General features: G+C 65.2%; 27 protein-coding genes and 1 pseudogene. 13 read left to right on the top strand and 15 right to left on the bottom strand.

Annotated elements, in window-relative coordinates; translation table 11 throughout:
* Nucleotides 1–139: 139 nt before the first annotated feature.
* The 4 genes from AB1L88_RS25375 to AB1L88_RS25360 all read right to left on the bottom strand — a co-directional run bounded on the left by AB1L88_RS25375 (nt 140) and on the right by AB1L88_RS25360 (nt 7278).
* Nucleotides 140–1579 (bottom strand): TolC family protein, encoded by a 1440-nt coding sequence (locus tag AB1L88_RS25375; protein WP_367099509.1) that lies wholly within the window; start codon nt 1577–1579, stop codon nt 140–142.
* Between the two features lie 571 nt (nt 1580–2150).
* Nucleotides 2151–3470 carry an efflux RND transporter periplasmic adaptor subunit gene (locus tag AB1L88_RS25370; protein ID WP_367099508.1) on the bottom strand — a complete coding sequence of 440 codons (1320 nt, stop codon included), beginning with the start codon at nt 3468–3470 and terminating at the stop codon, nt 2151–2153.
* A 20-nt stretch (nt 3471–3490) separates the two neighbouring features.
* On the bottom strand, nt 3491–6826 hold the full coding sequence (locus tag AB1L88_RS25365) for an efflux RND transporter permease subunit (RefSeq protein ID WP_367099507.1): 3336 nt from the start codon (nt 6824–6826) through the stop codon (nt 3491–3493).
* An 89-nt stretch (nt 6827–6915) separates the two neighbouring features.
* Complete coding sequence (locus tag AB1L88_RS25360) at nt 6916–7278, bottom strand: PadR family transcriptional regulator (RefSeq protein WP_367099506.1); 363 nt, start codon at nt 7276–7278, stop codon at nt 6916–6918.
* Nucleotides 7279–7405: 127 nt separating this feature from the next.
* Between AB1L88_RS25360 and AB1L88_RS25355 the strand changes: the two genes are divergently transcribed.
* Complete coding sequence (locus AB1L88_RS25355; protein ID WP_367099505.1) at nt 7406–8290, top strand: sulfurtransferase; 885 nt, start codon at nt 7406–7408, stop codon at nt 8288–8290.
* A gap of 91 nt (nt 8291–8381) precedes the next feature.
* Here the strand turns inward: AB1L88_RS25355 and AB1L88_RS25350 are convergent, their stop codons facing one another.
* Nucleotides 8382–9491 (bottom strand): serine hydrolase domain-containing protein, encoded by a 1110-nt coding sequence (locus AB1L88_RS25350; RefSeq protein ID WP_367099504.1) that lies wholly within the window; start codon nt 9489–9491, stop codon nt 8382–8384.
* A gap of 901 nt (nt 9492–10392) precedes the next feature.
* Between AB1L88_RS25350 and AB1L88_RS25345 the strand changes: the two genes are divergently transcribed.
* From AB1L88_RS25345 to AB1L88_RS25325, 5 genes are all read left to right on the top strand, one after another.
* On the top strand, nt 10393–11280 hold the full coding sequence (locus AB1L88_RS25345; protein WP_367099503.1) for an LON peptidase substrate-binding domain-containing protein: 888 nt from the start codon (nt 10393–10395) through the stop codon (nt 11278–11280).
* Nucleotides 11281–11420: 140 nt separating this feature from the next.
* Nucleotides 11421–12053 carry a GTP cyclohydrolase I FolE gene (folE, locus tag AB1L88_RS25340; RefSeq protein ID WP_367099502.1) on the top strand — a complete coding sequence of 211 codons (633 nt, stop codon included), beginning with the start codon at nt 11421–11423 and terminating at the stop codon, nt 12051–12053.
* A gap of 228 nt (nt 12054–12281) precedes the next feature.
* A complete protein-coding gene (locus AB1L88_RS25335; protein ID WP_367099501.1) occupies nt 12282–15218 on the top strand; it encodes an FAD-binding protein in 2937 nt (978 codons plus the stop codon).
* A gap of 329 nt (nt 15219–15547) precedes the next feature.
* Nucleotides 15548–19243: a hypothetical protein gene (locus AB1L88_RS25330; protein ID WP_367099500.1), complete on the top strand. Its 3696-nt coding sequence runs from the start codon at nt 15548–15550 to the stop codon at nt 19241–19243.
* A complete protein-coding gene (locus AB1L88_RS25325) occupies nt 19240–19737 on the top strand; it encodes a diacylglycerol kinase family protein (protein WP_367099499.1) in 498 nt (165 codons plus the stop codon). Before AB1L88_RS25330 ends, AB1L88_RS25325 begins: the two co-directional genes overlap by 4 nt.
* Here the strand turns inward: AB1L88_RS25325 and AB1L88_RS25320 are convergent.
* Nucleotides 19673–20971 (bottom strand): phenylacetate--CoA ligase family protein, encoded by a 1299-nt coding sequence (locus tag AB1L88_RS25320; protein WP_367099498.1) that lies wholly within the window; start codon nt 20969–20971, stop codon nt 19673–19675. The two genes, AB1L88_RS25325 and AB1L88_RS25320, sit on opposite strands and share 65 nt — an antisense overlap.
* Nucleotides 20972–21559: 588 nt before the next feature.
* Here AB1L88_RS25320 and metF point away from each other — a divergent pair.
* Nucleotides 21560–22483: a methylenetetrahydrofolate reductase [NAD(P)H] gene (metF, locus tag AB1L88_RS25315; protein WP_367099497.1), complete on the top strand. Its 924-nt coding sequence runs from the start codon at nt 21560–21562 to the stop codon at nt 22481–22483.
* Between the two features lie 27 nt (nt 22484–22510).
* On the opposite strand, the gene AB1L88_RS25310 is transcribed toward metF, so the two are convergent.
* Nucleotides 22511–25987, bottom strand: coding sequence for a glycosyltransferase (locus AB1L88_RS25310; protein WP_367099496.1), 3477 nt, complete (start codon nt 25985–25987; stop codon nt 22511–22513).
* Between the two features lie 156 nt (nt 25988–26143).
* Between AB1L88_RS25310 and AB1L88_RS25305 the strand changes: the two genes are divergently transcribed.
* Nucleotides 26144–27451, top strand: a complete 1308-nt coding sequence (locus AB1L88_RS25305; RefSeq protein ID WP_367099495.1) for an SGNH/GDSL hydrolase family protein — start codon at nt 26144–26146, stop codon at nt 27449–27451.
* Between the two features lie 33 nt (nt 27452–27484).
* Here the strand turns inward: AB1L88_RS25305 and AB1L88_RS25300 are convergent, their stop codons facing one another.
* Entirely contained in the window at nt 27485–28747 is a 1263-nt protein-coding gene (locus AB1L88_RS25300; protein WP_367099494.1) for a DUF6807 family protein, read from the bottom strand.
* 176 nt (nt 28748–28923) lie between these two features.
* On the opposite strand from AB1L88_RS25300, the gene AB1L88_RS25295 reads away from it, so the two are divergent.
* The 3 genes from AB1L88_RS25295 (at nt 28924) to AB1L88_RS25285 (ending at nt 32345) form a co-directional block, all read left to right on the top strand.
* The gene (locus tag AB1L88_RS25295) at nt 28924–30363 is read left to right on the top strand and encodes a Gfo/Idh/MocA family oxidoreductase (protein ID WP_367099493.1); all 1440 of its coding nucleotides are present in this window, start codon (nt 28924–28926) and stop codon (nt 30361–30363) included.
* 430 nt (nt 30364–30793) lie between these two features.
* On the top strand, nt 30794–31153 hold the full coding sequence (locus AB1L88_RS25290; protein ID WP_367099492.1) for a PspC domain-containing protein: 360 nt from the start codon (nt 30794–30796) through the stop codon (nt 31151–31153).
* Nucleotides 31154–31631: 478 nt separating this feature from the next.
* Complete coding sequence (locus tag AB1L88_RS25285; RefSeq protein WP_367099510.1) at nt 31632–32345, top strand: queuosine precursor transporter; 714 nt, start codon at nt 31632–31634, stop codon at nt 32343–32345.
* 66 nt (nt 32346–32411) lie between these two features.
* Here AB1L88_RS25285 and AB1L88_RS25280 read toward each other — a convergent pair whose 3' ends face one another.
* From AB1L88_RS25280 to AB1L88_RS25255, 6 genes are all read right to left on the bottom strand, one after another.
* Nucleotides 32412–34115, bottom strand: a complete 1704-nt coding sequence (locus tag AB1L88_RS25280; RefSeq protein WP_367099491.1) for an NADH-quinone oxidoreductase subunit M — start codon at nt 34113–34115, stop codon at nt 32412–32414.
* 56 nt (nt 34116–34171) lie between these two features.
* Nucleotides 34172–36454 carry an NADH-quinone oxidoreductase subunit L gene (nuoL, locus tag AB1L88_RS25275; protein WP_367099490.1) on the bottom strand — a complete coding sequence of 761 codons (2283 nt, stop codon included), beginning with the start codon at nt 36452–36454 and terminating at the stop codon, nt 34172–34174.
* A 172-nt stretch (nt 36455–36626) separates the two neighbouring features.
* Nucleotides 36627–37547, bottom strand: coding sequence for a protein phosphatase 2C domain-containing protein (locus AB1L88_RS25270; RefSeq protein ID WP_367099489.1), 921 nt, complete (start codon nt 37545–37547; stop codon nt 36627–36629).
* Nucleotides 37548–37631: 84 nt separating this feature from the next.
* On the bottom strand, nt 37632–40829 hold the full coding sequence (locus tag AB1L88_RS25265) for an efflux RND transporter permease subunit (RefSeq protein ID WP_367099488.1): 3198 nt from the start codon (nt 40827–40829) through the stop codon (nt 37632–37634).
* Nucleotides 40830–41024: 195 nt separating this feature from the next.
* Nucleotides 41025–42443 carry an efflux RND transporter periplasmic adaptor subunit gene (locus AB1L88_RS25260; RefSeq protein WP_367099487.1) on the bottom strand — a complete coding sequence of 473 codons (1419 nt, stop codon included), beginning with the start codon at nt 42441–42443 and terminating at the stop codon, nt 41025–41027.
* 26 nt (nt 42444–42469) lie between these two features.
* Nucleotides 42470–43108: a TetR/AcrR family transcriptional regulator gene (locus AB1L88_RS25255; RefSeq protein WP_367099486.1), complete on the bottom strand. Its 639-nt coding sequence runs from the start codon at nt 43106–43108 to the stop codon at nt 42470–42472.
* Nucleotides 43109–43529: 421 nt separating this feature from the next.
* Between AB1L88_RS25255 and AB1L88_RS25250 the strand changes: the two genes are divergently transcribed.
* Nucleotides 43530–44396, top strand: a complete 867-nt coding sequence (locus AB1L88_RS25250) for a M28 family peptidase (protein ID WP_367099485.1) — start codon at nt 43530–43532, stop codon at nt 44394–44396.
* Nucleotides 44397–44442: 46 nt separating this feature from the next.
* On the top strand, nt 44443–45642 hold the full coding sequence (locus tag AB1L88_RS25245) for a DUF362 domain-containing protein (protein WP_367099484.1): 1200 nt from the start codon (nt 44443–44445) through the stop codon (nt 45640–45642).
* A gap of 97 nt (nt 45643–45739) precedes the next feature.
* Here AB1L88_RS25245 and AB1L88_RS25240 read toward each other — a convergent pair.
* Nucleotides 45740–46004 (bottom strand): annotated as a pseudogene (locus AB1L88_RS25240) (hypothetical protein); the annotation flags it as partial.

Here is a 46004-nt window from a genome sequence, read left to right as displayed (position 1 = left end):
GATTGAGGATGCTTTCGAATCGTTCCGCGCTTTGGATGCTCAAACCCTGCGGTCATTGCATGACACTGTCTCATGGCTTGGACCGATCGTGGCGCGGGTCGCTCCTGTGTTTTCGGGGGTCCGAACCGATCCGCGACAATCATTCGGCGGGAGCCGGGAGGATCGGCGGACCGATCGGTTCGGCGACCCGGACTGCGGGGGGGAGAATCCATTCGGTTGAGGTGGCGGGAGAGGGCAAGGACTCTGGCCGTCCCATCGCGGCATAGAGGCGGAACTGCGCCCGATTGTACTCGAGCACCGAATCCAGATAGGCTTGCCTGGCACGAGCCAAGGCCTGAATCGGCTGGAGGACCTCGATCGGGCGTGTCGCGTCGGGGAGCCCGGCGCCGCGACGGATATTGGCAAGATTCAGCTCGAGCGATTCGAGGGCGTCGGGGACCGCACGTTCGGCCTCGGCGATCTGGCGAGAGGCTGCTAATCGCAGTTTCTCGGCCTGCATCACCTCTGCGGCCACCTGGTCCTGAATCTGGAGCACGCGAAGCTTTGCTTCACGGTTGCGAGCGTCGGCCATCTTCATATAGGCTGCGTCTCCAACCCCCAGCCCACGCAGCTCCCAGAAGATATTCACGTCGGTATCGAACCGTCCGTCGAAATCCCCGAAGAAGTCGTTGCGACCCCCTCCGTAACCGCCTCCGGAAACGCGCGTCGAGAGACTGGGAACGAACGGGCGCAGCCGGGCCTGCTTCAAGCGAATCACGGTAGCCTCGACGAACTTGCGTTGCTCGGCAAGTTCGGGGCGATTGAGGAGGGCGGTGGTAATCAGGTCGCCCGGGGCCGTCGCATCGGGGATCAATCGGAGGATCGACTCCGGAGGCTCGACCGGCGCGACCAGGATCCCAGGGTCGAGCCGGGTCCGTCGAATCAGCTCGGCAGAGGCCATCTCGAGCATCCCGACCGCTTGCGCGACCTCCCTGCGTTGCAGGTCGCGCTCGACCAGGCTCCGGCGATAATCGGCCTCCAGTCCGAGCCCGGACCTGGCAAACGAGCTCGTCAGTTCGACAAGCGTCTCCGCATTGGCGGCGGCTTCCGAAGCGATCGCGAGTCGTCCGGCCGCGGCCTGGAGATCGAAGTACGCCTCGGCCACTCCCAGAATCGCTCGATTGACCGCGACCGAGACCCCGGCTCGCTGAGCGTCGACGACGCGTCGGGCGGCCATGGGCAGGAAGATGGCGTCGGAGAGTCGCAAGATGGTCGAGAATCCCCCGACGTTCGGCGGGCCACCCGCGGGAACCGGTCCGGAGATCCCATCCCCCAGCGCTGCCATCCCGCCGACGAAGAGGCTGCTCTTGCTGATCGTTTCGACCGGTCCCTCGACAATCTGGGCCTGACCGTCGTGACGCACCCATTGAGGGCCGTAGAAGAGGCTGGGGAGCCACGCCGAGCGGGCCAGTTGGAGCTCTCCCAGCGCCTCGGAGACCCGTTGCCTGGCGATCTGGACTTCAATGTCGCGGGCGCCGGCCAGGCGCAGGGCATTGGCGAGGTCGATCGGCAAGACGGCCTGGTCGGGGATCAGGGCCATCCCCGGGTCCTGCCGCAGTCGCATTTCCGCGGAAGGGGTTTCGCCGGTTTGTGGCAATGGAGGGAGGTCTTCGAGCGAGGGCGGCGGAGTCGAAACCTCAACCTCGATGCCGAGCGCGGGCGGCAGGCCCTCGACCTGAACGCGGTCGGGCATGCCTGTCGGCGGGAGGAGGCGCTCCTGGGCATTCAGAAACGCCCCCGGACCGCCCCCGATCAAGGCGAACTGAATGAAGACGCCGAATCTCACGGATCGTCGAATCGATCGAGGTACGTTCCGGCGCACAGCAGTCATGGGACACGGCCCCCCCGTTGGATATACCGTCTCTTCGCTGCAGTCCAGGAATCGGCACCACGCGGACGATCAGTACGAACGGCATTCCTGTTATCGACAATCGATATCGAAGGGCATGAGCCGGTTCTCCCTCCGTCTGCCTGTCCGGGACGGATGCCGTCGGGCCTTTCGTGAGCCTGTGCATGATCCAGGCGGGGTCCTTCGCCGTCGGGCCGGTCGACAGAGGCGTTCGCCCGGGCGGCGCAAGACTGGGTCAGGCCCGGGGCGGCAGTGCAATCCGTCAGGCAGCCGGCTCGATCACCTCGACCTCCTGCCCGTCTTCCAGGGCTGACGGGTCCGAGGTGACGACAGGCACCCCCTCCTCGACGCCTGAGCGGATCTCGACCCGCTGACCGTCGTTCAAACCGACCTCGACGGTGCGTGACCGGACGCGACCCTCGACGAGTACGATGCAGGATGACTTGCCCTCTCGATCCGTCCTCACTGCTGATGCGGGGAGGGTAAGGACATCATGATGCTCCTCGGCCACGATGGAAACGTACGCGTAGAGACCGGCCTGGAGCGTGTCGTCGGGGTTCTCGAGGTCGATTTCGGTCCGGAGGGTCCGGGTGGCACGATCGAGCGCCCACGAGGCCCGGGAAACGGTCCCTTCGAACGTCTGGCTGCCGAGCGCCTGGACGCGAATCTCGGCCCGGTCCCCGGGCGTGATGAACGGGGCGTCGACCTCCGGGACGCCCACAACCACTCGGATGAGGTCGGTCCGGGCGATCGCGAGCAGCGGGTCCCCGGATCCGGCCGGATCGGTCAGATGCCCTCGATCGACGAATCGCTTCGTGATCACCCCATCGAAGGGGGCCCTGATCTGGGTGAAGGAGAGCATGGCTTCGGCGTGTCGCACGTCCGCCTCGGCGACCCGGACGTGAGCCTCACCGACACGAACATCCGTGAGCGCGCGAACGAGTTCTGCTTCTGCCTGAAGCTGCCTGGCCTCGGCCAGTTGAATCTGGGCGGCCACTTCGTCCCGGGCGGCCTTCGCCGCCTCGAGCTTGCTGAGCGTCTCATCGCGCAGGCCTTCCGTCACCGCTCGATCGTTGACGAGGCGGTCGATCCGGTCATATTCGGCCTGCCAACGGTCGATCTCGGCTTCGGACCGCCGCGTGGCGGCCCTGGCCTCCTCGAGTCCGGCGCGGGCGGTGGCAACCGCCGCCTGAGCCACCTCGACCATGGCCTCGGCGCGATCGAGGTCGGCCGAGTCCTGATCCAGGTGGGCTCGCTTGCGGTCCAGCTCGGCGACGAGTTCAGGGGCGTCGAGCTCGGCGAGAATTTGACCGGTAGAGACGCGGTCGCCGATGTCAACGGACAGGGTCTGAACATATCCGGAGACCTTTGCCAGGAGATCGGTCGTCTCGAACGCTTCGAGCTGGCCGGGCTCGCTCGTCACCTGGCGGATGGTGCCTCGCTCGGGCAAGACGGTGGCGACCCGCGGCCGGGGGGCCTGGGCCGTGGTCTGGGCTTGCAAGGAGACGGCGTCTCCCGTCGTTCCGCAGCCAGGGCCGACGACCACACCGAGGAGGGGCAGGAAGACGGCGAATCGGCGCATCACATCTCCTTGGAATCGCGTCATGAAACGTCTCCCGGGCCATCGGCGGGGTTGGATTGGGGATCGGCCTGCGGGGTCGGGCGGTTTGGTCCGGCTGAGGTTTGATCGGGGGGCGACGTCGCGGACCGGTCGTCCGTGATCGTCTTCGGAGGCCGTGATGCCTCGACGGCCGAGGCGGCCGGCGAGGCCATCCCGACATGAGGCGCGGGGACGCCGACGAAATGGGGGCTTTCAGGGTCGTCGGGGTCGAGCGAGGGGGAGTCGCGTCCCATTCGGCCCTGGATCAGCGTGAACACGCTCGGGAGGACGAGCAGGGTCGAGAGGGTTGCGAGCGAGAGCCCGCCGATCACGGCCCGCCCGAGGGGGGCCGTCTGGTCGCCCCCCTCTCCCAGGCCCGACGCCATCGGCAGCATGCCGACGAGCATGGTGCTGCTGGTCATGAGGATCGCCCGCAAACGACTCCGCGCGCCCGCGATCGCGGCGTCTCGCGCGGAGAGACCATCGATGACCCGGCTGCGTTCGGCGAACGTGACCAGGAGGATCGCGTTGGAAACGGCGACCCCGAAGACCATGATCGTCCCCATGAACGATTGGATATTGACCGTCGTGTGCGTGATCCACAGCCCGAGGACCACGCCCGCGATCACCGCCGGTCCCGCCGCCACGGCGACCAGGGCGAGGCGGATCGACTGGAAATTCGCGGTGAGCACCAGGACGATCACGATCACGGACATTCCCAGGCCGATGGCCAATCCGCTCAAGATCTCGCGGAGCGGGACCAGTTGCCCCCGCACCGCCACGTTCACCCCCTTCGGCGGGTCTCCGGCCCGCTCGATCGCCCGATCGACCGCGCCCGATGCGCGGCCCAGATCGATCCCGGCGAGATTCGCGGTCAGGGTCAGGGTCCGTTTCATGTTGTACCGGTCGTACTGGCCGGGGACGGTCGACCGCTCGACGCGGGCGACGTCTCGGAGGAGGAGCGGGACGCCCCCCTCCCGATCCTGTCGGATGGGGAGCGTCCTGAGATCCTCGAGCGAGGTCATTTCCTGGAACGGGATCTCGACCTGGACCTGATAGCCGATGCCCGACTTCGGGTCGGGCCAGTAGTTGGGCACGACGAAGCGGCTGGACCAGGTCGCCGTGACCAGCGAGCGGGCGATCTCCTCGGGGGTGATGCCGCTCAGGCCGGCTTTCTCCCGGTCGATCGTGACCTGGACGGCCGGGTAGTCGAGCGTTTGGCCGTAGCGGACGTCGCTGAGGCCGGAAGTCGCTTCCAGTTCGGCCCGGATCGATTCCGCGTGGGCCCGGACGTCCGCGAAGTCCGGCCCGCTGATCGCGACCTCGACGGGCGTGGGCGAGCCGAAACTCATGACGTCGCTCACGATGTCGGCCGGCTCGAAGGAGAAGGCGACCGAGGGCATCTCGGTCCTCAGGCGTTCGCGGAGCGTATCCTTCAGGTCTTCGATCGAGATGCCGGTCCCGGGCTTCAAGGCGACGCGGAGCATGGCCTCCTCGGGGCCTCCGGTCCACTGGTAGATCGCATTGATCGGATAACTTGATGGGATGAGCCCCGCGTATCCGACCGAGATTTCAATGGCATCACGTCCCACCTCGTCTTCGATCGTCGCGAGGACGTCCCGGATCATTTCCTCGGTCTTCTCGACCCGAGTCCCTGCCGGTGCTTTGACCCGCATCTGGAACCGACCGGCATCGACGCTGGGAAAGATCTCGAGCCCGAGCTGGCGACCGACCGCGAAGGTGACCAATCCGGTCGCGATGAGGTAGCACACCACCACCAGCGGGCTCACGCGGGTCAGGCCCCGGACAAGGCGCTCATAGGCCCCGGCGACGCGGTCGAACGCGGTGCGGCGATGAGGATGATGGTGATCTTCTTCCGATCGCGAGTCCCGGATGACCCAGGTGGTGAGGACGGGGACGAAGGTGCTCGAGAGGACATACGAGGCGATCATGGCGAATCCGACCGCCAGCGACATCGGGACAAAGAGCGCTCGGGCGGCCCCTTCCATCAGGAACGACGGGATGAAGACCGCCAGGATGCAAAGCATCGCCGTGAAACGCGGGACGGCCGTCTCGGCCGTCCCGCGTTTCACGGCGGTGGCCAACGACGGGTCCGTCCTCATCCGCACGTGGATATTCTCGATCGCCACCGTCGATTCGTCGACGAGGACGCCGATCGCCAACGCCAGGCCGCCGAGCGTCATCAGGTTCATGGTCTGTCCCGAGACCCAGAGGGCGAACAGCGCGGCCGCGATCGCGATCGGGATGTTCAGGACGATGACGACCGCGCTCCTCCAGTCTCTCAGGAAGATCAGGACCATGACGCCGATGAGTCCGGCGCCGAGCAAGCCTTCCACCCCCACCGCCTCGATTGCGTTGGTCACGGTCGGCGACTGGTCGAACTCGAAACCGACCCGGATGTCATCCGGCAAGACGGCCTGCATCTCCGGGAGGGCGTCCCTGACGTTCTGGACGACGGAGAGCGTCGACGCCTCGGCCCGCTTCGTCACGAGGATGTAGACGGCTCGCCTCCCGTCCACGAGGGCGTAGCCGACCGCGATGTCGCTCGAATCCTCGACGGTGCCGACATCGCGGAGGTAGACGGTCGGATCGCCGCCGGGCCGGATGGGGATGGCCAGGAGTTCGTCGATGTCCTTGACGAGCGAGTTGACCGGCACGATGGGCATCTCGTCGTCGATCCGGATGTTCCCCGAAGGGCTGATCACATTGCCGGCCGTCAGCGCGCGGATCACTTCATCGGGAGACATCGCGTAGGACCGCAGGCGCTCCGGATCGAGCCGGATGACCACGCTCCGCTGACTCCCGCCGAAGGGTGGAGGCGCCGAGACGCCCGGCAAGGCCGCGAACATGGGCCGGACCCGGAACAACGCCTGATCCTGGATGTCGCCGACGGTCCGCGTCTCGCTCGACAGCACGAGATAGCCGACGGGCACACTCCCCGCGTCGAACCGGGTGATGAACGGGGAGACGGTCCCCGGGGGCATGAAGGCCCTCGACCGCGTGACGTAGCCGATGGTCTCGGCCATCGCCTGCGCCATGTTCGTGCCGGGATGGAAGTAGAGCTTCATGATTGCCATTCCCTGCACATTCTTGGATTCAACGTGATGAATCCCATTGATGTACAGGAAGTGGTACTCGTAATAATTCGTCAGCAACCCTTCCATCTGCGCCGGGTCCATGCCGCCGTACGGCTGGCACACGTAGACCACCGGCAGATTCAGGTTCGGGAAGATGTCGACCGGCATCCGAGACACCGCGAAGACGCTCCCCAGTGCCACGGCAACGACCGCGACCATCACCGTAAACGGTCGTTGCATCGAGAAGGCGATCGGGTTCATGGGAAGGTGGCCCGTGGGGTCAGAGACGTCGAGTCGTCATCAAGCGCCCGCGACCTGCTCGATGACGATCACTCGCCGAGATCCGGATCTTCGACACGGCGCGACCAATCCTCGGGGACCTGATCGTGCAGCACTTCGGCGACCAGCTCGCGGAGTTTGGCCCTGGCATCCTCGAGCGCCTGTGCCCCCTCGGGAGTCGCCCGGTAGTACTTCCGTTGCTTGCCCTGCACCGTCTCGACGGACACGGTCAAGAAGCCCGCTTCCAGCATCTGGTGGAGCATGGGATAGAGCGTGCCCGGCCCGACCTGATATCCATGCCGATTCAGTTCCGCAATCATCTCAGCGCCGAAGATCGGCTCCTTCACCGCGTGGTAAAGGATGTGCATCCGCACAAAACCGCCGAAAAACAGCTTCGTGAGCAATTCACCCATGGCATCGGACCTCGATATTGACCCCCGATCCTATCTGGCCGAGAATGCGAGACGCAAGGGGCCGGCCCCGCCGGGGAGCGCTCGCCCCCAACCGCTACGGAACGCCACGCTCAGGGAGGTCGAACGAATGATGATTTCTTTGCTCTTGGTCATGGTGGTGGGCGTCCTCCCACCGTCCGTCACCATCGACGCAGACGATCAAGCCCAGGTGGCTCGTCTTCTCGGTTTCGACCAGGTCGAAGCCCGGCTTGATGATCCGGACCTCGTCCTGCTCGATGTCAGGTCGCGTGAGGACTACGACGCAGGGCATCTTCCCGGGGCGATCTGGGTCGATGCCGGGGAGGTCCAGCGACTGGCGGGCGAGCCGGGAGGACTTCAGGACCCTGGGCGCTGGAGCGTGTGGATCACCCGGCTTGGCCTGGACAGCGATTCGGCGGTCTATATCTACGACGCCAACCGACAGAAGGATGCGGCGCGGCTCTGGTGGCTCCTCGGCTACCTGGGTGTTGATGAGGTTGGGCTGATCGATGGCGGTTTCCCGCTCTGGGAATCCGAAGGGCGGCCGGTCTCGACCGACACCGTTAGCGTCGAGCCGAACGACTTCCGGATACAACTCCGGGCGGATCGTCATGCCGATCGGGACACCGTCCTCGATGCCGTCCGCACCGGCTCGGCGCAGATCGTCGATGCCCGGAGCGATGCCGAGTTTCTCGGCGAGGTCGCCCGGTCGAGGCGAGGAGGACACGTGCCGACCGCGTGTCAGATCGAATGGAGCACGTTGGTCGACGAGGACGGCCGGTTTCTTCCCGAGGAAGCGGTTCGCCCCCGCTTGAACGCGATTGGGCTGGAGCCGGGGAAGCCGGTGATCACCCACTGCCAGGGGGGAGGTCGCGCCTCGGTCGATGCGTTCGTGCTCCAGCGTCTCGGTTTCCCGAGCCGGAACTACTATCTCGGCTGGTCCGACTGGGGCAACGCGGAGGACACCCCCGTCGCCACCGATCCCCAGCCCTAACCCCCCGTTCGTCTGCTCGGCTCGAGTCATGGATTCGTTGAATCCGAGGGCCTTGCCGAGCAGAGCTTTCTTGCTTCGCCCGGGACCGGAATCAAGGGAACGACCCGGCAAGACGCTCGGAGGCAACCGTGCGAGGGTGGGGATCGACGGCCCGACCGGGCAGGGTTGTCAGGATGACACAGATGGTTTTCGACCTGGGATCGGCCCAGGCAAGGGTCCCCGTCGATCCCGTATGGCCGAAGGTCTGCTCCGAGCAGCCTAGCCCGCCGAGATTCGCCCCGAGGGCGAAACCAAGCCCCCGAGCGGGATCGGCGTCCGATCGCTGATTCCGAGTCATCGCACGCGCCGTCTCGGCTCGGACAACCGATTCGCGTTCCTCGAGGAATTCGGCGAGGAACAGGGCCACGTCAGGAGCAGAGGCGTGCACCCCTCCCCAGGGAGCGCCGAGTCCTCGCCAGTAGGGGCTGTTCCAGTCCCATTCGCGAGCGTCGGGGTCACCCGCCCCCGATTCCGGTGCGGCGCGATCGGTCTGGCAGGGAGTCACCGCCTCGATCGGGAACCGGCCCAGCCCCAATACCGAATGCTCCATTCCCAGCGGCCGGAAGACCGACTGCTCCAGGAACGCGGGGAAGTCATCGCCCTGGATTCGCCTCGCGATTTCGGTCGCCAGCAAGATCGCCATGCTGGAGTACCCGTAGCGTGTCCCCGGCTCGAACACGAGCGGTGTCCGCATGGCATGCGCGACGAACTCCGAGATCGGGGCGTGCTCGGCCCTGAGGGTGTTATTCTCGGGCAACTGATCGGGAAGTCCCGATTCGTGGGTCAGCAACTGCCGGATCGTGACCCGCCCTCGGCCTCCCCCCGAGAACTCCGGGAGATAGATCCGAACGGGGTCATCGAGTGCAAATGCACCCTGGTCGAACAGCGTCATGACCGCCGCGACGGAGATGGGCTTGGAGATCGAGCCGAGCAGGAACATGGAGTCGAGCGACGGGGCCTGTCCGAAATGGCGAGCGAGGCGATCTCCCCCTCGCATGATGCAAAGGCTCGCCGCGCTCACGAGCCCGGTCTGGGTCGCCTGAGAGAGTACGTCCGCAACCGCCTCGCCAGGATCGTCCCGGTCCTCCCTCAGGCAGGTGAGGATCGGCAGCGTCCATGCGGAGAAGGTGCCGGCCTGCAGCAGGGATCGACGCGTCATCATTTGAGGGATATCCTTCTGCATTGTGAAGGGTCTTGGGGCCAGACAACCGCCTTGACGCGGATTCCCGTTCGAATCGGGCTCAGGAGCATCGATTCGAGCAGAACAGACGGAGTCGATCCACAGGGCCGGGTTCACGGCCGGGCCCTGCGGCACGCAGGGAATCGACGGCCTCGCGTCCTTCACGAGTCTCTCAACCGTTCGCCACACCGGGCAAGCGTTTGCAATCCGAACTGATTGGGGTGGTATCGGCCCGGCAGTCGGACCAGTGGCTTGCCGAGCCGATCACGAATGGTTCCGAGGCCATCCGATCGAGTTCGATCGTCGTTCAAGCCTTTCCCGATGGTCGGCGAGCTCTTCCGGCCGATTTCGAGCCGGACTTCTCCCGTATGGTACGATACTCAATGCGCCCCAGACCTTGACTCCCGTTCCCGAGAATCACGCCTCAACTACGCTTGCCGGACGCTCGCCCCCTTCCCGCTAACCCCGGGGAGCTCGATCGCGGAAGCCGATCGCTCGTTCGGTGCGTGACCAGCCCTGGCTTCCGGGCCGTGGCAGGGGATCACGGATCGATCCTCCGCATTTCATTCCCCACTCGAAGCCCACGATCATCTCTGGGTTCGGTTTGTTCAGACAGGAGCGTGTTGCCGGGCCATCCGGGATCGAGAGGCACCACTCGCAAGGCGAGTTGTTCGACCAGGTCGCGTTCGTCGGGCGTTGACACAACGACCCACCGTTTCGCCCGGGGACATCGATCGCGCGTGTCATTGCTCGCGTGCGATCGGCGGATCGCAGAAGTCGAGAAATCGCCAGGGTTCTGACCTCGGGAGAGTCGGTTCTTGCATGGACGACCTCAATTTCCCCAAGATTGGCCCGAGAAACCCGACGGGTCCCTTGTCGGACCATGCCGTCGGAATACAATCGCCAGCATGAGCGGAACCCCTTCCAACATCATGGTTTTCAGCGATCAACACACTCCGTGGCTGGTTCGTCGAGCGTGTCTGGGTCTCGCCCGAATCGACTCTCCGCCCCGAGCAGGATGCAACATGACCGAGTTTCCCGCGCCCCAGGGGTTCCTTGTCTGCCGAGGAGGGAGTCCATGGACCCGGATCAGGAATTGAGGGGATACGAGGGTGTTTGCCGGCTTTTTCCGTTGCCGGAGGTCGTACTTTTCCCACACTGCGTCCTCCCGTTGCACATTTTCGAGCCGAGATACCGCCAGATGACCGAAGACGCATTGGCGGGCGATCGGTTGATCGCCATGGCCAAGCTGAAGGACGGCTCCGACTGGAACGTGGAGGAGGATCCCCCGATCGAGTCCGTCGCCTGCCTTGGCAAGATTTTTGACCACCGACGGCTTGCCGACGGGCGCTATAATTTGTTACTGGTCGGCCTGAAACGGGTCCGATTGCTCCACGAACTCCCCAAGGACGCACTGTTCCGACGCGCCCGGGCCGACCTCCTCGACGACGCATACCCGGAGACCCCTCTCGACTCGCTCCGCGAGGAACTTGTCGGTCAGTTCCGCATGTTCTGCGAGCGGGAAGGGAGGGTGGAACCCGAAATTGCCCGGCTGCTCGACAAGCCCATCCCGCTCGGGGTCCTGGTCGATCTCCTCGGGCATTACCTGGGACTTCCGGGGGCGGTAAAACAGGCTTTTTTGAACGAAACAGACGTGGAGCAGCGGGTGCAGTCGCTCATTCGCATCCTGGGCGTTCAATTGGGCACCGGATCCGAAGCGGATCGAGCCCGAGACGACTCGGGATTCCCCCCCCCGTTCAGCCTCAATTGATCGAGAGCGTTCGAGCCGGGATCCAGGCCCAGGCCAGATCGAGCCTCCGACCCATCCTCTTTCCAACCAGGGTCCGCGTCCGGGTCGAGCATCGAATTCAGCCTGCAAGCTCGCTCGGGTCGAGGTATTGAGACGACGTCATGAACGAGTTCCTTTCCGATTGTCCTGACGATCGGGAGTCAGCCCCTTCCGAATCCTTCCGGGTGGACCTTGATCGGATCCGCAATGCTGTCCGAGAGATCCTGATCGCCGTGGGCGAGAATCCCGATCGCGAAGGGTTGCTCGAGACCCCCGATCGAGTTGCCCGGATGTATGCCGAGGTTTTCCGGGGACTCCACCAAGACCCTCGCGTTCATCTCGCCAAGCGGTTCACCCAGAAGTACGACGAGATGGTCACGGTGCGCGACATCTCGTACTCCAGTTTCTGCGAACATCACCTGCTCCCGTTCTCGGGGAAGGCACACGTCGCGTACCTGCCCGCGGGGAAGGTCGTCGGCCTCTCCAAGATCCCGAGGATCGTCGACGTCCTCTCGAGACGCCCCCAGGTGCAGGAGAAATTGACCGAGCAGATCGCCGACCTCCTCATGGAAGAACTCGACGTGCTAGGGGTCGCGGTCGTGATGGAAGGAACGCACAGTTGCATGACCGTTCGCGGTGTGCAAAAGCCGGGGAGCACGTACATCACGAGCGCCATGCGGGGGGCGTTCCGCGAGAACGTCGCGACCCGCATGGAAGTCCTCTCCCTGATCCACGGCGGGAGTCGAGGGGTTTGAGCCGGATCGCCGGGTTGGCCCCTGCGTTTCCGGGGTCGATCCGGTATAATTTAGATAGACTCCGTGCCATTGCTCTCGGGGAATGTCTGGGCACCGATGATTCACTCGCCGCGGGTCCTTCCCACCCATCGGCTCCTCGGCATGGGCATGCATCACTGCGCGACCTTCCCGAAGCCGCTTGACCGCGTGCCTCCCCGTCCCCCCTCGCCTTGTTGAGAAGCGACCTTCGTGGATGAAACCAGGGCTCGGGTTTACGACGACTTGCGAGGACTCCTCTCCGGATCGCTCTCCTTCGATCCGGTCGCTCGATCGCCTTACCGGCGCGACGGGAGCCTGTTCGAGGTCGATCCCCTGGGGGTGGTCGCCCCCGGTTCGCACGACGAGGTCGCGGCCCTGGTCCGCTATGCGGCCGCCGAGGGCATCCCGATTCATGCCCGAGGAGCCGGCACGAACCGATTCGGGGCGGCCATCGGTCCGGGACTCGTCGTCGACTTCAGCGCCGAGCTGCGCCGGATCGTGGCGATCGGCGACACGAGCGTCACCGTCCAGCCCGGGGTGATCCTCGACGAGATCAATGCACAGCTCGCCCCGCTCGGCCGGCGCCTGTGGCCCGATCCTTCGGGGGCCTGGAGCAAGACGATCGGCGGCCTGATCGCGGTCGGCGGCAAGGGGCCGCGATCGCTCCGGTTCGGTTCCCTCTCCAGGGCGCTGGTCCGGGCCCGCGTCGTCTTCTCCAATGGAGAGTCGGGCGAGCTCGCCTCCGAGCCGATCCTGGGGCCAGACCCGACCGTCCTGGACGAGCCGTTCGATCGATCGCTCCGCCGGCGGATGGCGACGTTGCTGAACTGGCAGGCGTCGACCTCCTCGCGTGGGATCGATGCCGCGAGCGATCCGTATCAGGCGCTCCGAGGTTCCGGGCGACTGCACCTCCAGCGTCTCCTTGACGGCTCGTTCGGCACGCTGGGGTTGATGACCGAACTGACCTTGCAGACCAGCACCATCCCGGGCGGCCAACGGGTCCTGATCTTGCCCTTCTCCCGGCTTTCGGAGGCGGCGGGGGCCATCCCGGCATGCCTCCAGGAAGGCCCGTCTCGGTGTGAGCTGGTTGACTGGCGGATGCTCCGACTGGCCCGAGAACACGACCCGTTCTGGGAGGGGGCGGTGCCGGCGAGCGCCGAAGCGGCCCTGATCGTCGAGTTCCTCGGAGACGACCCGTCCCTCCCTGCCCGTCAGGCCCGGGCGCTGGTCAACCGGCTCGCCCGCGACCCGTCCCGCCTCAATCCGGTCATCGAGATGTCCAGGGGTTCCGACTGCGAGCGGGCCTTGAGCCTGCGGCGAACGGTCGAGCCTCGGTTGATGACGATGAAGGGCCGGGCTCGTCCGACGGCCCTGGTCCCGGCCCTCGACGTCCCTCCCGAATCCTGGCGCGACCTGATTCAGCAGCTCCAGAACGTGTTTCGATCGCTCGATTTCAACTGGACGATCCACGGGTGCGTGGGCTCCGGCGAGATCCGGGTCCGCCCGTTCCTGGATCTGAGCGACCCGTTTTGCCGAGATCGCATGAGGTCCCTCTCGGACGCCATCATCGATGCCGCCGAACGCGTGGGGGGGCGGGCGGCTCGCCCCAACAGTTGGGGAATCACGTCGCCGCGCAGGACGAGTCGGGGCGATCAGGTCGCGGCCGGATTCCGGTCGTTGAAATCGCTGCTCGATCCCATCGACTGCTTCAATCCCGGGGTCCTGGAAGATGAGGCCCAGCCGACCGAGCCGCGACCGATCCGATCATCGGCCCCGCCTCCCTCCGCCAGGCCCGCCAGCCTGCCGATCCTCGAACCCCGGCTCCAGTGGGACGATCGCGGCCCTCTCGAACACGCGATGGACTGCAACGGGTGCGGTGGGTGTCGGTCGTTCGACCCGATGCTCCGGATCTGTCCCAGTTTCCGAGCGTCCCGACGCGAGGCGGAAAGCCCTCGAGCCATGGTCGGCCTGATCCGTGACCTCGCGTCCGGCAGGCTCGACCCCTCGATTTGGGGGAGCGAGGCCGCCCGGAAAGCCGCCGAACATTGTGTCCACTGCCGGCTTTGCGAGCAGGAGTGCCCCTCAGGGATCGATGTCTCGTCGATGATGCTCGAGGTGAAGGCGGCCTACGCCGAGGTCCACGGCCTGAATCCCTCGGAATGGTTCCTCTCCCGAATCGAGCTGTGGTCAAGGCTCGCCGGTCGCGTTCCGGGGCTGTACAACCGGATCATCGGGACCCGGTCGGCCCGTTGGGTCCTCGATCGGATGGTCGGCCTCTCGAAGGACCGCTGTCTCCCGAGAGCCGACCGGACTTCGTTCGTCAAGAAAGCGGAGAAGGTGGGACTCGCGGAACCCGCCGGGAACCGCTCGGGCCCTCGAGTGGTCTACTTCCTCGACATTGTGGCCAATTACTACGACCACTCGATCGCCGAAGGGGTCCTTGCCGTCCTTCGCCATTGCGGCGTCCAGGTGTACGTCCCGAAACGGCAACGCGGCTGCGGCATGCCCGCGATGGTCGCCGGCGATCTCGACGCCGCTCGGGAAGCGGCGCTGGCGAATCTTCGAATCCTGGGAAGCGCGGTCCGGGAAGGTCACACCGTCGTCTGCTCCGAGCCGACGGCGACGCTCATGCTCCGTCGTGAATACCTGAAACTGACCGACGACCTCGACGCCAAGCTCGTCGCGGCGAACACGATGGACGTGGGGCACTACCTGCAGGGACTCCGGTCGCGAGGCCTCTTGCCCCGGCCCCATGTGCCCATCCACGCCAAGGTCGGCTACCACCTGCCGTGTCATCTTCGCGCCTTGAATATCGGCATGCCTTCATTCGACCTCCTCCGGCAGATTCCCGAACTGGATGTCGAGCACGTCGACCGCGGCTGCTCGGGCATGGCCGGGACGTACGGGATGGCCCGCTCTCACTTCCGAGCGTCGCTCCGGGCGGGTCGAGGACTGCGCCATCGGCTTCGGCACCCCGACCTGGAACTCGCCAGCGCCGAATGTTCGACCTGCCGGATGCAGATGGAACAGGGGAACCGGAAACGATCGTTTCACCCGATGACCCTGCTGGCCATGAGTTACGGCCTGCTCCCCGGTCAGATGAGGACCCTCCGCGAGCCTCGCGATCGCCGGTTCGCGCTGGGCTGAGCGGAGCCCGACACCGAGGCGATGGGGCGGCCGGTGTTCCGCCTCGGTTCCGGGAGCCTTCACCTTGACGCAAGGGCCGAGGGCCGATATTGTCCGGCCGATCTTCACGTCTCGCATCCGCTCGCGGTCTGCTCGTACCGTCCTGCGACCCCTTCGACGCGACTCCATTTCGATGTGCCGGGCCGAGCGATCTGCGGAGGATCGAGGCCGCCAATACCGGCCTGGAAGATCTGGCCGAGTGTTTCGATGCTTCGCCGAGGGATTGGCGGGGGGTCCACTCGGAGGGTCCTGACCGGGCTCGGTTCTCGGGTCGAGAGAGGAGTGTAGCCGTGCAGGGTCGCCACCAGAGCTGCGATCGGCGCCGGGTCGGCGTGTGGGCCATCATCGTGCCCCTCGTCGTGCTGGCCTGCGATCGCGTCCGGGCTCAGGAAGACCCGAGGGCCGTCGCGCCGGCCAACCGCGGGCCCGTGATTTTGGCCGCCGATCGGATCGCGACCTGGGACGAGGGAGCGACGCGATGGGTGCGCCTCGTCGGCCGGGCCGCGATCTTCCAGGGGGCGAGCGGGCAGCGGTCGAACCACGCCGTGGTCCGGATCGAGTCGGTCCCCGACCCGCTCGGCGAACGGTATCGTGTGCAAGTGTACGCGCAGGGGCATCCCGATCAGAACCCCTCGGCAACGCCGGCGACTCAGCCTCCGCGACGGTTCGCGCTGGAAACGGAGACGGTCCAGATTCGCGAGCCGTTCACAGGGGTTCCCATCTTCCCCCTCGCCCAGATTCCCGCCGGAGATGCCTTCTTTCTCCGCGCCCATTCCGAGCTGGCCCCGGCACCGGCCCCGGCGGATCCCGGGGTGCTCGCGACTCGGTACGAGGGCGTGGACGTGCCGGTGATCGAGACACCCCCGGTCGTCCCACCCTCCTCGGAACCGGATGAGCAGATTCAACCCGTCACTCTGTTCCAGATTCGACCCGAGGCTGGACCGGATGATCCCTCACCGGCCCCTCGCCGCAGCCCCTCGGTCATCGAGATTCCCCCGCCACCGCCGGGACCTTCAGACGATTCTCCCTTCCGCGATCCCTCGGCCACGCAGTTCCTTCAGGGAGACTCTGTGGAGCCGGACTTCCCGGAAGCGACCCTTCCCGAGATGCCGCTCTTGCCCGAGATCGACATCGATCTGGGCGGCTCCGCCGAGATTCCCGAGATCCTGCCCCTCCCCGACGACGAGCTGGAGGACGAGGCTCGTCCCGGCGGAGGCAACGGCAATCCGATCGCGATCATGCCGCTTGCACCGGGATCGCAGCGCGTGGTGAATATCTATCCGCTCAATCCGAGCCTGACCAAGTTCCGCCGTCTCGCCCGGACCAGCGACGGAACGGAGACCTACATCGCGACGGGAGGCATCCAGATCGTCGTCGACGACCCGAAGATGGGGCTCGTCGACATCACGTCCAAGGAAGCCGTCATCTGGACGCGCAGTAGTCTCGGGGGCGGGCTTGATCTGGGGACCTCGACCCAGTCGGTCGACGACCCGCTCGAGGTGTACCTCGAGGGAGACGTCGACCTTCGGCGCGACGAGCGGGAATTCGCGGGAGAGGACGATCAGGTCCGCTACCAGGCCAGACGGTTCTATGCAGACCTGAAGACCGAGCGGTTCCTTGCCCTCGACGCCGAGCTGGAGCAATATGCGCCGGGATTCCTGACCCCGCTGCGCACCATGGCCGACTCGATCGCCCAGTACCGGGAAGTCGTGAGGGGTCCCGACGGTCAGCCGACGCTGGGGCTCCCGACGATCCAGGCCCGGAATGCCGTATCGACCGGCAGCCCGTTCGCCAACCCCGGGTATCGCTTCACGAGCAGTGTCGTCGACATGTTCAAGCTCGCCCCCGACGAGCGCCGGGGGCCGTTCCGGAGGCGTTTTCTCAATCCGGTCGATGAGCCGACGGAGTCGGACGTCTTCTTGATCGACGCGCGCAACAACACCTTCTTCCTGGGTCCGGTCCCGTTCTTCTACTGGCCGCGATTCCTGACCACGACGGAAGACATCAATCCCCCGCTCCAGCAGATCTCGCTCCGCGCCAATAATCTGTTCGGTCAGATGATCCTGACCGACTGGGACGGGTTCCGACTGCTGGGCCTCCGGCAGCCGAAGTGGGTCGATAGCTGGAATATCGACATCGACTACCTGAGCGACCGGGGACCCGCCCTCGGCAGCGAGTTCGGCTACTTCGGCGACGATCTCTCGACGGAACTGTTCGGCACCGACCTGTTTCCGAATATTGATACGAATTACTTCGGCTACCTGGATCTCTGGGGCATTTACGATCGGGGCATCGACAACCTCGGCGGCGGTCCGGCGATCGTAACCAACGGCCCGCCCCTCTTCGTCGCCTTCCGCAACGGCGTCCCGCCGTTCCAGGACTTCCGCGGCCGCGTTCTTTACCGCCACATGCAGTCGTTCCTGGCCAAGGACGCCGATCCGCTCGACGACTTCCGCGTGCAGCTCGAAGCCGCCTACATCTCCGATCGGCACTTCCTTGAACAGTATTTCAAGCGTCTCTTCGACTCGGGCCTCGACCAGCGAACGCGGATCTACGGAATCCGCCAGTGGCGGAATCAGGCGATCACCGCGACCGCCGAAGCCATGCCGCTCGACTGGTTCACCCAGTCGCAATGGTACCCGAAGGTCGAGTACTTCCGGCTCGGTGACGCTCCGCTTGGGCTCGGTCGATTTTTCACGTATTACCAGCGGACCGGCGTGAGCTACGCGAACACCCACACCGCGTCAGAGGTCAACAATCCCGGGATTTTCTTCGGATTCCTCCCCTTCGACCCGAGCAGCTCGACCAGCGGACCGTTCCGAACCGGCCGGCTGTACACGAATCACCAGATCGACTTGCCGCTCCAGTTCCAGGCGGTCCGAGTCACCCCTTATGTCCAGGGTCAGCTCATCGGGTGGGACAATCAATACACCAATCCGCTGCCCGCGCTGGGATACGACCCTGCACTCACGGCCCAGGACTACATTCGAGGCCCCCAGGGATCGATGCTCGGGCGGGCATGGGGAGCCTATGGTGCGAGAGCCGACCTGTCCTTCTATCGCGCCTTCTCCGATGTCGAGAACGACCTGTTCAACCTCCACGGCCTGATGCACAAGGTGGTTCTCTACGCGGACTACCGCAATGCGTACTCCACGCTCGGCCTGAATCGAATCGGCGTCCAGGAAGAGTTGGATGACAACACCTATGAACTGGTCCGGCGATACTTCGCGCTGAACGAGTACGGGACCGGCGTGCTGCCCGCCCAGTACAACCCCCTCTTGCTGACCCTCCGAAGGACCTCCTCGCCGATCACGGGATCGGTCGACGTGCAGGACAGCATCCAGACGGTCCGGCTGGGGACCTTGCAGCGGCTTCAGACCAAGCGAGGCCCGATCGATGATCGCAGGATCATCGATTTCATGACCCTCGATCTCTCGACCTATTACTACCCCGAAGCCCAGCGCGATAACTTCGGGCTCCCGTTCGGTCAGACGCAGTATCAATACGAGTGGTTCCTCGGCGACCGAACCAGCATCGTGTCCTCCGGCTGGTTCGATTATTTCGACATTGTCGGCGACCCGAGGTCCCCCAACAACAATACCGACGGGATCAGCGTGGTGACCGCGGGTGTCAACATCAGCCGCCCCCCCCGGGGGACGATGTTCGTTGCATACTCCATCCTCAACACGGGCCCCATCAACACCTCTGCCCTGAACACGAGCTTCGGGTACTGGATGAGCCCCAAGTGGTATGGGACCTTCGGCGGCCTCTACGATTTCGGTGAGGGGATGTTGCTCTCAACGACCTTCTCGCTGACGCGCATCGGCGCAGACTTCCTGACGACCGTGGGGTTCAATTACACCCCGCTCCAGGACAATTACTCGTTCGTCTTTGAGATGGTGCCTCGGTTCAGCCCGAGAACCCGAATCGGTTCGGCATCAGGGGTACCGTTCCGACCCGACCTCCGTTTCGCGCCAATCCAATGAGCAAACCGCATCTCTTCCAGTCCAGGACGCACGGCGATGGCGAACCGACGGTTTCGGTGCTGCCCGCACAGGTTCCGGAGCAGGAGATCGACGAGGGTTCAGAAGGACCTCAGATCCTCACCGAGCCAAGGCAGGCGACGACTCGTTCGAAGTTCGACGAAGGGGCTCGTGGGATCAAGCTCGCCATCAGGGCGGAGTCCGGCTTCTTCGCGCACGCATATCGAGGCCTCCTCATCGCCATCTGCGCGGTCATCCTGGGTGTTTCGTCGACCGGCTGGTGCTTCCTCATCGTCTCGGCCGCCTTGGTGCTCGTCGCCGAGACATTCCGGTGTGCGATCATCGCGACGGTCGATCTGATCGCCGAACCGGGCGATCCCCGGGCACGAGCCGCTCGGGAGATCGCCTCGGGCGGGCTGCTCTTCGCCTCGATCACTTCTGGATGCTTGACCGTGATGGTCCTCTCGGCGAAGTTGAGCGAGATGCTTGGCTGGTGATCGAGATGGGGCGGACAGGCGGATGACCCGAGTCGATCCGGAGTCGCTGTTCCAGGTCCATCGGGGCACCCACCCGGCTCACGATCCTGCGAAACTTCCCGGTCTTCGGGTCGGGTCCGAGCCGATCGACGACCTCCGTCCGGATCGACACGACATCCCGGAAGCGGTACATGTCCAGTTGGCGATCCAGGACCTCTCGGAGATGAACGTCGTTGAGCGAAGCGCCCGGCAGCAACTCGATCCGCAGCAAAAACCGGTTGCGTTCCTCCTGGATCGCCTGCCATTCCCGCACCTCGCGGGCATAATCAAACGCATTCTTGAAAACGCTTGAGATCAATTGCCGATAGTGCCCCGTGTCCTCGACCCAGAACGTATCGGCGGTTCGCCCATCGATCCGCTCGACCCGGGGTAATCGGCTCCCGCATCGGCACGGGTCGGTTGCCATCGTGACCACATCCCCGACCTCGTACCGAAGGAAGGGGAGCGTCCGGTTGGCGAGATTGGTGATCAACACCTTGGACCCCGGCGTCCCCGCGGGGACCGGACGATTCTCGGCGTCGACGACTTCGAGGATCGCCCAGTCGCTGTTGACATGAGCCCCGGCGTCCGTCGAACAACCGTTGCTCAGAAAGGTACATTCCCCGGTGGCGTAGTTGTTCATGACATGACAGCGAAAGGCCGATTCGATCCGGTCTCGTGCGCGGTCGGTCAGCACTTCGCTATTATTGACGACCTGCTCGAGTTCGGGGGCGAGTTGGAGGCGTCCCGCCTCGGACTTCAACGCCAGTTCTTCGAGGACCCCCGCGTAGCCGGTCAGGATCGTCGGGCGAAACGCATTCAGACGCTGGACGACGTCCGGATCCGTCTGAGACAACCACAGCACCTTCATGAAGACCCGAGCCGCCCGGGGGATCGACTCGAATACCGTCGCCGAGGGGTAGAAGCCCCGTTTCAAGGTCACGATGGCCAGGCGGGCCGGCGAGATCACCCGCTTCAGGGCCTCGGCCGGGGTCGCTCTCCGGGCGTTCCCTCGGGTCATCTGCAGGCCGAACATCAGATCGGCAAGCCGTCGGTCCTGCACGATCAGCATCGGCTGACCCTGACTCCCGGACGTGTGGCTTGCGATATAGCGCCCCAGGAATCGACGACCTTCATTGGCCGGGTTGTCGAGGAAGCGTTCGAGTTCGGCCCTCCGGATCGACGGATCCGTGACCACCTGATCGAAATTCGCCATGAATTCGGTTTTGTTCGTCGGCTCAAGATCCTCGAGGCGCACATTCCTCGGGTCAATCCCCCGGTATTTCGATCGATAGAACGCGGAATGTTCGATTGCGTGAGCGACGATCGACTGCAGCCGTCGTCGCTGAAGCTCAACGACCCGCTCCTCAGGGAGTCGAGGAATCCGGTTTAGCAGAAGCGATCGCACCGTGAATCGGATCATCGACTCTCTCCTCCCATTCCCCACCCCTTTCGGGTTCGAGTCCCTGTCACCCGAGTTGCCGGAATCAGGGTGAGGTTCACTGGGATGTCGACAGGCGTCCAGGATCGACTCGCCCTGTGGGTGCGAGATGACCTTGCCTCTGCTCGGGCGGACGAGGCGCGAACCTCGTCCTTTCGTTCAATCATCGGCACAATTGCCCGGAAACTCGAAGCCGGCGCAATGCGACCTGCCCGGCAGGTCGTCATCGGAACGCGAGGGGACCAGAGCAGATGCCGCCGAATCGCCCTTGGCCGGGAGATCGGCAGCGAGTACCCTATCGAACACCTGCCTCGGTGATGGAGCGAGGGGAGGGTCTCTTTTTCCGAGTGGACGACGGCAACCATGCACATCAGCGACATCCTGGCCCAGCACCCGACGACCTTCAGCTTCGAGTTCTTCCCCCCGAAGACGGCCAAGGCCTCGGAAGATCTCTTCCAGACGATCAGCCAGCTTCAGGAGCTGCAACCGTCGTTCGTCTCCGTGACCTATGGCGCGGGTGGCACGACCCGAGACCGGACTCACGAGCTGATCGTTCGCATCCAGAATGAGACCAACCTGACCGCCGTCTCGCACCTGACCTCCGTGTGCCATACGCGCGATGAACTGGTGGCGATCCTCGACCGATACGCCGCCTCGGGGATCGAGAACATCCTGGCCTTACGCGGCGATCCACCGCGCGATCAAACCGGCTACGACCGGGCGAACGACGCCTTCCAGTACGCCGAAGAGCTCGTCCGGTTCATCGCCAGTCACCCGACTCCGCCCGACCCGCGAGGCTTCGGGATCGGGGTGGCCGGCTTCCCCGAAGGGCATCCGTCCACGCCGAATCGCCTGCACGAGCTCGACTATTTGAAGCGCAAGGTCGATGCCGGCGCCCAGTATATCTGCACCCAACTCTTCTTCGACAACCGCGATTTCTTCGATTTCCGGGAACGCTGCGAGATGGCAGGCATCACCGTGCCGATCATCGCCGGGATCATGCCGATCACCTCCCGGCAGGGGATGGTCCGCATGGCCGACCTGGCGCTCGGTGCTCGGTTCCCTGCCCGCCTGGTTCGAGCCATCGAACGATGTGCGCCCGATTACTCGAACGAGCAGGTCGCCAAGGTCGGGATCCACTGGGCCACCGAACAGTGCCGGGACCTGCTCGATGCTCATGTCCGGGGCATTCACTTCTACACACTCAATAAAAGTGATGCAACCCGACAGATTTACGAGAACCTCGGCGTGAAAGACTCGATCGCGCTCCGCAGTTCTCCGGTGTAATCCGCCCGGGGCAGCACGCCCACCGGATCACGCCACGTCACGCGCCGCACGAGCGTGGTCGGATGACTGATTGGCATGGCTTCGGAGCGCCTCCAGCGTCAGGCGCTCGTACTGCCTGACCATGTCCTGGTAACGAGCAGGCGAGGCCATTCGCCCCCAGACGCGATGATGCTCAGGGGTCTTCAGAATCGCCTCGATCCGGGATCGCAACGAGTCTTGATCGCGCGGATCGAACATGAAAACGTGCGCAGCCTGCCCCATCGACTCGTCCATTCCGTCCACGTCGCTCTGAATCAGGGGTTTCCGAAGCCCCTCCGCGATCGATGAAACCTCCGGGCTGAGGTCACGCCCAGCAACGTTCACGAAAACATCCGTTCTCGCCAGCGCTTGCTTCAGCTCAGTATCATCGAACATCGAGACGAACCGGGCTCGCGGACCGAGACGTGCGAACGGTTCATGGTCTCTGAGCCAGGACCCGACTTCGGGGATCCCGATGATCTGAACATCCACCTCGTTCACCGATCGGACAAGCGTGGAACACGCATCGAGAATCGCGCCGACCTGATCCCTGTCCTCACCATAGAGACAGGTCACCACCCTTGCCGAGCCTGGTAGGTGGTGCCGGGCGTCCTCCACGATGTCTCCCCGATCTGGCCAGCCGGACGGCATGGGACCAGCCTCGTGAATTACCTCGAAATTCCAGCATGATTCGACCGGAGCAAACAGATTGCGGATCTGCCGGGCGGGGAAGACCACCCGAGAGGCGGTCGAAAACGCTTCGATGGCGGCCTTGGCGGAATTGTCATCCAGGGACAGGAAGGCATCCCGAAAATCGACCGCGTCCCGGATGCTCCAGAGCGAGGGGATCCGTGCAAGCCGGGCCGCGTGCAGGGTCGGAAATTGGTCCACTCCGACTGCATGAATCAGATCACATTCACTGCGGTCGAAGTGATCGGCCAGACTCTGAATCCGGTCCGCAACACTCAGCCCGGGCTCGATGGGCACGACCGAAACCGAAATCCCCGACCTCCGGAGGATGGTCCCCATCGGCCCATCGACCCGGCAACAGACTTCCGGAACGATCCTCGTCTCGTGGCGGTACCCCTCGACCAGGTTCGTGACGAATCGCGACGAACCCCGCCCATCGAGTCGATCAAGATCAACCAGCACTCGAACGGGTTGATGTTTGATCGGCACAGGTGCACCCTGATACCGTGTGCTGATCCTCGGTCGATGCTCATCTCGTGACCACGCCGGGTGAAAGTAGGGATCGCTGCGCCGCCCCCATCGTTCCTGAAACCGCTGCTGTTCGTCGAGGTCGAGCGTCAGCCCGCGTGAAGCTCCCTCAAAATGCAACAACTCTGCTCGTGGTGCGTAGACACATCGGAGCCCCATCTCGGAAAGCCTCAGGCAAAAATCCACGTCATTGAAACCGACGGCGAACCGGTCCTCATCGAATCCACCGATTTTCAGATAGGTTTCTCTCCTCACGAGCAAACACGCAGCAGTCACGGCGCTGACATTCCTCGCCACTCGATCGAGAAATTGCCCATCGGCGTGCCACCAGGGGAGCCCCTTGAACGGGTGGCCAGGCCCGCCGCCGAAGAGATCCGTCACGATCCCCGCGTGCTGAAGACGCCCATCCGGATAGAGCAACCGCCCTCCCACCGCCCCCACTCCGGCGATCTGCCCATAGCCGACGAGTTGGCTCAGCCATTCGGGGCGGACGACCTCCGTGTCGTTATTCAAGAGCACCACGAATTCGAACGAATCGCCAAGTTGCTGGATGGCCTGGTTGTGAATCCTTGCATAACTGAACCCTCTCTCGTCATTCTCGATCCGGATGACCCTGCAGCCGGGACCGAGTCGATCCAGGTACTCAAGGGTTTCGTCCTCCTGACTCCCATTGTCGATGACGACAATCTCGTAATTCTGATATGTCGTCCTTGCGCGGATCGATTCCAGGCAGCGCCGCAAGAGATCCGCCCGATCTCGGGTCGGAATCACGATCGCCACCCCTGGCCCATGCTCCGGAAAATCGAGCTCGAACGCCGGCACCCGGAGCCGAGACGCCCACGCGGGCTGAGCGACCCGAGCAGCGATCCCTCTCCTCCCCACCGCGTCCGCCAGCGCCCGCGCAGATTGCCGGATCATCTCGACCGAACTGGGGTCGAACGGCTCGCTCTCACGTTGATCCGCAAACACAGAACCGACAACCCTGGCCACGCGCGCCACCCGATCCGTGTGTTCGGCGATGCGCAGGACCAGGTCGTAAGTCCAGGCTTGCCCGTACTCTGTTCGGATGCCCCCGATCGCCTGGAACACTGAGCGTCGAACAGCAAGGGTCCCCCCGACCGCTTGATACGCGAGCAACAGCTCCGGGGACCATGACGGGCGAAACCTGGGATGGAACCGGTTACCGTCAGCGTCGATTCTGTCTTCGTCCCCGAAGACCAAGTCGGGAGATTCCGGTGCGTTCACAATCGCAGAGGCGAATTCGAGGAGCGCATCGTGTTGGAGAACAACGTCTTGATTGACAAAAACGAGATAATCACCCGAAGCCTGACCGGCGGCCTTTCGCAGGGCGTCAAGCTCGTCCTGCTCATCCTCGTCCCGAGAGTGGCACTCATCCGTCATCGCCCGTCTCGATCCGGGACCGTCGATGAAGATTACCTCTCGATCGGTATAGATCTGCGATCGCAGTGACGCAACCGTCTCTCGATAGTGACGGGGGACGGCATGCCCCCTCACGACCAGAACCGAAAAGGTGGGCCGATCATTCATTGACCGCAGCTGATCAATACGTTCCTCATCACTGATTTCCTGGTTCTGGAGAAACACCTCGTACGGGTCGCGTCGCGGCGGAATCCATTTGAGGATCTCATTGCGATCTCGCGTCGATTCCAGGCATTCCTGGGCAGGCCCCTCGCCTTCTCCAAGCTTCTCCTGCGATCCCTGAAGTCCTCCCAGATCCTCCACCGCATTCAGCGGGCGGCCCAGTCCAAGACGCTGCCAGGTTGACCGCGCCAATGCTCCAGGGGATCGCAACATTTCTTGAACCGCGAGCGCGACCCGTCCGCTTCGCTCACGGGCTCGGCTCAGGACAGCTCGCATGGGAAACGATCGCAGCGCCGCCAGTTCGGACTCGGCTCGCCGCAGATCCTCGGATGCCTTTCTCGTCGATTCGAACAGTTCGTCGATCCGTTGATTGCGTGCCTCAACCTCCGATTCAAGCCAGGTGGCGTACAGTTTGCGCTCGATCAGCCGCTCCCGGAGTCGCCGGATGCATTGGTCTCGTTCCCCTTTGCGGGCTTCCTCGGCGACGATCGTCGAGGCTTGCCTGGACCGAAAGGTCTCCAGCTCCCGGGTGATCTGCGTTTCGAGTCGATCAATCACCTCGTCCGAGCGGTTCATTATCAGCGTCGAGGCGGGCTCCAAGGTCGAGTGCTGCCCGGGATCAGCGGTGATCTCCGAGACCTTCCGAGATGGCACCTGATCGGACATGACCGGCGACTCCGTTCAGCGGGTCGATTCAGCGGTTGGGCGCAAGCGATCCTCGGAGACCGCCAGGTCGATCCCCGGTGGCATACCGAGAATAATGATCGGGGTCAATCCGAACCGGCACTCCGGTGTCGGTCCTTCCCAATCAGGAGTATCCTCGTGAATCGCCCCCCTGCTCTCTTTGGCGTGCTCGCCGTGCTCGCGGCCTGCTCGCTCGGGCCGGCCCTTGCCAGCGACGACTCACCGTCGGGAATCCCCGCCGATGGCTCGCGCGTGGTCGTGATTGGCGACAGCATCACCCAGGCCGGAGATTACGTCGTCTTCGTCGAGGCCTTCCTGCTCACACGATTCCCCGATCGTACGATCACCATCATCAATCACGGGCTGAGCAGTGAAACCGCGGCCGGAACCAGCGAACCCGATCACCCATCCCGCCGCCCCTGGATCCATGATCGCTTCGATCGCGATGTCACCGCCTGGGAACCTGACATCGTGGTTGCGTGCTACGGGATGAACGATGGCATCTACCATCCGTTCGCTCCCGAGCGGTTCGAAGCCTATCAACGGGGCATGCTTCGCCTGATCGATCGGGCCCGAAACGACGCTTCGGCCCGAGTCGACCTGCTCACCCCCCCGCCCTACGACCCTTACCGGCGCCAGGTCAGCGACCCGGACGCGACCGAATATGGCTACCGCTTCCCGGTCGTGAATTACGACACCGTACTGGCCCGCTACGCCGCCTGGGTCCGATCGCTGGCCGACGAGAACCTGCGGGTCGCCGACGTGAACTCCACTCTTGCCGAGCACGTCGCAGCCCGACGGTCCGCTCGTGTCAGTTTTTCCATCATGCCCGACGGCGTCCACCCCAACCCGACCGGGCACTGGCTCATCGCCCAGTCCTTGCTGGAAAGCTGGGACGCCCCCGCCCTGGTTGCCGAGGCGCGGATCGACGCCGAGACGCTCCGATCCTCGTCGGCACAGGTGAGCCACCTGACGAGGGACGACGAGGGCCTGTCGTTCTCCTGGCACTCTCCCTTGCCAATGCCCATCGACCCGCGCTGCGACCCCGAATCAATCCGTCTTGCCACGGTGGCCGATCGGCTCAACCGATACCGGCTGACCGTGACGGGCCTGGCAGACGGTCGCTACCGACTGCTTGCCGCCGAATCGGCGACCGGCGATCCTCAGCCGATGGCCGTCGTGACCGCCTCGGAACTGGCCGACGGGATCGACTTGACGGGCCTCACCGAATTCCCGACCGTCGTCGCCGCGCAGGAGGTCCTGAACGCGCTCGCGCGCCACCGATCCGCTCAGGCCCAAGCCTGGAGGAAATCCATTCAGGACGACGAGCCCCCGAGCATCCCTCCTCCCGGCGAGGATGGCGACATCATGCGATCGATCCGCGATCTGTGCCGGCCGCGCGACCTGCTCATCCGGCTTGAGCCGGTCGCCGACCAGGCACCATAAGTCCCCAGGGGCCGGGGCATCCTGGCATTCGCGTCACTCCTGCACGACCCGGACACGGACCGGGTCGTCGAAGTCCGCGTCCAGCCCCGAGGCCCGTTCGAGGCTCAATTCCCCGGCCTGCAGCCAGAGTCGGTAGCGCACTTTGAGCGGCTGGTCCTCGGTCAACGGATATTCGAAGTACGACCCGAAGCGACCGTAATCGCGCTCGCTGTAGCGAGCTTCCTTCGGATTCTCAGGGTGGTCGAGGTACGCCACCGTGTAGCGGTCGCCGTCGATCACGAAGCTCATGGCGTTCCAGGGGAGGTTGACCGGGCCTTCTCCCGTCTTCGGTTCCCAGTTCCTGGTTTCGCCCGGCGCGCCGCGGCCATCGGTCCGGAGGTAGTACGTCTCACCCTTCGAGACATCGGCCACGTGATTATCGGCACGGAAGTGGACCCCGGCGTGTTGCGGGTCGCCATCGAGCATGACCGGACCAGCCTCGGTCTCGACCAGGGCGGCGAAGTCGATGAAATACCCCTCCTCCGCCGCGTAGGCCGTCACTTCCCTCGTTTCGAGGGCGAAGATCTCCCCTTCCTGGCCGTGCCAGCCGACCCTGACGCGATGCCGACCGAGCACCGGTCCGGCCTCCTCGGACAGCGTTTCCTCGTGCGATTGATACGCCTTCCCTCGGGCATGCCAGACGTCGGCTTGCTTGCCGTCGCCATAGCTCACCCGATTGAACCCGAAGAACAGGCCCCTGTGGTGGGTGAAGAGCCCCCCCGGGCCCTTGGTGACACGTCGGCCGTCGGGAGCGAACAGGTGGTGGAAGGGCTTGAAGGTCAGTTCGCGGGCCTCGGGGCTCGACTCATCCAGCTCGGGTCGAACGTAGAACAGAATCGACTCATCCCCCCGGACGAGACGATCGCCATCCTCCGAGTGCTCCCAGGCGAATGAGGGGATGGTGCTCAGGTCGGCCCCCGAGTCCGAGACATCGAAACGGGCCGTTTCACCCTTCGCCAGTTCGGGCAGGATGAAGTGCAACTCGCGGACGACGCCCTCGTCGCGTTCGGCCGGATCGCTCAGGAGGGAAGGCGCGGTCAACTGGCCCAGCAGGGTCTGCCCGTCGATCGACTTCAGGATCACCACGTCCCCGTCGGTAAATGTCTCGGGCAAGCTGATCAGCGTCGACACGGGCGTTTGAATCCGGGCGTGCGCGCCGGCGTCGACCTCGATTGCGATCGACTGCGCCCCACTCGGCCGGGCAATCAGCAGGCTCATCGCCAGGGCGAAGAGGGGGACGTTCAATCGGTGACGCATGGGAAGCTCCTCCTGAATCCTGGGGCCTAGAAGCCGCCATCGTAGCCCATCGCCCCGGAGGAGTCGCCCATCCGATCTGAAAAATCTTCTTTCAATCGCTGTTGGAGATGTCATTCTGGGGTTGCGACGGGGCGAACAAGGCCGCCCCGGCATTCGACCACGGGGAGACACGACTCATGGCTCGCACGACGCGACGGACATTCCTCTCGGGCTCGGTGGCGGCCATCGGCGCCGGCTTCGCAATCGGGGGGACGAAGGCTTCCGGTCGGATTCTCGGCGCCAACGATACCATCAATATCGCGATCGCCGGCCTCAACGGTCGCGGCGGTGCGCACGTCGGCGAGTTCGCCGGGATGCCCGGCGTGCGGATCAGCCACCTGGTCGATGCCGACGTCCGGACGTTCGACAAACGCGTGAAGCAGGCCGCCGAACGCGGCGGATCGACGCCCGAGACCGTCCAGGACATCCGAGAGGTTCTCGACAACCCCGACGTCCACGCCCTCTCGATCGCGACCCCGAACCACTGGCACGCCTTGATGTCCATCTGGGCCTGCCAGGCCGGGAAGGACGTGTACGTCGAGAAGCCGTGCAGCCACAATGTCCACGAAGGGCGGATCGCCGTGGAGGCCGCCCGCAAGTACGATCGAATCGTCCAGCACGGCACGCAGGGGCGATCCCGCCGCTCCTGGGCCGAACTGCTCGAGATCACCCGGTCCGGCAAGTACGGCAAGCTGCTCGCATCCCGGGGGCTCTGCTACAAGCCTCGCCCCAGCATCGGCGTCAAACCCGTCCAGACGCCCCCGTCGGAGGTCGACTTCTCCCTCTGGCTCGGGCCTGCGCAGGAGAGGCCGTTCCACGAGAATCTCGTCCACTACAACTGGCACTGGTTCTGGGACTTCGGCAACGGAGACATCGGGAACCAGGGGGTCCACCAGATGGACGTCGCCCGCTGGATGATCCCAGACGCCACCCTGCCGACGAGCGTCGTGAGCCTGGGCGGCCGATTCGGCTACGAGGACCAGGGGGAGACGGCCAACACCCAGGTCTCCGTCATGGACTTCGACGGCACGCTCCTCATCTTCGAGGTCCGCGGGCTCCCGACCGACGACTACAAGGGCCAGAAGGTGGGCAACATCCTTCATTACGAGGAAGGTGTCGTCGCCGGTGGCCGCTTCTACCCGGAGGGCGAGGGGGACGGCGAACCGCTTCCCGAGGTCGAGGCCTCCCGAGGCCCGGGGGACGGCCATTTCGCCAACTTCATTGAGGCGGTCAGGAGCCGGAAGGCCGACGACCTGAACGCCGACATCCTGGAAGGACACTATTCGAGCGCCGCCTGCCACCTGGCGAACGTCTCCTACCAGCTCGGCGCCCCCGAGTCGTTCGATTCGATCGACCAGGCGATCGGCTCCGACGAGGTTGTGCAGGAGACCGTGGAACGGATGGTCGAGCACCTCAAGGACGACAACGGCCTGGCCGTGGAGGGGATGCAGTATCGCCTCGGCCGTCGCCTCCGCTTCAACCCCGAGACCGAACGGTTCATCGAGGATGACGACGCCAACGCGCTGCTGACCCGGCCGTATCGGGCTCCCTTCGTGGTCCCCGAATCGCTCGCCTGAGTCCCGACCTCGGTCGACCGATCCCCGGCCCCCGCAGCGATGAGCAAAGGGCTGGGGATCGGGGCACGCCTGGTCGCCTCAGGAGGCTCTCGCCCGAGTCCCGAATCGAGTGGCCCCGAACCGCTCATCGGCCGTGACGAGGGACGGGCTCCCCAAGGAAGGACACTCCTCGATCGAGTCTGACGACCCTCCCATCGACCCAGGAGGTCGTCAAGCCTGGCTGCCGGACGAATCGAAGCGGCGACGACCGATGCCCCGAATCGGCGGACGTCGAGATCGCGGCCCTCGCTCGACCGGCGAGGGGAACCGCTCCTGCGAGCCCTCACCGAAACCACTCAAGCCCTCCCCGATCAGAGCGAAGTACTCGATAAGGTCACTCGCACCATCATCATTTCGCCACGCGCGAAGCTTCGGAGAGGATTGCAGGCAGATGTCCAAACGATGCCCATATTGTGATGAGGAGATCCAGGACGCCGCGATTAAATGCAAGCATTGCCTGACCTGGCTCGACACGGGGGCGAACGCACCATCGTCCGCGTCGTATCCCTGGGAAGTGGGGCCCGGGAAAGGCGGCTGGACCTTCAGGTCGCTCCGCCGTCCGAGGCATGATCGGATGGTCGCCGGCGTCTGCTCGGCCTTCGGTCGGTTCCTCGGGATCGATCCCACCTTGATCCGGATCACCTATGCCGTGGTCACGGCCTTCACGGCTGGCATTCCGGGAATCGTCCTGTATATCATCTTGGCGATGGTGATTCCGGCGGAGGACGATTCGGATCGCTGGACTGCTTGATCGCCCGGGGACCGCTGACACTTGGCCATGACAACCACCCGAATCGGACTCGCCCTTCGCCTGATCGGACCGGTCCTTGAAATCGCCTGTATCGGCCTGCTCCTGGGCAATTTCGGCCGCAATCGCTCCGTCTTCGGGCAACCGATCGAGCCTTTGCTCTACCTCGGGGTGGCCCTCGGTCTGGCGATGGTGGCACTCGGCCTCGGGCTGAGTGCCCCTCGATCCGGCAGAAGGCCACGCCCTCCAGGCGACCCCACCCGATCGGGCTGATCGGCCGGAATCAACCTCCCCGCTGCCTCTCCCTCTCCGCTTCCGCCCCGCTGACCGGCCCCGGCCCGTCACGCTGTTCAACGACCGGGGATCCCACGGCGGGGTCCCCGGACTGCCTGCCCTTTCTCGGACGGACCCCTTCATGGAGTCAGTGAACGATCCCTCATCGGCCCGGCCCGAGCCGGCGACCGGTGATCCCACGCCCGCGATGGCCAGCCCCCACATCATGCCCAGGGGCTACGGCCGGGTTTACCGCTATTACGACCTGATCATGGCCGCCTTCGTGACGGTCCTGCTCTGCACGAACCTGATCTCGGCGCCCAAGCGCGTCGAGGTCGGCGGATTCATCTTCGGGGCGGGTGTGCTGTTCTTCCCGATCAGCTACCTGTTCAACGACATCCTGACCGAAGTCTACGGTTACAAACGCTCTCGCAAGGTGGTCTGGGCAGGGTTCGGGGCGCTCGCCTTCGCGGCGCTGGTCAGTCAGGTCGTGATCGCGCTGCCGGCGGCCTCGAACTGGCCGAATCAATCGATCTGGGAGACCGTCTTCGGCGGCACCTGGCGCATCATCCTCGCCTCGATGGCCGGTTTCTTCGCGGGCGAATTCATCAACTCCTACACCCTGGCCAAGATGAAGCTCTGGACCCGGGGACGCTACCTCTGGACGCGCACCATCGGCTCGACCCTCACGGGCGAGGCGGCCGACTCGATGCTCTTCTACCCGATCGCCTTCCTCGGTCGTCCCGGATGGACCTGGGACGACGTGATCACCGTCATGATCGCCAACTACACCCTGAAGGTGATGTGGGAAGTGGTCGCAACGCCCATGACCTACGCCGTCGTCGGCTTCTTGAAACGAGCCGAGCACGAGGACTACTACGACCACGACACCAACTTCACCCCCTTCTCCCTCGAAACCTGATCGCCCCGCCCCGTCTCGGTGAAGGGGGCCGGGCGAAGAGACGAGTCCGCAAACCGTCTCGTTCGATCATTCTTGAATCCGTTGCGCCAGGGAATCCAGCGGATCCGGATCGGCTTCATCGGCGACGGCTTCGGGCCCGGGTCGCGACTCGAGGCCGTTCGCCGCAACGACGTGCTCCACCATGCGGTCGACGCTGGGGCTCATCCAGCCGATCAGCGTCTGCGGGAAGATCCCGAGCCAGACCGTCAGGACCACCAGCGGAGCGGCAATGATCCGCTCCCGGATCGAGAGATCGGGCAAACCCCGGACCGCCTCGTTCCGCCCGAGCAAGACCCGTTGGAGGGTCCAGAGGATGTATCCGGCCGTCAGCACCAGGGAGGCGGCGGCCAGCAGCGCGAGCACGTAACTGTAGTTGAAGGCCGAGAGCAAGACGAACACCTCGGCCACGAACCCGCAAAGCCCCGGCAACCCCATCGCGCCGAAGAAGATCAGGAGCGTCACCCCGCCATACACGGGCATGACGTTCATCAGGCCCCCCATGCGGGCCAGGTCTCGGGTGTGCAATCGGTCGTACACCACCCCCACCAGGAAGAACATCCCGGCCGAGGTAATGCCGTGGGCGATCATCATGAACATCGCCCCGTTCACCCCGTACGCATAGTACTGGGGCGCGAAAAGATTCATCACCGCCAGGCCGAGCATGACGTAGCCCATGTGGCTCACCGAGCTATACGCCACCAGTCGCTTGAAGTCCGTCTGGGCCATGGCCGCCAGCGCACCGTAAATGATGCTGACCACCCCCAGCACCGCCACGAACCACGACAGCTCGTAAGCACCGACGGGTGCCAGCGGCCAGGCCATCCGGATCAACCCGTAGCCGCCGATCTTCAGCAAGACCCCGGCCAGGATCATGCTGATCGGCGTCGGAGCCTGGACGTGGGCATCGGGCAACCAGGTATGGACGGGCACGGCCGGCAGCTTGATCAGGAAGCCGATCAGGAAGAGCACGAAGACCACCGATTGCACGCCGAACCCGAAGATCGTCCCCGAGAAGTGCTCCGAGGCCCCCATCAGACGAATCAGGTCGAACGTATACAGCGCCTCGGCCCCTTCCGGCGCGTAGAAGTACAGGAGGAGGATCGCCACCAGGATGAAGACGGAGCCGAAGAGCGTATAGAGCAAGAACTTGATCGCGGCGTATTCCCGGTGTTCGCCCCCCCAGACGCCGATGAGGAAATACATCGGCAAGAGCATGAATTCGAAGAAGACGAAGAAGAGGAAGAGATCGAGCGCGAGAAAGACCCCCATCATGCTGCCCAGCAACAGCAAGAACAGCGAGAAGTAACCCTTGACCCCGGTCTCGATCCCCCAGGAGGCCAGGCAGGCCAGCAGGCTGATCAGCGCCGTGAGCAAGACCAGGCTCATGCTGATCCCATCAAGACCGAGGAAATACTCGATCTTGAAGTACGGGATCCAGGGGCCTCGATACACGAGGTCGCCGGCGGCGTCGCGGACCGCCGGGATGCCGGCCTGCTCTCCCGCCTCCACCAGGTTCTGCCCGGCCCGGGCCACCAGGGAGGCATCGGGTCTCCCCTCCCCGATCGAGAGGAATGCGCCGAACGCCACGAGCGAGAGCACGAAGGTCATCGCCGTAATGCCGAGCGCCGTGGCCTTGATCGCCAGGTCGTTCCGGCCCGGCAAGGCCAGGACCAGCACGCTGCCGACGACCGGGGCAGCCCAGAGCAGACTCAGCAAGACGTTATCGCTCATGATCGATCTCGAAGCGGCTGCGGCCGGACGGATGGGGTTGCGGGGGCGAGGATCGCCTAGCGGCTGATCCAGACGTAAATGCCGACGGAGAACAGCACGACAGCCAGCGACAGCAGCATCAGGTATCCCCGAAGCTTACCGGCCTGGAATCGCTGGGAAATGCCACCGAGGACCGACACCGTTTGCGCCACCAGGGCCACCAACCGATCGACGACCGCACGATCGACGATCCGATTCCAACGGCTCAGGACCACGACCAGCGCCGCCGAGCCGTCGACGATCCCGTCGACCACCACGCGATCGAGCCTGGCCAGGCCCCGGCCGATGCCCAAAATGGGCCTGACCACCAGGGCGTCGTAAATCTCGTCGACATACCATTTGTTGACGAACAGCGCGTACAGCCCGCCCATGTGATGCGCCATCCGGGCCGGGTCGATCCGCCGGATGGTCTTGCTCGGGTGATACGACAGGAACGCCAGGCCGACCCCGACGACCAGCACCAGGAGCGAGGTCGAAGCCGCCCAGAGCGACGCCGAGCCGAGCGGCTGGGCGGGCAACGGCTCCCCGTACGCCAGCCAGTTCTCCAGGACCGGGTGAAACGGGAGCCCGAAGATCGCCAGCGGGAGGACCGTCAGGGGCCAGCCGATCGCCACCGTGGGAACCGCCAGGATTCGCAGCGGCCAGGTCAGCAGCGGCCCGCCCTCGTGGGCATGGGCCATCGGGTCGCCATCGACCGCCACCCCCGACGACGTCCCGCGCGGCTCCCCGGTGAAGATCAGGAACCACATCCGGAACATGTAAAACGACGTCATCGCCGCGCCTGCCGCCGGCAAGATCAGCAGGAGCAGGTGCTTCGGCTCGGCCCGGACGAAGTGGATCGCCGAGGCCAGTATGGCATCCTTCGAGTAGAAACCGCTGAACAAGGGCACCCCGGAGATCGCCAGCGTCGCCAACAGCATGGTCGTCGCCGTGATCGGCATCCTGCGGCGCAGGCCGCCGAGGGGTCGCATGTCGTACGTGTGGACCGCGTGGTGGATGCTCCCCGCCCCCAGGAACAGCAGCGCCTTGAAGAAGGCGTGGGTCAGCAGATGAAACAGCCCGGCCGCCCAGCCGCCCACGCCCAGCGCCAGCATCATGAAGCCGAGCTGGCTGACGGTCGAATACGCCAGGACCTTCTTATAATCCACCTGGACCAACGCGATCGTCGCGGCCAGGAAGAGGGTCACCCCCCCGGTATATGCGATGATCAGCAACACTTCGGCCGTGAACAACGGGAAGAACCGCCCGACCAGATAGACGCCCGCCGCCACCATGGTCGCCGCGTGAATCAAGGCCGACACCGGTGTCGGCCCGGCCATGGCATCCGGCAACCAGACGTGGAGGGGGAACTGGGCACTCTTCCCCACGCACCCGGCGAAAATCCCGAGGCCCGCCAGCACCAGGACCCAGTAGGGGGCCGGGCGTTCGACGCCTCCCACGGACACCGCGACGCCCTTGCCCGGATCGTCGGCCGTCATCCGCCCCAGGTGATCAACCTGCCTCGATTCAACCTGAGCGAGGCCCGCGTTCAGGTCCGCGAGATTGAACGTGCCGAACTGGGTCCAGAGCAGGCCCAGGCCGAGCAGCATCCCCACGTCGCCGACCCGGTTGGTGATGAACGCCTTGTTCGCCGCGTCGGTGTTCGCCCGGTCTTCGTACCAGAACCCGATCAGCAAATAGGAGCAGAGTCCGACCAGCTCCCAGAAGATGAAGACCATGAAGGCGTTGTCCGCCGCCACCAGCCCCAGCATCGCGAAGCAAAAGAGCGAGAGATAGGCGAAGAACCTCGGGTACCGAGGGTCCCCCGCCATGTACGACATGGAGTAAACGTGAATCAAGGACGCGATCAGCGTGATCATCACGAACATGATCGCCGTCAGTTGATCCACGTAAATCCCGAGCGGGATTGCCAGCGCCCGGCCGTCGTCCGCCAGGCGATCACCCAGCGCAACCCAGGTCCACTGCCCCGTCCAGGCAAGCTTCTCGTCGTGACCTCCCCCGTGATGCCCGCGATCGGGGAGCCCGTCATCCAGGGCTCCCGCTCCGAACCGGTCGCCGGGGACTTCGGCACCGTCTCCCGGCGAGGAGGCATGATGATGCGGCGCGGGCATCCCACCCGATTCGAGCCAGTACGAAACGAAGCCAATGGCCGAGCAGAGGAACGAAACCCCGATCGCCCCGGAAGCGACCCAGGCATTCCGATGTCGCAATCCCCGACTCGCCACGATCTGGATGGCGAACGCAATCAAGGGGATCAGGACGGCGGCAGCGTAGAGCCAGCCCTGCCACTGGTTCATCATGGCCTCGCTCCGAGGGGACCGGGCGACCGCCCCTCGTACCGCGACCGATGGGGGGCCTCGCCCCATCGTCCAACGAGCCCGGGAACGGAGCGAGGAAGCCGAAATAATGGCACAAATCCGGCCCGCGTTGCAAGTCCTCGTCGGACCTTCTGAGGCGCTCGACGCATTGAAGTCAACCGTATCGGATCGAGAATCGTGCCAGGATCATGGCAATGTTGTCCGGCCCTCCGCCATCGAGGGCCCGTTGCAAGAGCGACCGACAGGCCTCCCCGGGGTGGTCATGCTCGGCCAGCACCTCTGCGATGATCGCCTCGGGCACCGGCTCGGTCAGGCCGTCCGTGCAGAGCAGCAGCGCGTCGCCGTCCTGGATCCGGAGCTTGTGGAGTTCGACGTAAACGCCCTCGCTCGGCCCGCCGACCACGTTGGTCACGACATTGCGAAGCCCCGACCGCTGCGCGTCCTGCTCGCTGATCGCCCCGGAGTCGAGCAGCATCTGCGCATAGGTGTGATCCCGAGTCACCCGGGCAAGCTGCCCCTCGCGGAGCAGGTACGCCCGCGAATCCCCCGCGTGGGCGATGTAGAGGGTGTCGCACACGGAGTAGGCCATCGTCAGGGTCGTCCCCATGCCGCTCAACCCCCGGTGCGATCGGGCCTTGCGATACACCTCCTGGTCTGCCCGTTCCAGGGCCTCGCGAAGTTCCCTGACCAGTTCGTCCTTCTCGCCGGGCTCGAAGTGCAGGAACCACTTGAAGCAATTCAAGACGAAGTCTTCAACCGTGGCGATGGAGAGGGCGCTCGCCTCCTCCCCGGCCGCCTCGCCCCCCAGTCCATCGGCCACCACGAGCAGGTGGGCCATCTCCTCGGCCGCCCGACCGTCGTCCCGATGAGGGATGCTGCTCCGGCAGACGTCGAGGCGTTTGGTCAGGCGGGCGATCAGGAAGTTGTCTTCGTTGTTCGAGCGCCGGATGCCCCGATCGGTCAGGCCATCGCACCGGACCCGGAGGCAGACCCTCCCGCGGTCTGCTGCCGACGGGAACTCGATGGTCGAGTCCTCGATGAGCGGGTAACGGTCTTCAGGAGTCGTGGTGGCCATCACAACAGTCCCCGGGGTAGTGGTCGGTTCCGACTCGGTCGAGTCGATCACCACGATCCATCTCGCCTCAGTTCGTGCGACGTGTCAACGATGCTCCGATCCCGGGGCGGTGAGCGCCGTCAGCTCTCCCGAAGGCTCGGGAGTCTCCGCGCCCGCCGGGGTCTCGTCCCGCGATCGCCCGTCATCATGCACCGAGAAGCGAATGCCGATCCGGCGGGTGAAGTTCGTCCACATGTCGAGCAACACATAGAAGACCGGCGTGACCACCAGCGCGAGGACCAATGAGAGCATCTGCCCACCAATAATCACCTTGGCCATGCTGGCCCGCGATCCGGCCCCCGGCCCCTGCCCCAGCGCGATCGGGATCATCGCCGCCACGAGCATCACCGTGGTCATCAAGATCGGCCGGAGCCTCAGGTGGTTCGCGCCGATCACCGCGTCGTGCCTGGGCCACCCTTCGGCCCTCAGGTCGTTCGTGGCGTTGACCTGCAGGATCCCGTTCTTCTTGACGATCCCGACCAGCATGAACAGCCCGAACATGGCGTACAGGTCCATCGGCGTGTTCCAGAGCAGCATCGAGAGCAGGCCGAACGGGACCGTCACCGGCAGGGCCATCAGGATCGCGACCGGCTGCAGCCAGCTCTCGAACTGGGCGGCCAGGATCATGTACATGAAGACGGTCGAGAGGATGAACGCCACCGTGAAGTAGACGAACGTCTCCTCGAGCGTCTTCGCCTGGCCCGACACGACGGCCCGATAGCCCGGCTCCATGCCGATCTCGTCGAGGATCTGGTTCGAGAGCGAGACGATCTGGCCGAGCGGCATGGAGTCGGTCGGGTTCCCCAGGACGGTCACGATCCGCTCCCGGTCGAGCCGCTCGATCTCGGTCGGGCCCAGGTCCGATTCCAGGCGGGCCAGGCTCGTGAGCTTCACCAGGCCCGCCGTCGGCGAGGCGAGGTTCAGGTTCTCGAGCGCCTCGGGCGAATCGCGGTCCTGGGATCGGGCCCGGAGCCAGACATCATACTGTTCCCCACCATCGCGGAAGGTCGTGATGGGCAGGCCGCCCACGAGGACGCGGAGGCTGTCGCCGATCGTCGCCACCGGGATCTCCAGGTCGGCCGCCCGTTCCCGGTCGATCGCCACCCGGACCTCCGGCTTGCTCAGGGAGAGCGTCGTATCCAGGTCGGTGATCCCCCCGTGGGCCTCCAGACGCTCGAGCAGTTGCTGGGCGTAGTCGGCCAGCTTCTCCAGATCCGGCCCCGCCAGGTTCATCTGGAAGATCTGGGCCCGGCCCCCCCCCTGGAACGCCGACACGTCGTTGACGCTGAGCCGGAGGTCGGGATACACGTCCAGCAGCTCCCGGGCCTGGTCCTGCACCTCGAACTGGCTCACGTCGCGGTCGGACAGCTCCTCCATCCGGACATAGACCGACGCCTGGGTCACGTCCCCTTGCCCCTTGACCTGCTGCCCGGTCGAGAGCGAGCCGATCGTCGTGAACAGGTTCCTCGTCCCCGGCAACTGGCGGATCCGCTGCTCCAGCTCGCGCATCACCCGATCGGTCTGATCCAGCGTGTAGCCCTCGGGCGTCGTCACCACCACCTCGTACTCGCTCTGGTCGTCCCTCGGGATCAGCGAGAAGCCGGTCGCCATCCCGATGGGCACCGTGGCCCCGATCGTCGCGAAGGCCAGGGCGACGATCGCCCCCTTGTGCCGCAACGACCAGCCGAGGATCCAGCCGTAGCCCCGATCGACGACCCGATAGAAGACACCGGCCTTCGACTTCGCCGGCCCCGAATCCCGGACCTCCTCCAGCTTCAGGAACCGGCTGCAGAGCATCGGCGTCAGGGTGAACGACACGAACAGGCTCATCGCCACGGCGAAGGCCACGACGAACCCGAAGCTCGCGAAGAACCTCCCGACGATCCCGCCGATGAACGCGATCGGAAGGAAGATCACGATGAGGGACAGGCTCGTCGCGAAGACCGGCAACGCAATCTCTCGCGTGCCGATCCGGGAGGCCGTCATCCCGTCCATCCCGTCTTCTTCCATGTGCCGGAAGATGTTCTCGTGAACGACCACCGCGTCGTCGATCACGATCCCGATCGCCAGGATCAGGCCGAGCATCGTGATGTTGTTCAGGGTGAACCCCATCACGTCCATGAACAGGAAGGTCGGGATGATCGAGGTCGGGATCGCCAGGGTCGCGATGACCGTCGTCCTCCAGTCCCGGATGAACATCAAGATTGTTCCCGAGACGAGAATCCCCGCCAGGATCAGGTGGAATTTCACCTCCTCGATCGACTGCTCGATGAACCGCGACTGGTCCCGGATGATCACCGTCTCGATGTCCGGCGGCAGGGCCTCCCTCAGCTCCCCCAGCCGCTCCTTGATCTCATGGGCCACCTGCACGGTGTTGGTGCCCGACTGCTTCTGGATGACCAGGCTCACCGCGTTCTGGCCGTCGAGCCTCGCCAGCGACCGCGGCTCCTCGATCGAATCCTCGGCGCGGCCGATGTCCCGAATCCTGATCGGATACCCGCCCCGGGTCGTGATGATCAGGTCGTTGAACTCCTGCTCCGTCTCCAGGCGGCCCAGCACGCGGAGGATCTCCTCCCGGCTGCCGCGATCGACCCGGCCCCCCGGCACCTCCAGGCTCTGCCGGAGCAAGGCCGACCGAACATCTTCGATCGAGAGATTCAGGGCCGCGAGCGCGTCCGTGTCCACGATCACGTTCATCGCCCTGGTCCGGCCGCCGAGCAGCGAGATCGCCCCCACGCCGCTGACCGTCTCCAGCCGTTCCTTGATCTGGCGACGCGCCAGCTCCGTGACCTCCCGGAAGTCCCGACGGCCCGAGACCGCGATCGTCAGGATCGGGATCGAGTCCGTCTCGAACTTCGAGACCACGGGCGACTCGATGCCTTCCGGCAGGATCGGGAGCACCGCGTTGACCTTGTCCCGGACCTCCTGCACCCCGACGTCGGCGTCCTTCGACAGCTCGAACTGCACGGTGAGGACCGAAATCCCCTCATAGGTCACGGATCGGAGTTCCTCGATCCCCGAGATCGTGTTCAGGATGTCCTCGATCGGCTTCGTGACCGAGGTCTCCATCTCCTCCACGCTCGCGTTCGGCAAGACCACCGTCACCGAGGCCACCGGGAACTCGACATCCGGGAACAGGTCCACGCCCAATCGGTTGTAGCTGACCACCCCCAGCACCACCGGGATCAGGACCAGGACCCAGGTGAACACCGGCCGGTTGATGCAAACGTCCGAGATGGTCATGGCTGCTCCGGCCTCGACGCTTGAAATGGAGATCTCGATCGAAGACTTCGGTCGTGTCCGCAGGAAACCATCACGACCGACCCAGGCCGCCCGAGCGCCGGCCCTCGACGACTCTCGGCCTTCACGCTGCAATCCGGACGTTGGCAGCAAATGCGGCCCGAACCAGCCGCACGGGAGTGGTGCACGCCCGTCGAATCACTCGCCCTGCCCGGCGACTTCCGGGGAGGGTGCGTCCCCCTCCTGCCCTTCGATCGCCTCGGCACCGACCTCGCCCCGGAGCACGATCGTGCTCCCGTCGGCGAGCCGGGTCTGGCCGCTGGTGATGACCACCGACCCCTCGGGCAACCCGTCGAGGATCTCGATCATCTCGCCCGATTGGACCCCGGTCCGGACCTGAACCTCCCTGACCCGATCCCCGCCGCTCTCGGGATCGACCAGAAAGAGCTTGACGACGCCGGCGAACCTGACCACCGCCTCGATCGGCACGAGCGTCGCGTCATCCTCGCGCAGGGTCACGACCCGGGCCTTGGCGAAACTCCCGGGACGCAGGACCAGATCCTCGTTCGCAACCTCCGCCTCGACCTCGAAGGTCCGACTCACCGGATCGATCCTCGGGTTGATCCGGGATATCGTCCCACGAAAGCTCGTGCCCGGATGAGACGCCACGCTCAACTCCACAGACTGGCCTTCCGCGACCCGGGCGCCGTAACGCTCCGGGACGTCCGCTCGAAGACGCAACGGATGCTCCAGGACCAGGTCATACACCGAGTCTCCCGGCCGGAGGAACTGCCCCTCCGCCACGTATCGCTGACTAATCGCGTAACGCAGCTCCCCCATCGACTCCACCCCGGGGGGCAGGACCGACGGCCGAGGCGCCTCGATCGTCATCTCTCGGAGCACCTCCGTGGCCTGTTCCATCGCCACATACGTCGAGAGCGCGTTGGCGATCACCGTCCGGGCCGTCAGGGTCGCGTTGTCGAGCGCGGCCTCGGCCACCCGCTTCTCGCTCTCGGCATCCTGCAATTCCTGGACGGTCCCCGCGCTCCTCGAGGCGAGCTGGCGTTGTCGGTTCAACCGGATCTCCGCCAGCTCCAGGGTCGCCTGGGCCTGCTTGACCGGCGGGGTGTTGCGGATGATCTCGACCACCTCGTCGTTCTGGAGGATCGCCTCCGAGATGCCGTACTGCGAGGTGAACCGATCCGCCACCTCCGACGAAATCCCGAGCTTCACCAGCTCTCCCAGGAGCCTCGACCGCGACTCCTCGACCGCGAACCGGGCATCGACCGGGTCCAGCTCGACCAGCGACTCGCCAGGGCTGACCCGATCGCCCACGTCATGCTTCACCGCGATCACCCGGCCCGTCTGCTTCGAGCCGAGCGTCACCTCCTCCCACCCGAAGAGGGTCCCCACCACCTCGATCGACCGCTCGATCGGCCGCTGGACGGCCGGGGCGGTCGTCACCACGACCGGGGCGACCGGGGCCGTCGTGCCCTCAAGCGACCGGTCGCCGGCCTCCCCGCACCCCCATCCCGACCCCAACGCAACCAGAACCGCCAGCAAGGGGGCGAGGGCACCCGAGGTTCCCCGCCGGCGTCGAGACACGATCGCGTTCATGAACGCCCCAATCAATGAAGTCCCTGTCACCCGATCCCCGTCCCGTCACTCGCCCGAACCGCCCCGAACCCGGCACGCAAGTCCTCAACCAGGCGACGCGCCAGCCCCGCCTCGAGGTTCGCGCCTTGATAGAGATAATCCGCCGTGTAGATCGTGATCAGCCCCTGCACCGCCGCGGCACACCGCCGAGCACGATCCTCGGCGAGGATCTCGGCATTCGCCAGCCGCCGGGTCGTCTCGATCAAGAGTTCCGTCATCTGCTTGCCGTAGTTCGCCACCTGCGACGACAGGCCGGGCGAATTCGGCCCGAAGAACAAGGCGTAGACGAATCGCGCCCGGTCCGGATCCTCTCGACAGAAGGCGAAGTGCGCCTCGACCTGGGCGACGAGCGCCTCGAGCGGGTCGCTCGACCGCTCGACGATCCCGCGCAGCTCGTCGATCAATTGCCCCAGGGGGCGCGACAGGAGCGCCTGGGCCAACCCTTCCTTGCTCCCGAAGTGATAGTAGAGCGTCGGCTTGGTCACCCCCGCCGCCTCGACGATCTCCCGGACCGAGGTCGCGTCGAACCCCCGATCCGCGAACAAACGGGCCGCCGCTCGCAGGATCTCCCGAGCCGCATCCCCCTTCTGTTTGTCCGGAGCCGTCGCTCTCACGGTGTCAGACACGCTCACCTCCGCCTCTATACCGAACGGTAAGTAGTATGAGCCTCCCCGCGTCGTTCGTCAAGATTGGCCCGGGCGACACGCCGTCGATCGTCGCCAGGGCGATGGTGAGTATCCCGCGGCGGCTCCTCGCGGCGATCCTCCGGGGCGAATGGCCCGAGGATGCCCTGGGTCCTTGTATCCGATCACGCCGTGTGATCGGATGAGTCCCGGGCCCTGCACCTCGATCCGGCCCCTCCCGAGTTGACCAGCCGCGTCGGCACTCCCCTGCCCTCCGGATCTGGTCGCGTCGAGTGGCCGGAGGGTTCACCGCGCTCGACCGATTTCGCCGCCCCGAGGAACCGGACCAATCCTTCGACCCCGCGAACCAAACGGGGGGCAACGGTCCTGGGCCTCGCCCGATTCGCACCCTCGGAGTTTCACGATGCCTCACGTCCGTCTCGCGTCCCCCGTCACCGGCCTGTGCGTCCTTCTGTCGGCACTCACGTCGAGCGCCCAGGAAACGACACCGAGCCCGAGCCCGGTCGCCGCGGAGGAGCTCCTGAGCGAACTGGCCTCGGCCCCCCTCGAGAATCCCGATCGCGTCGCGAAGCTCAAGGAGCTGTTCGAGCAGGCCGGGGCGCCGGCCGATGCCATCGCCCTCCAGGACGTCCCCGGCCGAGAGCCCGAGCAGCCCGTTCTCCAGAACGTCATCGCCACCAAACCGGGGGAGACCGACCGGGTCATCGTCGTCGGCGGCCACCTCGACAAGGTCCCCGCGGGTCACGGGATCATCGACGACTGGTCGGGCGCCTGCATGACGACCAACCTCTATCAGGCGATCAAGGACGTCCCCACCCGCCACACCTTCGTCTTCATCGGCTTCGCGCACGAGGAGCTCGGCCTGCTCGGCTCGAAGCGTTATGTCGATGATCTCGGCGACGACGGGGTCGGCTCCGTCCGGGCGATGGTCAACCTGGAGTGCCTCGGCGCGGGCGGCCCGTTCATCTGGTCCAACGGCTCGAACGACGCCCTGGAAGCCATCGCGCACGAGGTCGCCAAGCGTCATGACTTGCCGCTCGAAAGCCACGTCATCCGGGGCGTCGGGGCCGATTCCATCCCCTTCGATCAGGTCGGCATCCCCACCATCACCTTCGACGGCCTGCCCCTCGACCGCTTCGAGCTGATCCACTCCGACAAGGACCGCTTCGAGAACGTCGACACCGCGGTCTACGAATCCTCCTACGCCCTCGTCCTCAAGTACCTCCTGGCGCTTGACCGATCCGAAGACATCCCGGAAAACAGTCGGTAGGGCCTGCCCGACTCCCGCTTTCGTTCCCGATTCAAGGAGTGAGCCGATGCACGAACATCCCGCACCCGATGGACTACGCCTCCCCCGTCGCGGCTTCCTGACCGGAGTGGCGGCCCTCTCGGCACTGGGCGGTCTCCGAGCCTCGGCCCAGGAACCGGGGGCCGCGGCCGACCCGCTCGCGCTCGACGGACCGCTCGGCATCCCCGGCCCCTACCCCGGCCGGGTCATCGAGGTCCGCAAGCCCGGCATGATCAACAACGGCGTCCGCGATCGCGCCGCCATCAAGGGCGCCCTCGATCGCGGCATGGCCGAGCTGACCGGCGCCGACGACGCCGTCTCCGCCTGGCGCTCCTTCTTCGAGCCCGGCGACGTCGTCGCCATCAAGATGAACCCCGTCGGCCGTCCCCTGGCCAATAGCTCGACCGAGCTGATGCTCGAAATCGTCGAGGGGCTCAAATCCGCCGGGGTCAAGACCCGAGACATGTTCGTCTTCGAGCGCTACCGCTCCGAATTCCTCGACGCCGGCATGGCCGACGGCGTCCCCGACGGCATCTCCTGGGGCGGCCTGACTTATGGCAACGACCCCTCGCAGCTCGAGATCGCCTGGCCCGACGGCGACGCAGTTTCGGGCTACGATCCCGACGAATACGTCTCGATGAACCTGATCCACAAGGACCACGACCCGAAGGACGACCGCGCCTTCCGCTCCCACCTGGGCACACTCATCACGCGCAAGGTGAACAAGGTCGTGCTGCTGCCGGTCCTCAAGGACCACGGCTCGGCCGGCATCACCGGGGCGCTCAAGAACATGAGCCACGGCCTGGTCAACAACGTCGCCCGGTCGCACAGCTCGGCCGAGGCGAACGTCTGTAACCAGTTCATCCCCGAGGTCGTCAGCCACCCGATCATCCGCAAGAAGTGCGTCCTGCAGATCATGGACGGCATCGTCGGCGTCTACCAGGGCGGCCCCTTCGCCCGGGCCGAGAATCCGCACTGGACCTGGGAGAACAACGCCCTCCTGCTCGCCACCGACCCCGTGGCCATGGACCGGATCGAGTGGGACATGATCGACGCCAAGCGTCGCCAGATGGGCCTGGCCCCCGTCGGCGCCGTCGGCAAGCTCGGCATCGACGCCGAACGCGAGGGGTTCGACATGCGGCAACCCCAGCACGTCATCCTCTCCGGGTATCTCGGCCTCGGCGAGTATCGGCCCGAGAAGATCGACCACCGGGTCGTCAACGCCTGACCCGATCTGCTCGCGCCCAGACGACGCAAAAGGGCCCTGGCAAACGCGGTTTGCCAGGGCCCTTGTTGCCTTCCGACGCGACGTCGAGCATCACATCTTACGGGCAGGTCAGACAGGTGGGCACCACCACGGGCACCATCGACGTGACGGTCACGGGGACCGGGCGGGCGACCACGTGGGGCACGCACCGCTGGACCGTCACCGGCACCTGTTCCTCGACCAGGAACGGCACCTGGCGCTCCGCCGTCTCCGTCACATAACGGACCTGACGGACGGGCACGCGATCGACCCGCTCCTCGGTCACATAGCGGCAGGTGGTCACCGGGACGCGCTCGACGCGCTCCTCGGCCACCATCCGGGTC

Origin of the sequence: Tautonia sp. JC769 (genome assembly GCF_040717455.1) — a bacterium.
Lineage (GTDB): Bacteria > Planctomycetota > Planctomycetia > Isosphaerales > Isosphaeraceae > Tautonia.
Note: the sequence above shows the minus strand (reverse complement) of the source record. Positions and strands in the feature narration are given on the sequence as shown.

Excerpts from the sequence above, each read along its gene's own strand:
- AB1L88_RS25375 (WP_367099509.1), bottom strand. The coding sequence starts at position 1,579 with ATGGCCCTGATCCCCGACCAGGCCGTCTTGCCGATCGACCTCGCCAAT.
- AB1L88_RS25370 (WP_367099508.1), bottom strand. The coding sequence starts at position 3,470 with ATGCGCCGATTCGCCGTCTTCCTGCCCCTCCTCGGTGTGGTCGTCGGC.
- AB1L88_RS25365 (WP_367099507.1), bottom strand. The coding sequence starts at position 6,826 with ATGCAACGACCGTTTACGGTGATGGTCGCGGTCGTTGCCGTGGCACTG.
- AB1L88_RS25360 (WP_367099506.1), bottom strand. The coding sequence starts at position 7,278 with ATGGGTGAATTGCTCACGAAGCTGTTTTTCGGCGGTTTTGTGCGGATG.
- AB1L88_RS25355 (WP_367099505.1), top strand. The coding sequence starts at position 7,406 with ATGATGATTTCTTTGCTCTTGGTCATGGTGGTGGGCGTCCTCCCACCG.
- AB1L88_RS25350 (WP_367099504.1), bottom strand. The coding sequence starts at position 9,491 with ATGATGACGCGTCGATCCCTGCTGCAGGCCGGCACCTTCTCCGCATGG.
- AB1L88_RS25345 (WP_367099503.1), top strand. The coding sequence starts at position 10,393 with ATGCCGTCGGAATACAATCGCCAGCATGAGCGGAACCCCTTCCAACAT.
- folE (WP_367099502.1), top strand. The coding sequence starts at position 11,421 with ATGAACGAGTTCCTTTCCGATTGTCCTGACGATCGGGAGTCAGCCCCT.
- AB1L88_RS25325 (WP_367099499.1), top strand. The coding sequence starts at position 19,240 with ATGAGCAAACCGCATCTCTTCCAGTCCAGGACGCACGGCGATGGCGAA.
- AB1L88_RS25320 (WP_367099498.1), bottom strand. The coding sequence starts at position 20,971 with ATGGCGAATTTCGATCAGGTGGTCACGGATCCGTCGATCCGGAGGGCC.
- metF (WP_367099497.1), top strand. The coding sequence starts at position 21,560 with ATGCACATCAGCGACATCCTGGCCCAGCACCCGACGACCTTCAGCTTC.
- AB1L88_RS25310 (WP_367099496.1), bottom strand. The coding sequence starts at position 25,987 with ATGTCCGATCAGGTGCCATCTCGGAAGGTCTCGGAGATCACCGCTGAT.
- AB1L88_RS25300 (WP_367099494.1), bottom strand. The coding sequence starts at position 28,747 with ATGCGTCACCGATTGAACGTCCCCCTCTTCGCCCTGGCGATGAGCCTG.
- AB1L88_RS25295 (WP_367099493.1), top strand. The coding sequence starts at position 28,924 with ATGGCTCGCACGACGCGACGGACATTCCTCTCGGGCTCGGTGGCGGCC.
- AB1L88_RS25290 (WP_367099492.1), top strand. The coding sequence starts at position 30,794 with ATGTCCAAACGATGCCCATATTGTGATGAGGAGATCCAGGACGCCGCG.
- AB1L88_RS25285 (WP_367099510.1), top strand. The coding sequence starts at position 31,632 with ATGGCCAGCCCCCACATCATGCCCAGGGGCTACGGCCGGGTTTACCGC.
- AB1L88_RS25280 (WP_367099491.1), bottom strand. The coding sequence starts at position 34,115 with ATGAGCGATAACGTCTTGCTGAGTCTGCTCTGGGCTGCCCCGGTCGTC.
- nuoL (WP_367099490.1), bottom strand. The coding sequence starts at position 36,454 with ATGATGAACCAGTGGCAGGGCTGGCTCTACGCTGCCGCCGTCCTGATC.
- AB1L88_RS25270 (WP_367099489.1), bottom strand. The coding sequence starts at position 37,547 with ATGGCCACCACGACTCCTGAAGACCGTTACCCGCTCATCGAGGACTCG.
- AB1L88_RS25265 (WP_367099488.1), bottom strand. The coding sequence starts at position 40,829 with ATGACCATCTCGGACGTTTGCATCAACCGGCCGGTGTTCACCTGGGTC.
- AB1L88_RS25260 (WP_367099487.1), bottom strand. The coding sequence starts at position 42,443 with ATGAACGCGATCGTGTCTCGACGCCGGCGGGGAACCTCGGGTGCCCTC.
- AB1L88_RS25250 (WP_367099485.1), top strand. The coding sequence starts at position 43,530 with ATGCCTCACGTCCGTCTCGCGTCCCCCGTCACCGGCCTGTGCGTCCTT.
- AB1L88_RS25245 (WP_367099484.1), top strand. The coding sequence starts at position 44,443 with ATGCACGAACATCCCGCACCCGATGGACTACGCCTCCCCCGTCGCGGC.